Origin of the sequence: Peribacillus sp. Hz7, from assembly GCF_042136355.1 — a bacterium.
Lineage (GTDB): Bacteria > Bacillota > Bacilli > Bacillales > DSM-1321 > Peribacillus > Peribacillus asahii_A.
This window is the reverse complement of record NZ_JBHHJV010000009.1, coordinates 115,343-159,267: the sequence shown is the minus strand read 5'-3', so window position 1 is coordinate 159,267 and position 43,925 is coordinate 115,343. Positions and strand designations below refer to the sequence as shown.

At 37.4% G+C, this 43,925-nt stretch carries 36 protein-coding genes and 3 pseudogenes (1 of these 39 cut by a window edge); 7 read left to right on the top strand and 32 right to left on the bottom strand.

The window, feature by feature from the left end; translation table 11 throughout:
- Positions 1-356: 356 nt before the first annotated feature.
- Both ACE199_RS14170 and ACE199_RS14165 read left to right on the top strand, forming a co-directional pair.
- Positions 357-481, top strand: a pseudogene (locus ACE199_RS14170) (EamA family transporter); the annotation flags it as partial.
- Between the two features lie 123 nt (positions 482-604).
- The gene (locus tag ACE199_RS14165) at positions 605-1,375 is read left to right on the top strand and encodes a sulfite exporter TauE/SafE family protein (protein ID WP_375350367.1); all 771 of its coding nucleotides are present in this window, start codon (positions 605-607) and stop codon (positions 1,373-1,375) included.
- Positions 1,376-1,699: 324 nt separating this feature from the next.
- Here ACE199_RS14165 and ACE199_RS14160 read toward each other — a convergent pair.
- Positions 1,700-2,128, bottom strand: a pseudogene (locus ACE199_RS14160) (aldehyde dehydrogenase family protein); the annotation flags it as partial.
- 245 nt (positions 2,129-2,373) lie between these two features.
- Positions 2,374-2,898, bottom strand: coding sequence for a tubby C-terminal domain-like protein (locus ACE199_RS14155; protein WP_375350365.1), 525 nt, complete (start codon positions 2,896-2,898; stop codon positions 2,374-2,376).
- Between the two features lie 486 nt (positions 2,899-3,384).
- Here ACE199_RS14155 and ACE199_RS14150 point away from each other — a divergent pair, with 486 nt between their 5' ends.
- Both ACE199_RS14150 and ACE199_RS14145 read left to right on the top strand, forming a co-directional pair.
- Positions 3,385-4,062 (top strand): cell wall hydrolase, encoded by a 678-nt coding sequence (locus ACE199_RS14150; RefSeq protein ID WP_375350363.1) that lies wholly within the window; start codon positions 3,385-3,387, stop codon positions 4,060-4,062.
- A gap of 428 nt (positions 4,063-4,490) precedes the next feature.
- On the top strand, positions 4,491-6,872 hold the full coding sequence (locus tag ACE199_RS14145; RefSeq protein ID WP_375350361.1) for a PBP1A family penicillin-binding protein: 2,382 nt from the start codon (positions 4,491-4,493) through the stop codon (positions 6,870-6,872).
- Positions 6,873-7,104: 232 nt separating this feature from the next.
- Here ACE199_RS14145 and ACE199_RS14140 read toward each other — a convergent pair whose 3' ends face one another.
- The 4 genes from ACE199_RS14140 to ACE199_RS14125 form a co-directional block, all read right to left on the bottom strand.
- Entirely contained in the window at positions 7,105-7,959 is an 855-nt protein-coding gene (locus ACE199_RS14140; protein ID WP_375350359.1) for a malate synthase, read from the bottom strand.
- A 689-nt stretch (positions 7,960-8,648) separates the two neighbouring features.
- Positions 8,649-9,152: an acetone carboxylase subunit gamma gene (locus ACE199_RS14135; RefSeq protein WP_375350357.1), complete on the bottom strand. Its 504-nt coding sequence runs from the start codon at positions 9,150-9,152 to the stop codon at positions 8,649-8,651.
- A gap of 24 nt (positions 9,153-9,176) precedes the next feature.
- Entirely contained in the window at positions 9,177-11,462 is a 2,286-nt protein-coding gene (locus tag ACE199_RS14130; RefSeq protein ID WP_375350355.1) for a hydantoinase B/oxoprolinase family protein, read from the bottom strand.
- Positions 11,463-11,495: 33 nt separating this feature from the next.
- Positions 11,496-13,634: a hydantoinase/oxoprolinase family protein gene (locus ACE199_RS14125; protein ID WP_375350353.1), complete on the bottom strand. Its 2,139-nt coding sequence runs from the start codon at positions 13,632-13,634 to the stop codon at positions 11,496-11,498.
- A gap of 443 nt (positions 13,635-14,077) precedes the next feature.
- Between ACE199_RS14125 and ACE199_RS14120 the strand changes: the two genes are divergently transcribed.
- Positions 14,078-16,048, top strand: coding sequence for a sigma-54-dependent Fis family transcriptional regulator (locus ACE199_RS14120; protein WP_375350351.1), 1,971 nt, complete (start codon positions 14,078-14,080; stop codon positions 16,046-16,048).
- 196 nt (positions 16,049-16,244) lie between these two features.
- Here the strand turns inward: ACE199_RS14120 and ACE199_RS14115 are convergent.
- The 20 genes and pseudogenes from ACE199_RS14115 to ACE199_RS14020 all read right to left on the bottom strand — a co-directional run.
- Positions 16,245-16,447 (bottom strand): annotated as a pseudogene (locus tag ACE199_RS14115) (DDE-type integrase/transposase/recombinase); the annotation flags it as partial.
- A 65-nt stretch (positions 16,448-16,512) separates the two neighbouring features.
- Positions 16,513-17,274 (bottom strand): response regulator transcription factor, encoded by a 762-nt coding sequence (locus ACE199_RS14110; RefSeq protein ID WP_375350376.1) that lies wholly within the window; start codon positions 17,272-17,274, stop codon positions 16,513-16,515.
- Between the two features lie 5 nt (positions 17,275-17,279).
- Positions 17,280-18,518, bottom strand: coding sequence for a sensor histidine kinase (locus tag ACE199_RS14105; protein WP_375350349.1), 1,239 nt, complete (start codon positions 18,516-18,518; stop codon positions 17,280-17,282).
- A gap of 266 nt (positions 18,519-18,784) precedes the next feature.
- Positions 18,785-18,931 (bottom strand): hypothetical protein, encoded by a 147-nt coding sequence (locus ACE199_RS14100; RefSeq protein ID WP_375350347.1) that lies wholly within the window; start codon positions 18,929-18,931, stop codon positions 18,785-18,787.
- 134 nt (positions 18,932-19,065) lie between these two features.
- Positions 19,066-19,494 (bottom strand): GlcG/HbpS family heme-binding protein, encoded by a 429-nt coding sequence (locus ACE199_RS14095; protein WP_375350345.1) that lies wholly within the window; start codon positions 19,492-19,494, stop codon positions 19,066-19,068.
- Between the two features lie 19 nt (positions 19,495-19,513).
- Positions 19,514-19,846 (bottom strand): glycerol dehydratase reactivase beta/small subunit family protein, encoded by a 333-nt coding sequence (locus ACE199_RS14090; protein WP_375350343.1) that lies wholly within the window; start codon positions 19,844-19,846, stop codon positions 19,514-19,516.
- On the bottom strand, positions 19,843-21,693 hold the full coding sequence (locus ACE199_RS14085; protein WP_375350374.1) for a diol dehydratase reactivase subunit alpha: 1,851 nt from the start codon (positions 21,691-21,693) through the stop codon (positions 19,843-19,845). The genes ACE199_RS14090 and ACE199_RS14085 overlap by 4 nt, the downstream gene beginning before the upstream one ends.
- A gap of 7 nt (positions 21,694-21,700) precedes the next feature.
- Entirely contained in the window at positions 21,701-22,147 is a 447-nt protein-coding gene (locus tag ACE199_RS14080; RefSeq protein WP_375350341.1) for a diol dehydratase small subunit, read from the bottom strand.
- A gap of 12 nt (positions 22,148-22,159) precedes the next feature.
- Positions 22,160-22,738, bottom strand: coding sequence for a propanediol/glycerol family dehydratase medium subunit (locus ACE199_RS14075; protein WP_375350339.1), 579 nt, complete (start codon positions 22,736-22,738; stop codon positions 22,160-22,162).
- Between the two features lie 14 nt (positions 22,739-22,752).
- Positions 22,753-24,420 (bottom strand): propanediol/glycerol family dehydratase large subunit, encoded by a 1,668-nt coding sequence (locus ACE199_RS14070; RefSeq protein WP_375350337.1) that lies wholly within the window; start codon positions 24,418-24,420, stop codon positions 22,753-22,755.
- 34 nt (positions 24,421-24,454) lie between these two features.
- Positions 24,455-25,291: an MIP/aquaporin family protein gene (locus ACE199_RS14065; RefSeq protein WP_375350335.1), complete on the bottom strand. Its 837-nt coding sequence runs from the start codon at positions 25,289-25,291 to the stop codon at positions 24,455-24,457.
- Positions 25,292-25,994: 703 nt separating this feature from the next.
- Positions 25,995-26,759 (bottom strand): ABC transporter ATP-binding protein, encoded by a 765-nt coding sequence (locus ACE199_RS14060; RefSeq protein WP_375350333.1) that lies wholly within the window; start codon positions 26,757-26,759, stop codon positions 25,995-25,997.
- Complete coding sequence (locus ACE199_RS14055; RefSeq protein ID WP_375350331.1) at positions 26,760-27,809, bottom strand: ABC transporter ATP-binding protein; 1,050 nt, start codon at positions 27,807-27,809, stop codon at positions 26,760-26,762.
- 22 nt (positions 27,810-27,831) lie between these two features.
- Complete coding sequence (nikC, locus tag ACE199_RS14050) at positions 27,832-28,692, bottom strand: nickel transporter permease (RefSeq protein WP_375350329.1); 861 nt, start codon at positions 28,690-28,692, stop codon at positions 27,832-27,834.
- Entirely contained in the window at positions 28,689-29,633 is a 945-nt protein-coding gene (gene nikB, locus ACE199_RS14045) for a nickel ABC transporter permease (RefSeq protein ID WP_375350328.1), read from the bottom strand. The genes nikC and nikB overlap by 4 nt, the downstream gene beginning before the upstream one ends.
- A 1-nt stretch (position 29,634) precedes the next feature.
- The gene (gene nikA, locus ACE199_RS14040) at positions 29,635-31,203 is read right to left on the bottom strand and encodes a nickel ABC transporter substrate-binding protein (RefSeq protein WP_375350326.1); all 1,569 of its coding nucleotides are present in this window, start codon (positions 31,201-31,203) and stop codon (positions 29,635-29,637) included.
- Between the two features lie 119 nt (positions 31,204-31,322).
- Positions 31,323-32,192 (bottom strand): DMT family transporter, encoded by an 870-nt coding sequence (locus tag ACE199_RS14035; protein ID WP_375350324.1) that lies wholly within the window; start codon positions 32,190-32,192, stop codon positions 31,323-31,325.
- Positions 32,192-33,529 (bottom strand): opine metallophore biosynthesis dehydrogenase, encoded by a 1,338-nt coding sequence (locus tag ACE199_RS14030; protein WP_375350322.1) that lies wholly within the window; start codon positions 33,527-33,529, stop codon positions 32,192-32,194. The genes ACE199_RS14035 and ACE199_RS14030 overlap by 1 nt, the downstream gene beginning before the upstream one ends.
- 62 nt (positions 33,530-33,591) lie before the next feature.
- Positions 33,592-34,389: a nicotianamine synthase family protein gene (locus ACE199_RS14025; RefSeq protein WP_375350321.1), complete on the bottom strand. Its 798-nt coding sequence runs from the start codon at positions 34,387-34,389 to the stop codon at positions 33,592-33,594.
- Between the two features lie 376 nt (positions 34,390-34,765).
- Positions 34,766-35,647: an AraC family transcriptional regulator gene (locus ACE199_RS14020; protein ID WP_375350319.1), complete on the bottom strand. Its 882-nt coding sequence runs from the start codon at positions 35,645-35,647 to the stop codon at positions 34,766-34,768.
- Between the two features lie 107 nt (positions 35,648-35,754).
- Here ACE199_RS14020 and ACE199_RS14015 point away from each other — a divergent pair, with 107 nt between their 5' ends.
- The gene (locus ACE199_RS14015) at positions 35,755-36,684 is read left to right on the top strand and encodes an EamA family transporter (RefSeq protein WP_375350317.1); all 930 of its coding nucleotides are present in this window, start codon (positions 35,755-35,757) and stop codon (positions 36,682-36,684) included.
- A gap of 123 nt (positions 36,685-36,807) precedes the next feature.
- On the opposite strand, the gene ACE199_RS14010 is transcribed toward ACE199_RS14015, so the two are convergent.
- The 4 genes from ACE199_RS14010 to ACE199_RS13995 form a co-directional block, all read right to left on the bottom strand.
- Positions 36,808-37,356: a GNAT family N-acetyltransferase gene (locus ACE199_RS14010; RefSeq protein WP_375350315.1), complete on the bottom strand. Its 549-nt coding sequence runs from the start codon at positions 37,354-37,356 to the stop codon at positions 36,808-36,810.
- An 81-nt stretch (positions 37,357-37,437) separates the two neighbouring features.
- Positions 37,438-37,974, bottom strand: coding sequence for a methylated-DNA--[protein]-cysteine S-methyltransferase (locus ACE199_RS14005; RefSeq protein ID WP_375350313.1), 537 nt, complete (start codon positions 37,972-37,974; stop codon positions 37,438-37,440).
- 182 nt (positions 37,975-38,156) lie between these two features.
- Positions 38,157-39,329, bottom strand: coding sequence for an IS200/IS605 family element RNA-guided endonuclease TnpB (tnpB, locus tag ACE199_RS14000; protein WP_375350311.1), 1,173 nt, complete (start codon positions 39,327-39,329; stop codon positions 38,157-38,159).
- A gap of 381 nt (positions 39,330-39,710) precedes the next feature.
- Entirely contained in the window at positions 39,711-40,001 is a 291-nt protein-coding gene (locus ACE199_RS13995; RefSeq protein ID WP_252285983.1) for an HNH endonuclease, read from the bottom strand.
- 416 nt (positions 40,002-40,417) lie between these two features.
- Here ACE199_RS13995 and helD point away from each other — a divergent pair, with 416 nt between their 5' ends.
- Positions 40,418-42,703: an RNA polymerase recycling motor HelD gene (helD, locus tag ACE199_RS13990; protein ID WP_375350309.1), complete on the top strand. Its 2,286-nt coding sequence runs from the start codon at positions 40,418-40,420 to the stop codon at positions 42,701-42,703.
- 225 nt (positions 42,704-42,928) lie between these two features.
- Here helD and ACE199_RS13985 read toward each other — a convergent pair whose 3' ends face one another.
- Entirely contained in the window at positions 42,929-43,375 is a 447-nt protein-coding gene (locus ACE199_RS13985; RefSeq protein ID WP_375350308.1) for a C40 family peptidase, read from the bottom strand.
- Between the two features lie 163 nt (positions 43,376-43,538).
- A protein-coding gene (locus ACE199_RS13980) for an ATP-dependent Clp protease ATP-binding subunit (protein ID WP_375350307.1) crosses the window boundary here: on the bottom strand, positions 43,539-43,925 show its final stretch. It continues 1,749 nt past the right edge of the window; the window shows 387 of its 2,136 coding nt (coding positions 1,750-2,136); its start codon lies beyond the right edge, outside the window; its stop codon occupies positions 43,539-43,541.

Sequence of the window (43,925 nt, the reverse complement as noted above, 5' to 3'; positions counted from 1 at the left end):
TCCTAGCTCCATTCCACGATAATCCTGTGCTCTAGCTACATGATGATGTTTCGCAATATCAATACCGATTACTAAGGTTTTAGGTGTAATTTGAGCTATTTTATGATTTTGGTTATAATTCATAATGAGACCTCCGAGTAGATGTTTTGTCCTTTTTAGCTGGCCAGCTCAGGACACATTCATCTTATCAAGAGGTCTTTTTTCATTCAAACCGCATTTTCAGTTATTACAGGAATGCTGTCCCGTTAGCTATCCATGAAGCGCAAAGTCAGCGCTTCACCACAGAAAATGAAAATATAGTAAACTGTCCATACCGGTTCTTAATCCAGTCAATCCAATCCACAGATTAATCTTTTCAACTCATTGTCTTCGGGTTGGTTGGTATGCTTTCGGTTCAATATACGTATATGGCATCGATTAAATATGGTAATGCTGCTGTTCAACGCTATTACAATATTTAGCCCCTGTAATGATTATCATGGGTATCAATAGTTGAGAAACAGTGTACCCTCCACTGTTCCTCTTTTTTAATGAAGTAATAGGAGTTTAGCGAACAACGAATATTAAAATATACTAGAATGTAAAATGGCGAAAGGAGATTTTTATGATAATTTTAGTTATTTTTGGAGTCTTATGTGGAATGATTGCTAGTATAGTTGGGGCAGGTAGTTCCATGATGATGACTCCTTTGCTATTATATTTATTTCCCTTAATTACAGGGACGCAATTTACTATTCAAACAATTACATCAGCAACACTTGCACTTACCCTTTTTTCTACAGCAACGGCTTCTATACGATATCATCAAGCAAAGCTCATACCGTATCGTTATGCTCTTATACTAGCAGTCAGTGGTTCGTTAGGGTCATTTATCTCTGGGAGTTACATTTCGCAAAATGTAAACCATCTATTTGTTTTGATTCTATTTGGTTTTATTGCTGTTTCGTCGTTTATCTTCAATTTAATTCCAATTAAAGAAAATAAGGTTCGGAAACCTGAAACAATACTTTTTGTAATGGGTGTTATTATTATCTTTTTCTTAGGTATAACTACGGGCATTATTGGAATTGGAGGTATGGTTCTGTTTATGCCCTACATGGTCTATGTATTGCATTTTCCAATTCGAAAAGCAATCGGAACTACAACATTTACTGGAGCTATGATTGCTCTTTTTGGGATTATTGGAAAATCTGTCGCAGGTATGATGTACTGGGAAATCGCCCTAATTGTTGCTGTTGGTGGGATGGTTGGGGGTTATATTGGACCAAGTTTAAGCAAATTCTTCCCTGAGCGTATATTGCGTTATGGAATGGGTGTAATTCTGCTTTCAATTATATTAACGGTGGTAATAGATATAATACATTTGTTCAAGTGACATGTTCAATAGTGGAAGTAAACAACTAAAGCCGATTATTTTCCTTAGCATAGGAAAAATCGGCTTTTCATTTCCAAAAACGGTCTTATCGTATGTTTTCGTAAAAATCTTGGTACTACCCCTTAATGGCAACTTTTCTTACGGGATAAGTTTGTCCAAAATCAAAAAAATTTATTCACAAACTGTTTGGATTAGTTTTATAAGCTAGAAATGTAGAAGAAACTGCTACCCTATATTTCTAACTAACATTTCTTGTACCAGAATCCCATGAGAATAGAAGTCCCCCGCCACGAACGGGGGATTCTATTTAAAAATATAAAGTTATTATGCTTTTACAAATACCGTTTTGATAGAAGTAAAGAACTCGATAGCGGCCTGGCCTTGTTCTCGTGAATGAGAACTAGATTGCTTCATTCCGCCAAATGGAGCCTGAAGTTCTACACCGGCTGTTTCTGCATTTATTCTAACAAGGCCGGCTTCCATTTCGTTAATGAAAGATAGCATGTTGCTAATGTCTTTTGTATAAATCGATGCACTTAGGCCAAATTCTACATCGTTTGCCTGTTGTAATGCCTCTTCAATCGTCTCGACTTTAATTAATGCCAGAACAGGTCCGAAGATTTCTTCCTGAGCGATAATCATGTCATTTCTCACATCTTCAAACACGGTAGGCTGTACATAAAAGCCATCTTCTGTTCCATTTTCCTTCGGTCTTTCGCCGCCGTATAGAAGAGTCGCTCCTTCTTCCTTCCCTATTAGGCTTAAAGGCCTTTCACTCAGCGAAGTCCGTTATTTCTGGAATAGAAGCGATGCATATGAGTGATATAGTTTATCACTTTAAATTTCTGCTTTACCACAGCCTTTACTAACACCCCATTTAGAAACAGATGTCATTTCATCATTATTAAGTGATTCGATAAAGTAGATAAAGACTAAATTTAATTCGTTATTCAAAATTAGTAACTTGTTCTGTACTTGAAAAAGAAAAAAAGCATTACTTATGCTCCGACAAATAACGCCGCTTGAGAAATTGCGATGAAAAATGCAACATTTTGAATCGGACTCTCTTCTTCTATTTGTAATGTCATCTGGAATTGTTCATCTATAAAATCAGCCTTCCATTTTGCAATTACTCGTTCTTCATAGACGAACTGTGACCATTCTTCCATCTCTTTATCGATTCTAATTTTATGATTACCCTCAAGTATTGTCAGGGTTGGAATGCTAAGACGCCAATTTTCATATGTAATAATCACTTTCTTATTTGTAATGAAATCCATTCCTTCAAACCACATTCTACCTTTTCGCACAATCTTTTTACAGCTAAATATTTTATTGTCATCGTTGTTTTTTACATCGTATTGTACAAAATAGCGATATTCAAAAACACGATCGACAAACTTTTTTAGGCCGTTACTATACTGACGTTGTACGTAACAAACTACTTCACCTGATTCATCGATTACAGCATGTTGATCGGTTGATTCAATTTGTTGCGGATGAGTATATTGATAAATTCTCATAAATTCTTCTCCTTTTAATAGTAAATCCATTACAGCTTATTCACTAGCACTATATTAGTATAGGTGCAATTAAAGAATGAATAAAGCTACCATTTCTACATACATTTAAGGTTTTGATGCAAACGTGACTTGTATTTACAAATTAATTGCCATTGCGTCGAAGTTTTTGTACCTGAACCGGGATTTTTTACAAACAATCAAACTGATGATGTTTTAAGCCGCACTATTTAAAATAGCAAAAATTGAAGTTTCTTTTTATGTAAAAAAAATCGGAGGTGTCTTAAAAGATTGAACGTTAAGGTAATATATCTCTCTATTTTATAAATATTGGGTTGAATATGACATTAATATAGGGATAATGTCATAATTCCACCTTATTTGTAATGATATTTATCAAACTAAAAAGAAATGTAACGGAATCGTTCTGTAAAATGAGGACCAGCTCATGTTAGTGTAATACCAACGAGGCCACAGGAGGTAGCACCCATGAAAAACACTTACATGAAAACATTAGTTTTAACTTGTGTAGCTACATTTACATTTATAGGGCTACAAAAGAGTACGGTCGAGGCTATTACCAAATATCAAGTTGTAAAAGGAGATAGCCATTGGAAACTTGGACAACAATATGGTATAACCATTGATGATATAAAACAAGACCATAATCGTCATGACGATTGGATTTATACAGGAGAAATGTTGCAAATTCCGAATAAATTAAAAGTAGTATCTATACAATCATCAAAACCTGAAATAGAGAGGCCGAAAAAAGAACCAAAGAAACCAGCCATTTCAATTTCAAATAAAGAAAAAGACTTGTTTGCCCGATTGGTAGAAGCTGAAGCAAAAGGTGAATCATATAAAGGAAAAGTAGCAGTTGCGACTGTTGTATTAAATCGAGTGGATTCTCCTGAATTTCCAAATAATATTACAGATGTTATTAATCAAGTAGTAGGCAATAGCTATGCCTTTTCACCTGTTCAAAATGGTGAAATTAGTAAACCCGCATCAGATGAGTCGAAACGAGCAGTGGATGAAGCATTAATGAGAAAAGATCGTTTAAATAATTCAATGTATTTTTATAACCCAGATATTGCAACGGATGATTGGATTCGTACTCGTAACGTCGTGAAGACAATTGGTAATCATGTATTTGCAAAATAAAATAATGAATAAAGAGCCATCGACCGTTATATTTAAGTAATAGATGATAAAGTCAATAAAATCATAGGCAGGAACATATTTGATATGTACAATATGTTCCTGCCTTTTTGTTATGGCTGCTTTAGAATAAAGTTTAATCAAATGGATACTAATAACTTCAATAAATGAACAAGAGGGAAGAGCGTGTTTTGAAAATTCATACTCTGATTCAATCTTAAGGATTTTAAATTCTTCATTTTTCATTCATGGTATCTATATCATTATTTTATATGCTAATCTATAATTATCACCAATAATTCCTAAATGATAAATATGATAGTTTTATTATTTTCATCTACCTACATCATCCTTTGGCTGATATTATTCCTGAATAGAAAGGAAAAGGGCCTACGCTATTACTATGCCATAAAGGAGTTGTTATCACCGTAATGGACATCTTTCGTTCTATCTTTACTAACATATTATCTCTATTTGCTCAAGTATTTAAAATTCAACAACATTGGATATGGGAAGTCTTAAGTTTATTGATGAGTATCGTGGCTATCGGACTTTTGATATGGGGATTAATTGCCCTATTTTCACATAAGGAAGAAGCTATTACAAACAAATATAAACGAATCATATATAACGTTTCTTTTTATTCTTTAGTAGGATTACAAATTGGCTTTCTTTTATTTTTTATGGGCTTTATTGGGATAAGTATCGTGGTTATCGGACTTTTAATTTTGGGATTGGTTGCCCTATTTTCACATAAAGAAGAAACCTTTATAAACAAATATAAACGCATATTGTATAGCGTTTCTTTTTATTCTTTAGTAGGGTTACAAATTGTCCTTCTCTTATTTTTTATAAGTCGGATTGGAATTACCATTTATATCGCGAGTTCCGATTCCAAACTAAAGGATTACACTTTTGATGCTCAAGCACTGCAATATGAATTAACGAATATTTTTATCTACGATCAAAAAGGAAATCCAGTATATAAAGTCGTTCATAATAGTACCAACAGAGATGTTGTGACGTTAGACGAAATGCCTACTCAACTACAACGTGCGTTTGTGGATGTTGAAGACAAACAATTCTATCAACACATCGGTGTATCCATTGAAGGATACATTCGTGCCTTTTTTTATGAAATGATTCGTCCATCACAAAAAATGCACGGAGGAAGTACCATTACACAACAATTGATTAAAAATGTGAACGGGGACATATACAATAGAAATGTCTTACACAAATTTCAAGAAGCCCTTTTATCCATCATTATCGAGAGCAAATACAGCAAAGAAGAAATTCTCGAAATGTATTTAAATCGGATTTATTTAGGAGAAGGCGTATATGGTGTAGGTACAGCTGCGAGACAATATTTTAATAAAAACGTTTATGATTTAACCTTAGTTGAAAGTGCGTATTTAGCTGGTTTGCCAAAAGCACCTTCTACATATACAACAAACTTAAAAGCAGGAAATCAACGTAAGAATATTGTCTTACAAGCAATGAAAGAGAATGAAACTATCACAGAAAACCAATATCAAAAAGCGGTACAACAAACCGTTGTATTGAAACAGGCCAAGACCAAACAGACTTCTGCTTTAGATTCATATGTTGATTATGTATTAAAAGAGGCAAAAGAAGACTATGAACTGAGTGACAAAGATTTACAAAGTAATGGGTATCATATTTATACGTATCTAGATACTGAATTTCAACAGCATATGTACCAAACGGCTCAATCTTTTTCTTACAAAGACGATCAGGAATCCAAAGACAAAAAAGTACAAGTAGGGATAGCTGCTATTGATAACGACAATGGAAACATTATTGCTTTATATGGAGGACGGGATTTTGTCAGAGGGTACTTAAATCGTTCGTATCAGTATTATCAACCAGGTTCTATTCTTAAACCACTTGTTGTGTATGCACCTGCTTTAGAAACAGGAAAATGGAATGCACAATCCACCGTCGTTGATGAAAAAACAAATTTTAACGGCTATTCTCCTAAAAATGCAGGAGAAAAATATGGAGGCAAAATCACACTAGAACAAGCCATAATTCGTTCAGCCAACATCCCTGCTGTTACAGTATTTCAAGACATCGGCATAAAAACTGGTGTAAAAGTATTAGAAAAAATGAACATCGAGATACAAGAAAAAGACAAACAGTTACACTTGGCATTAGGCGGAATGGAAAAAGGGGTTACCCCTATTCAAATGGCACAATCGTATGCTGTCTTTCCTAACTACGGATACTTTAAACCAGCGAAAGCCATTAAGTTAATCAAAAATAAAAACGGAGAGTTCGTTCAAAAGAAGGAACAAGCCGAAATAAAAGGTATCGATGTTTTTACATCAGAAACCGCTTATCACATGACGGAAATGTTGCAAAAAGTCATAACCGAGCCAAATGGAACAGGAAGGAACGCTAAAATTGGTGTTCCTGTTGCAGGAAAAACAGGTACAACGGAAGAAGAAGGAACAAATGGAGGAATTCGAGATGCTTGGTTTGTTGGGTATACACCGAATGTGACGATGTCCGTCCATTTAGGGTTTGATCAACCAAGTAAGGCCCTCTATCTAACGACTTCAGGTGGCGATAATCCAGCTACCTTATTTGCTCGTATTATGAAAGAATCACGTAAAAATACTGCTCCGGTTGCTTTTCAAAAACCACAAACCGTGAAAGAAATAGAAGAAAGAACAGCAAAAGAATTGGAAAATACAAACCTTATACAAGATTCAAAAAAGAAATTATCTGAAATAAAATCTTCTGTCACTTCGTTTTTCGAACGTTTCGTTCAAACATTAAAATAGAGTAACTAGGTAAAAACAGCAAAGTTAATATATTGTTTATGGAAATAAAATATAGAAATAGCCCTTTTGTCGACAAACTAAAATGGTATAGATTTTTTCTATACCATCTGCTTTTTATTATACCAACTTCAACCACACTACCGCTTCACAATAGCCAGGCACTGTTTCCGATTAGTGTGGATGGGAAAAACGTGGAAGTCCCCTGTCATTATCATTATCCTTGAGTTAGCGTCTACATACGCATTAATGCGCCATTAGGCTTTGGTAACTCTTGATCTGTTATCTGATTCATTTTACAAAATTGTTCAAAAAATTGCTGTGCCAGCTCTCGTTCCTTTGGGTCACTTTTCAACGAAACTATATCAAGCAAAATTTGAGCCATCCATGAATTATCAAAATAACGGTATTTACCTGTATTCCATGTCATTTTGTGGGGGGATTTTTCATTTACATAGTATTCCCAGAAAAGCATCTGATCCGATTCCTGTTCTGTAAGTTGGAGTCTGTATTTTGAATGAGCAGGAATATATCCATCTTCACAAAGCTTACCGATAAAATCTTCATTGACCATATAGACACCTAAGATACGCCTGTCTTTTTCAGGCATGCTGGAATCTATTGCTGTTAACAGGACAGCGCTATTTTGGTGCAAGCGGATAGGTTTGTTTGACTTCCCCTTATTATTACCACTTTTTATTACGCCTGAAAAAACCTTCCACTCTGAAAAAGCACTATTCTGTTCTTTTGTGTCACACCAAAAAACCATTTGTGATTCGGGATGAAGTTTATGATTTTTCATAAGTTTTTCATACTCCAAGCGAAGTTCCTGTTTTTTTTGTTGTAGTTTTTTTTCCTCTTCTTTCTTCCATTCTTCCTCCTTTCGTTCCATTTCCTTTTTTTCTATAATTTTTTCAATTGAATTAGCTACACTTTTATCATGTAGTTTTAGGTGCTTTCCAAATACATCGGGGAAAACAAACTTTTTATTTTCCGATGCGAAATGTATTTCAATACTAGAATCGTTATGTTTAACTATACTACCCATACCAAAACGCTTGTGTGTAACTTTCTTATTAATTAGATTCATTATTCCAGTCCTCCTTGTAGAATAAAAATTCGATTACTATTAGATAGTAAATTGATGATTTTATTCGACTAACTTCCTTCAAAGCTCACATAAGTGTTTGAATTTTTCTTCGGTCTAAAAAAGGATATAAAAAAACGTACCCATAATTCTTCTATCTGCAAAAAATACAGCGGAATTCGGAATACGATTGAAAAAACAATTGTAAGACTATTATAACATTTTTTGAAAATATTACAAATTTATTATTGACAACATATTTTATCACAAGGTAAAATAAAATTTTATTCTCTGTACTAACTTGAAATAGCTATGAAATAAAGGCCTCCAAAAATTCGCGAAACTTCTCGAAAGCCCTTATAAATAACCACTTGATTACCGAAATAGTCTCTTGAATTAGAAAAACCGACTGTGTTATTTAAAACAGCCGGTTTTGTTTCGGTGATTGATTATTTCGGTTCTGGTTCAAAAATAAAGTAAAAAAGTAGTAAAGAAGTTTTTGCACCAGAACCTAGTTATTTAATCATAGCATCAACAATCGTATTTTTTGTTGTGTATTTAGATCAATAAATAAAGTGAGACTTCCATCAGTGGGAGTTTTCTCTCATCACCCTCTGATGGAAGTCTCACTGCGGGAAAAATATAAGGAACCCCCTAAGGGCCTCCCATCCTAAAAAATCGCCACTTAAAATCTATTTTTTAACCGTTGGCAATGGTTTCTTGATCCACTCATTATAGAACGTATCAATATCTGGTTCAAAATCAAGAATAATTGGATACCAAGGAGGAACTGCTTCAACCTCCAACTGAGTTGCACATCCTGGGCAATAATATTCGCGAATAACCTGCCATTCTGGGTCTGGTGACATTAATTTAGGATAAATTTCATTCATTTTCTCCTCTGTGTCCCTAACAAAAATTTGCGCATGCAGCTTCCAATTTTCTTTATAATTACAGAATTCATGGCCGCAGTCACATTTAACGATACGATCTCCATTTGCTTTTTGCACAATATATAGATGCAATCCATATGGAAGCAGGATTGGATCATCCCAGCTCACACGCTCTTGCAAAACCTCCCTATAAATTTCAAAACGCTCAGGGTCTTTATGGCTTGTCATCATATCTTTCAACTGATAAAACTCTAATGTCCCATCAATCAACTCAGCAATTCTTTTCTTATCATATTTTGCCACTGTCTTCACCTCTTTTTCTCAATTTTATTGTTTTTTCTTTTGTTTGAATCGATTGATGCGTGACCCGAGTGTAGGTACGCCTAAATCATCTTCATAGATCATCCATTCTTCAGGAATGTTCCAGAAGCTCTTGAATTCATTTGTAAACTTTTCACTTAAAGCAAAGCTTTGTGCATACATGTGTTTAACTTGTATCGCAGCATCTTCATTCAAAATCTGCGTTCTTTCGCCTTCCATCCACTCTTTTGTTGGCTGACTGCGATCTAAACGTTCCTTGCGGATTTGCTTGCGCTTTTGTTCAGTTGCTTGTAAATCAACCATATAGACCCCATTTTTTTCTGTAAAGACACAACCATACACTTGTTCTGCATAACGGAGAAGGATGTACTTTTCATTTAAATCTTCTTCTACCTGCTTTGGATTCCTTTCAAGCGGATCGCCGAATCCTGGGCCTCCACGAAGGTAGTTCATAATCACATCGTAATCACCAAATTGTTCTTGTGTAGACACCGCCTGTCTATCACGGTATACAATCTCGGCATCCATATTTTCCTCATAGGTAGGATGATCTGGATCCACATCTCCGCCTAATGGGATAGGTAGTCCCTTCTCAATACGTTCTTTGATGTTCGTTTTATTTGCTTGGAATCGATACCCTGCGGAAGCTGGATATCCTCCCATTAGACCACAGTCTGTCGCCATTACTCCAGCACCAGCAACAAACATGGTCCATTCTTCTGCACCCCAACCTAAACGAAGCGATTGCCAACCATTTCCGCCCCGGTATTTACCAGCTCCACCTGATCCAGGTAAAATCTGCCTTCCTAAAAAGATGAGCGGTTCAAGTATTTCCCAAATTTCCATGTCCCCCATGTCCCCCTCTGGATTCCAGAGAGCGGCGGAATGGCTGATTCCATCTTGAACGGCACTTGCCCCCACTCCGCATGATGAGGTCTCAAAGCTGTTCATTGCGGATAATTGACCATATTGATCATATCCTCCTCCCATCAACCAGTTAGATGTATGAGCATTTCCAGCGTTTACTTCTTCTAAATAACCGCGTCCATAGTAAGACCGGCTCAATCCGCGCCAAAGTGGGGACCATGCCGCCACAAGCGCATGCCATGTATTCGAATGGGCAGAACGAATGTCATCCGGATTAAACCAGGATCCATATGGAATTCCAAACTTACTTGCGTAATAGGCACCATCATTAATCCGATCATTTGGTACAAGAGTCTGTGAAAGCATGACCCATATCCCACTCGTGATTGAAACAGGTGTTGCATTGAACGGGTGCCAGCCCCAACGGTTTGCCCCTTCAAAATCAATTTCAAACTGTGCATCTTTATGAACAGTGATTTCAGAAGGTGTATGAATAATTGTATTAAGCTTAGCAAATGAAGGGAGATCCAAATCTTTAAAAGGTACATCTACAAATGAAGCTTGACGATATTTACCCGGAATTAACATGGTTTTTACCTGATTCACAAAGCCTCGGCGTCCATCCTCAATAATTTCACGCATAAATTGTTTATAAGCGTCGACGCCTTCTTCCTTGATTACATCTAATACAAGATCACGGATCATATGACATCCAGCTATACGAGTTTTTTCATCAAGTGTCCAGTATTTCACCGCACGCACTGATCGTGTACTTTCAAGCAACCAATCTTTCGATAACACATCATTTTGTCCAATTTTTCGACATGTTACTTGATAACCATCATCATATCGTTGAACAGGACCCATAGGCATACTTCCTGGGGCAGATGCTCCTGTATCAATTACGTGCGTTACACCACCAGCCCAGCCCACAACTTCACCTTCCCAGAAAATAGGTACAAGTGTATGAACATCACAGGTATGGACATTTCCTACATGGTTATCGTTATTACAGAAAATATCTTTATCAGCAATACCAGGATTATCCTCATAATCGTTTTCAATCATAAATTTAATCGCAGCACCCATTGTGCCTACGTGGATAATAATTCCGGTAGATGTAACAATTGAATCGGCTTCAGGCGTGTACAAACTAAAGCATAATTCGCCTTCCTGCTCAACAATTGGAGACGCAGCCACTTTTTTTGCCGTTTCCCTTGCATGAACGACTCCGCCGCGAAGCTTCGAATAAATTTTCTCAAAACGAATCGGATCGCTTTCCTTAAATGGAAGCGTCTTCAAACCAGCATAATGCCCCGTTTCTTTACTAATTTCAGTTATTTCCTTCCGCATTTCCTTTAGCGTTTTTCCATCCCAGCCAATACCTCTTTTCTTTTTTTGAACGCCCGTCAGTGTTTTCGCCAAATTCGGTACCCCCCTAAGATATTTACTTTTAACCTATTCCTTAATCTCTTTTAGATGGAAAATACGATTTTCATCGAGATAAGCCTCAAACCCAATTGGAACAACTAATGTAGTAGCTGTTGATTCAAGAATCGAAAATGCATCAATTCGGTTACCAGGCAACAATTTCTCCATTTCATAAATCTTTGCTTGAAGGTGCTCGCCATTCCAATAAATTTTGCGAAATCCCAGAAAGGCATCGACAGGTGGTGTTTCACTAAATAATGGCTCCTGTGGAATTTGCGGTTTTGCCACTTCAACCACGCCACGAACAATGGCTCCTGTGATAGAATAGCCAAGCTCTGGGGAAAGGGCCGATTTTGCATAGACTCTTGAATAAGTCTCTTCGAATGTTTGAATAAGGCTATCCCAATCATCGACAGATTTAAAAGCAGAGATAGGAGCCTCGATTTCGAGGTCATTCAATTGCCCCTGATATTGCATCCGATAAAGAAGACGGAAATCAACTTCTTCTGGAGAATAATCATTTTTCTTAAATTCCTCTGTCACCTTTTTCTTTAATTCATCCCATGCCGCTTGTAATTCTCTACCAGCTAAGAGAATATCCGAATCCTCTGCTCTATCATCGACATTTAAATCCAATGTTTTGTCATAACGATATTCGAAATCTGCTGCCCCACAGCCAAATGCTGAGAATCCAGCTGCCCAAGCAGGAATCAGAACATCCTCAAAGCCAAGCCCCTTCGTATAGCCCGCTGTGTGTAACGGACCTCCGCCGCCGTACGAGAAGCAAACGTATTGCGAAGGTGAATATCCTTTTCCTAGAATCATAGATTCAAGGTAGTTTCGAAGCTGTGATTCTAATAGTTCAATCACCCCATAAGCTGCATCCTCAACCGTTAACCCTAGCGGATCTGCAATTTGTGTTTTAACCGCTTCATAGGCTTTTTCCTTTGAAAGCTTAATCACCCCGCCAATAAAATTATCTGGATTGATTAAACCAAGAACGACGTGGCAATCAGAAACGGTAACCGTATCAAGACCGCCCTTAGGGTTACAAACACCGACACGGGATCCCGCACTATCTGGTCCTAGAGTAATATTTCCATAGTTAGGATCAATTCGAACGAAGCTTCCAGTACCCGCACCCGTTGTATCCATAGAAACAAGCGGCAATGACAGAACGAGGCGAGCCATATCAGGACTTGCATTAATAGCTAATTCTCCTTGCGTAATCAGACCAATATCAAAGCTTGTTCCGCCAATATCGGAACATGCGACATTTTTCAATCCAAGCTGTTCGGCTAAGTATTTGGCTCCAACCATTCCCCCGATTGGACCTGAAACGCAGGTTCTTGCCAATTCATTTGCTTTTATACTAATTGTGCCACCGTGACTGGCCATAATCCGCAGATCAAAATTGGTTCCTGCTTCCCTCAGTGCTGTATCAATGTTTTCTAATGTTTTGCGTGAAGGTTCCGCAGCATATGCCTCGACAATTGTTGTATTTGTCCGGTGGGATTCTTTTCGCACCGGATAATAATCTACCGTTGCAAAAACTTTAATATCTTTATTTGCTTTTGCTACAATCTGTTCCGCGATATCGCGAATTTTTCTTTCATGAGTAGGATATTTATAGGAGTGAAGTAAGCTGATTACAATCGCTTCTACATCCTCATCAATCAGTTTTTGAATGGCTGGTTCAATTTCATGCTCATAAAGAGGAATGACAACGTTCCCAAAAAGGTCAACTCTCTCTGTTACGCCAACTGTCCATTTTCTTGGAACAAGAGGCGGATCAAAGTGATGTGTATTAATATGGATTTTGTCGGAATAGGAGTACCCAAGGAATGACTGAAGCCCGCGACCCATTCGATGGTTATCCTCCATCCCTTTATTAACAACTAATCCAACACGACGCCCTACCCGCGAAACGAGACGGTTGAGCATCGCCGTTCCGGAATAAACGCCTGCAAGTAAGTTAGGGAATTCATCCTCCATTTTCGCATTCCATTGGCTCAAAGCATCTTTAGCAGAGTTTAATAGTCCAATATGTTCATCTAGCGGAGTTGTTTGTGCCTTCCCTACGACAAAATCCCCTTTTTCATCAATAATAAACGTGTCTGTCATTGTACCGCCCGCATCAATGGCAAGAATTTGAGATTTGGCCAATTACAACTCTCTCCCTTCGAGTGTAAGTAAATGAATTAAACAGCAATTTATGTACAAATACGTTGGTTATATTTTTGCTGTTACCCTTAATAATGCAAGTAGTGTGCCACCACTTTAAAATCCTCAAATTTTCCAATGAATAAGGCTATACGGTAAGCTTTATCAAGTAAAATTCCCACTCATTAATGGTTTGTCGCGTAAAACAAGATTAATAGAAAGAACTGTAGTATTTTGCAACACATGTAGCGCTACACAATGTTTTCTTGATACAGTTAAACTACTTGATTTAAATAACAGGCTAAGTTAATATTTTAAATATACAGAATATTTTAAAATATTTACTTTTATTGTGGTCAACTTCTTAATCATTTGCAGTTGCCCCCCTAATTGACTGATTTTTAGTTGGAAATGTTCCGAATAATATTGAGGAGGTTTTAAAAAAGTTGAAAAACCATTTTCTCTCTATTTTTTCCACACAGGATTTGCATAATAAAGTGGGTGAAATAAAACATAAATGGGAAAAATTCGTGACAGATCCTTCTAATTATACAAATCTGCAAACCGTGGTTCGCCGCCAAATACTAGATTCATGGAGCCGTTGTCAATCGATGGGTATTAATCCAGAACAAAAACAAGCGAGAACTGCACTTACCTCATTTGAACTAGAAAAACTTCTTTCGGAATCTGAACTGTATCTTGCAGCCAAACCGATTATCGACCATATTTATGATACATTAATTGGGACTGGTTACTTAATTACTCTTAATGATGAAAGTGGGAAAATGATTTATTTAAAGGGCGAACCAGATATTATGAGGAAAATGGAAAAAATGAATTTTTCTCCTGGAATGGATTGGAGTGAAGGGGCAGCAGGCACCAATGCCATTGGTACGAGCATTGTTTCTAAAAAGCCTATTCAGGTTTTTTCTGCTGAACATTTTTGTGAAGGCTTTCATCCAATGACATGTTCCTCCTCCCCTATTTTTCATCCATATACCAAAAATATCATTGGGGCAATCGATTTTACTGGACTTTGGCCAAGCACACAACCTCACACACTTGGATTAGCCGTCTCCCTCGCACAGATGATTGAACAACAACTACTTACCATTTATAGAACGAAATATAGGCAACTGGAAGAATATTATCATCAATGTACATTCAAATGGAGGGATCATTCTGTCCTTGTCTTTAGTAACGAATCCGTTCTCGTTGATGGAGATCCAACGTTACTGAATGCCTTAAATTTGAAAAAAGAAATAACATTTGATAACCATTTAAAAATTAAAGAACTTCTTCAAAATCCAGCAGATTTCATGAATAAAGCGGAAGGGTTTCAATTCACCTATTTGAACTCTATCGTGATAAATAAAGAAGAAATTGGTTATATGGCTATTTTCCAAAATAAAAGTGGCACGTCATCAAGCTTGATGACTCATTCAAAAGATCACCATTTGATTGGTGAGTCTGCGGAAATAAAAAATATATTACATAAATGCCAGCAGATTGCATCGGTCAACACCCCTATTTTGTTAACTGGTGAAACAGGTACGGGCAAAGAACTGATTGCAAGGTATATTCATGAAGTAAGTTCAAAAAGTGATAAACCTTTTATCACGATTAATTGCGGTGCCATGCAAAAGGAACTAATTGGCAGTGAACTATTCGGTTATGAAAGCGGAACATTTACAGGAGGAAAAAGAGAAGGAAAGAAAGGAAAATTTGAAGAAGCGAACGGTGGTACGATCTTTTTAGACGAAATAGGAGAAATGCCGATTGACTTACAGGTACATTTACTAAGGGTACTTCAAGAAAAAGAGTTTACTAGATTAGGTTCATCAAAGACTATTAAAATAGACGTGAAAGTAATCGCCGCAACAAACAGAAATCTGGAGGCCATGATTGAGGAAGGACTGTTTAGAAAAGACTTGTTTTTCAGGCTAAATGTTATCTCATTTACGGTTCCCTCGTTATGGGAAAGGAAAGAAGACATCATTCCCATTAGCGATTACTATTTAGCTTTATTTGCAAAAAAATATAATAAACCTTTGCCTTTTCGTCTAGCAGAGAAAACAAAGAGTTTCTTTTTAAGCTACAAATGGCCGGGAAATATAAGAGAATTAAGAAACGTCCTGGAACATGCCGTCATCTTTAGCAGTTCAGCTGAAATTGAAAAAAGTCACTTACCCGATTATTTAGCCAACTTTCAAACCCAACAATCACTTAGTGAGGTTGAACATTCAAGCTTTTCTATAACGGAAAAAGCAGAAATGGAGCTAATAAAAAAACTCTTAATTCAAAGCGGATGGAATATTTCAGCTGTTTCAAAAGAATTAAAAATAGCAAGGTCCACCTTATATCGGAAGCTAATAAAGTATAATTTAAAAGAACCGAGTAGTGTTAAAATACAATGAAAGATTATCAACTTTAAACTCTTAAAACTTATATTCATTGCAAGATTCCCCCGATTAGGGGGGTTTTTTAGTTTAATTAAAAATTCTCGCGCCTATTAGCCGAGCTTATAACACACTTTTCCTCTTAGCTATTCGATGCAGGGGGGGCATGTACTGCACCCTCTATATTATTCAAGTACTTCTGTTGTGTAAGCTACATACCATCAGGTTGCTTTTCTCTTTTTTTAACTCTTCAAGGGCTATAGGATAAGCCCGATTCTTATAGACTGTAATAACTCGAAGCTTAGAGACACGAAAAGACCGCAAAGCTTTCTTGAAGAAGCACTTTGCAGCCCTTTTGTCCCTTGTTTTACTGAGATAGAAATCAATTGTGTTTCCTTTGGAATCCACTGTACGATATTGTCTTGAAGTTTTTGCACCAGAACCAATTTTTCTATCTCTCCCATTCACAAAAAATGTATACTCTACATTACAAAATTATTAAATGAATTTAATCGTTTCTTTCTTCCAACAATAGCTTGTTGCTGATACTGTGTTGGTGTCGTGCCTTCATATTTTCTGAAAACCCTTGCAAAATAATTTGAATCAGAAAACCCACATTTCTCACTGATTTCTGCAACCGTTTTCCTCGTATGGACAAGATAATGTTTTGCTTTTTCCAAACGACGACTCGTTATATATTGTGTAATAGTAAAACCCGTTTCCTGTTTAAACAAACGACTAAGGTATTGTGAATTAAGATGGACTAGCTTGGATAACTTCTCTAAATTTAACTCGATATGAAGATTAAGCTCGATATAATCTTTGACTTTTACAATATCGTAATGCTCATTGGACTTCTCTAAATGCGTGGGAATGAGGTTCGTATCAAGCATTGGTATAAATTTCGTTAAAGCTCGTCGAATATCTTCTGAATGAGCTGGTTTTAATAAAAAATCATCCGCTCCCAATTTAATAGTACGATAGGCAAAATCAAATTCATCATAAGCTGTAAGGAAAATTATTCGACAATGAGAAACTTCCTTTTTGATAATCTCCGCTGCCATTAGACCATCCATTATAGGCATTTTAATATCCATAATCACGAGATCCATCTGTTCTTCCTTGGCTAATTTTACAGCATCAACACCATTTTCCGCCTCGAAAAATTGATTTACTTTAAAGTTATGTTTCTTGATCATCAATGTTAACACTTCCCGTTCTAACGGTTCGTCATCCACAATCATTACTTTCAAGCCAAATCACCCCCAACTTGCGGGATTGTAATCTGAACTTTAGTCCCTGCCCCTTTCCTACTTTCAATGGCTGTAATTCCATAACCTTCTCCAAAATAATGTTGAATTCGTTTATGTACGTTCTTTATACCAATTCCCGTAGTATGACCATTACTTTTAGTTTTTTCATCTGAAAGTATGGATGATAATTTTTCTTGTGAAATACCTACACCGTTATCAGAAATTTCAATTACCACGTTATCATTCATAGAAAAACAACATAGTTTAATAGCCACTTTACCTTGTGATTCAAACCCATGTAGAATAGCATTTTCAATAATTGGCTGGACACAAAGAATAGGTATTTTTATAGCATCAACATTAAAAAGTAAACTTTGTTCATACTGAATTTTGTTTCGAAATCTAGATTGCTGAATATTTAAATAATTTAGCGCATGCTCTAACTCTTCCGTTAAACTTACAAGTTGATCTATGTTACGCAAACTGTACCGCAGTATTTTAGCTAACGCGTATGTAACCTCCTGCGTCTGTTCAGCGCCTTCAAGATAGGCCAGACGTGAAATCGTATTTAAAGTATTAAATAAGAAATGAGGATTAACTTGTGACTGTAAAACCTTTAATTGCGTTTCTTGTAATGTTTTTTCCAATTGTGCACGAAGCTGCAGTTCTTCCATCAATTTTTGATTTTTTTGATTTAATTCTTCTTGGGTAAAATAGTTTGCCCCCATCTTAACAATATAATTGGCAACTAGAAGAAGCATATCTGCTGCTGCCTCTACCCGTTTTTGATTAGCAAATTCAATTTGATCAAGGTAATGATTGAGAATATTCTGGTCAATTTGAAAGTTCTTTGTATTCTGACGAACCTGATCAAGTCGCTCTTCATCCTGCCCTTGAATTAATACCTGCCCACAAAGGATTGCTCCCAGGTATTTTTCATCGAGAATGATTGGAGCAGCCAAATCAACCAAACCAGAGTGACAACGGTGAATGATTGTCTTTCCCTGTTGAGCTGCCATTTTTCCCAAACGTTCATCTGATAATATACATCCCCGTAATCCCTCATCTGATGCTGAGCGTATATAGGAACAAAAATTAGTGAAGTTACTAGGTTTTGTAAGCGGGTTCCCATTTTCGTCTGAAATAACAACTCCCAAACCTGTCGCGTCGGCAAAGAGATCTTGAATTTCCTGGAGAGTTTTCAAGTCTACGATATTTTTAAGTTTAAAAATCATTTTGTATCCCTCCTAATTTTCCCCTTTGCTTTAACTTTTATATTTCACATAGCAAGAAAGCGTTCTCATAATGAAGCATACTAAACCATTAATATATTAGCATTTTTTGTAAAACATCACTAATGATAAGCTTTCTTCCATTTTATCTATTTCTTTTCCAAGAAAACAACGCCTCATTCCAATATAATCCATCCGATGTCTTTTCCTTTAGAGGTTGCCAACCCTGCTCCAACATGAAACAGTTTGGTTTGAATCATGCGTAAATATTATATAAATAAAAGAGCTAATCCAATCATTGAATTAGCTCTTTCATTTATACCATAAGCTTCCGTACAATCATTTACCTTGGAAACATAAATAAGACTTGTCTTACTTCTATCACCAAATTTTATATAAATCTCAAATATATACAAACTTTCCTTTTAAATAGATTGCACCCTTCCGTAAAGTAGAAGTAATAAGTGGTCCCAAGGGTACGTTTTGAACAGAATTTAATATTCATCTACAATGAAATGAGATATTCTAAAAAATATATTCTGTAAATCGATTAACCGTTTAACAAGTATTCCAACTCACTAAATACTTGCACAGCTGACTGAGCGACTTGTATATCCTGTTCTACAGAACCACCACTGACACCTACAGCACCAATAACTTGCCCGTCTTTCCATAATGGAATTCCTCCGCCAAACACGACAACCCGTCCATTATTTGTTGTATTAATACCATAAAGCTCTTTTCCCGCTCCAGCTGCCTGCGCCAAATCTGCTGTCGGCATTTTCATAGCAACGGAAGTCCATGCTTTATTTTGGGCAATATCTATGCTGACCAATAAAGCATTATCCATTCGATGGCAGGCTATGAAATTCCCTCCCTCATCAACAATGCTAATGACCATAGGGACTTTGATTTCGTTCGCTTCCTTTTCAGCACTTTCAATCAGTTTTTTCGCTAATTCTAAATTGATCTGACTCATCCTTTCCCATCCTTTCCTGCTAAATAGATAGTGGCAAGCCTTTAATCAAACGGGCTGCGTTTTTTCCCAATGTGCGCCCGTTTTGAAGGCTGTCTTGTAAATATGGTTCTTCTTGCTTCAATTTATCGTGATGCACACATAAATCTCCATTTTGATCAATGCCTATACCCAATTGCAAAGGGGATCTGGATGCTGCTTCCCTCCCTAGTTCAATAAAACTGCCCGCTTTGTCCCACTTTTGAAGTAAAAATGGGACCCCTTCTTCTTCCAATCCGGCACAGACTTCTTGAATTTGATTAGGGGGAAGAGCGCTATTATATAAAATCGTAATATAAATGTTACTTTTATTCATTTTAATACCTCATCTCCAATTCTAACAGAGGATAAGACCAAGCCTGTAGCAACTGCATTTCGCGGGCCTTCTGTGCCGCGTATATTGGCAAAACCAGCTACAATGCCGTACCTGCCTAGTTCCTCTGTTAACATTTGCGGAATTTCAAAGTCAAGTGCCGATCCCCCCACCATGGCAACAAAAGACAAGTGTTTTAAATTGCCTGTCGGGATGACCCGCTTAAGAGCACGCAACGCATTTGTTACAAACACTCTCCGCTTGGCGCTCCTCCGGATTTCCCTGATTTTTCCCATGGATACTTTGCTTGATAAAGGTGTGAGATCCTGTTCTTCCCGAATCACGACTTTCCCGAATGTGTACGGAGGAAAAGGCATTTCGGAAAATAGCATCGTTCCGTCTTCTAGCTGCATATGGAATAAACTCAGTACCTTTCCTAAAGGATACTTTTTAATTTTTTCAGCCAGTTCCTTATCTCCTAAAGCGAGTTCAGAATTAATCAGCATCGTGACCATGTCTCCTGCACCGGCCAAGTGACTTGAGGTGATTTTGCCGGCTTTATTCATCATAGCAGCATCCGTTGAACCACCGCCCATATCGAGAATAACAATCGGTTTTCTCGTACCAGGCGTCGTTAAGGCTCCACGGATGGCCATTTCCGCTTCAACACCGCCAACTTCTACTGCAATCCCAATTTCTTTTTCCAATAAAGAAGCAACTCTTTGAACAGGAACTTTATCTGTTTTTACCATTGAGGCTAAAGCGACGCCGCTTTCCATGGAAAGCTCACCCGCCATTGCTCCGCTAATAGAGGTCGGGATCACGGCATCAACGGCCAAAAAATCAGAGATGGTAATTTCATTTGGCAATTGTCCAGTAAGTTCTGCTAAATCATGACGGAGACCGTTAAACATCCCGCCGACATTCGTTCCTGTTTCTCCTTGGACATCTGCCAGCGTGTCCAGCATTTCTAGTTTTTCATACGTATTCATAATGGCTTCTGCCCCATCATTAATGGATACTTCCAGCTGTTGGTTATTCGTCCCGATTAAAATGATCCGTCCCGCTTCTATTTTCCGTTCCACTACTTCCCCCTGTGGTGTTCGGATTACTACGGCCGATCGATTGCCGACTAGTGCTTTAGCGACTAAAGCAATTTGTATCGTCTGGTCTGGATCCAACTGAAAGACGGTAGAAAGGCCGTATGGGTTGCTTAACGTCCGAATCACATGACCCGGTAAAGCGACTTCTACCGCTGCTAGTTTCAAAAGAGGAACTTTTTCAATTAAAGCGACCTCATCTACGATGGGAATTTTTTTGTTTAGGCGGTTGTGTATTAACACTCCGTCATCTTTTTGAACAATCGCGCCGGTAATAGATATTCCTTTGCTTTCTGCTTGATTCAGGCGTTGGGCAACCCATTCATAATCAAAAGATTTAGGTATAACAGCGATATAATCCTGGTCTTTTTCCTCTACCTCAAATAATTCATTGATTAAAACTGTTATCCCGACGCCTAAACCGGCTCCGCCTGGCGTATCCGGATTATGGCCAATCATGGAAGATTCAGTAATAATCGTTTCGCTAATCAAATCCATGGCCAGGTCGCCAATAACTGGCACAGCATCATTCAACCGGATAAGATCAATGTCTTTTAACTCGATGCCCGCCTTTTTAGCCGCTTCCTGCAAAGCACGGCGGATGCCTTTCACATTATCAGTAGTTCCTTTTATGCCCGTTGTTTTGACTAAATGCTGGGAAAGAAATTCAGCATGATCTCCCTCCACACTTGCGATTGCCACTTCAGTCGATGAATTGCCGATATCTACACCGGCTAAAATTTTTTTCATCAATCTTTTAGTCCTCACTCTTCCTTAATCTCCCGCGCCTTTCATACACATCTGCAGCTTCGCGGATTAATCCAGCGTTTTCTATCGCTCCGTATTCTTCTTCTAATTCATTGGCAATCACTAAAAGCTCTTCTTTAGTCGAACGGTTAGGGCGCATAGCATTATAGATTTGTAATATACGAGCATCCGATATCTTGATCATTTCAGCTGCCCGACGAAAATTTTTCGCCAGTTGTGTTCTTCCTAAACTTTCACTGATGTCTGCATGCATTTCAAGCGTTTTTGGACTAATGCGCAAATCCGCTCCTGTTACCTCTCCTTTTAAAGCAGCATCCAGTGTTAACTCATTGTACGCTTTTCCGGTAGGTGTAAATAGCAAATCCGGACTTTTTGAACCGAGCGGATAGTTTTCTTTTGTTAAGCTTTTCGTTTGGTCTTTTGTTAAATTTTCCATCTATTTTTCCTCCTAGTCTTTTATTAAAAATTCCGCTTTTAATTCAACAGGCTTCTGATCTGGCACAAGCGACTGGCATTCTTTTAAATAAAGCAGGGCTGCCGCCGCCTGGTATTTAGGCCGTGCCATTTCGTCATTTACCACAGGAACAGGATTTGGGCTTTCCCCTAATGCATACATGGCTGCATTCCGTCCAATTGCCCGGTACATTTCTAGAGTAATTAACGGAGATTGAGGAAATAATTCAAGATTGGTTAGCGGATCCAAATCACGCTGATGGATCACTGCTGTTCCCCGTGACTGCAAACCAATGCTGATACCTGAACCGCTCATTTGGGCTGCTCCGTGCGCCATAAAAGCCAAGTCGGCCGTGCGCAAGCTGCGAATGACACGGGGAACAGCTCCTTGCTCCTCAATCCCCGAAAGGATTTCGCGCAGAACAGAAGCGTGATTGATTTTCATAATGGTTTTATTCATTTCTTTTCCAAAAGCAGGGGCTACGGCTACAATAACTTCCCTAGGGTTCGTCCCTTTTATCGCCGTCCCAATTTCCGCTAATTTCATCTCTATTGAAAATGATGATGTCGTCATGTTCGGTTCCTCCCTTAATCAAAGTCTTTCGGACTGATGGCTTGACGAATGTTTTTAATTTCTTCCCATCTTTCCGGACTGAGGCGGTATCCTGTTCCAGGTCCCATGTAATCGTTTTCATCGTTTACCGCGCTTATAACGACATTATCTTTATTAATAATGGCCGATGTATGCAAATAGTCGCCAGCTACTCTTTGTTTCAGCATATTGAAAATTCGTTCGGCCGTTTGTCGATATCCAGTCTTAGCTAAGATGAGAGCTATATCATATCCCGAAATCCCATCTCGTAAAATTCGCTCTGCCGCCTTTAAATCTTCAACAACATTTCGCTGCGGCATATCTTCACTGCTATTCGCATAAGTAGCCGCTTCCACTTCCTCATTTGTAATAATCGGGAATCCCAGCTCTTCAAAAATAGCTTGTAAAGCTTTGGCTGCCTGGTAGCGAACCTCAATAACGCTTTCTTCATCCACCGGCTTTAATCCGCCGTCCACCATCATATCCCGCTGAATAATCAAGTAATCATCTAAATCACTAGAATCCATATTAGAGCCGGCAAACATATCTTCGTTGTTTGGTACAGCAGCGTATCCGGAAAAGATAAAATCTGTACCAGGCAGCATTTGACACAGCATTTTTGCACTCCGGCGGATTTCCGAATGTGAGAAAGTTTGGTCGTTTCCTGAAGCTACCTCCATATCAAATAATGTAGTAGCTAAGTTTTCTGCTAAGACAGCACGAATCCCGCTCGGTACAGAAGATGGTATGCCAATACAACTGATGGAACCATTTTGCAGTCCTTGAACCCCTGCTCCTTTCGCCATCATGACGCAGCGAATTTCTAAATAAAGCATAGATTTCCCTTCTGCCCCGGCCATTTGCACCTCAGAGCCAGTACCTGATGTAAAGCGCATTTTAGCTCCCCTTGAAGCATAGGCAGAGGCTAAAAATGACTTAGACCAAGGTGTATCATCCCCGTCTATAAAAACAGATTCCGTACCATAAATCGAAACAGTTTCCGCATAAGAAGTCATCCCAAGCATTGCTAAACGAAGTTCAGTCGCTTCTTCTAAAGAATCTTGAGTTAAGACTCCATTCCTTGCCGTTTGGGAACCCACGAGTAATGCTAACGCATTAAAAGGAGCATAACGGGCAACTCCAACGGTCGTTTCTTGTTCGTCAAATCCATAGAGTCCCGCTTCTGCAGCATCCGCCGCCATTAATACAGGGTTATCGCGTACATTTGTGACATGACATTGGTTGGACGGTGTTTTCCTTGCTCTCATCTTTTGTAAAGCCATCATCATTTCTACAACATTCATATGATTGAGAACTTCCAGCACTTTTGCAGGTGTGAGACCTTTTGACAGCTTTACAATTTCTGAACGGGACACATTAATATCCACAAGTTTTCGGGCAATCTCTAAGCTATCAAGAGCCATGACTTCTTCGACTATGCTTGCATCAATTGTGTAATCTGCAATGAACTGGTCCAGCATATCAAAGTCTTCTCGTTTCCTTTCATCCAATTCTACTATCTGGCCATTTTCTACTCTGATAGAAGGCTTTGGATCATTCGGACTTGACATAGCGACAAATCCCATTTCAGGCCATTCTATTACAAATCCATCTTTATTAACGGGTCTTTTTTCTAAAATCTCAAATCGTTTTGAACGTAGCATAGAATATCCCTCTTTCTATCATTATTTAACATTATTAAGTTTCCGAAGAAGCGGCGATTTCTTCCTGAGTATCCTCTTTTTCTTGCAAAGCAGAACCTTTAGAAGGAAGATATTTGCTGATGAGATAATCATACAGCCCTCCCCCTATCACCGCCCCAATCATTGGCGCGATAAGAGGAACCCAAAAATATCCTTTTATTCCGTCAAAAGCGACAGGTCCCCAACCGACTAGCGCTGTGAATAATCTAGGACCAAAATCTCGTGCCGGATTCATTGCAAACCCAGTTAACACACCAAAGGCACCGCCGATTACAGCGATAACGATTCCTACTGCCAAAGGAAATAAGGCTTTTGTGGGAGCAAATGAATTTCGTTCGTCAATAAAGGAAAATATAGCAGCTACTAGCAAAGCCGTTATAACAATCTCAACACATGCAGCTTGAAAATGATTCAGATAGAAAGCAGGGTAGGTAGAAAAAATACTAGCCAAAGTTTGACTTTGTGCACTTCCGCGGATCACTTCGTTTGTTGTTTCATAGTGAAGGAAACCATTATAATAGAGTCCGTATACTAAGGCGGCTGCTGTAAAGGTTCCTATTGTTTGTGCTAAAATATAAGGCAATACCTTAGCCCAAGAAAACCCGCGATAAACAGCAAGCGCTAATGTGACCGCTGGGTTAATATGCGCTCCCGATATGGCAGCCGTTAAATAAAGAGCCAAACTTACAGCTACTCCCCAAATCAGCCCTATATCCCACATCGTGTATTGAGCTCCATTTAAAACAAGAGCAGCTACACAGCCTGCACCTAAAAAAATCAAAATAAAACTGCCAACAAACTCTGCAATTAATTCCCCTTTTAGTTCTTTCAAGAGTGATACTCCTTTCAATTTTTTAAAACTCCCTCTTTAATTGAAGGTCCTCCCTTTCCTTCTTGTAAATTAATTATAATTTTCCGAATTTTCAATGTCCCTAGACGCTATTTACGTTGTCTAGCATTTTTTATACTTTTTCTAGATTCATTAGCATTTTTTATACTTTTTAAATATGTAATTAAATTCTAGTGACAAATCATATCCTCGGTTTTAGTATTAGTAAAAGATAATATAGTTTTAAGAATATTAGGAATATTTAATTAATATTTTGTTAATATACGAGTTGTCCAAATGTGTAATGAGCTCTTTAATAAAAAGGAAGGATCAGGAGGACTATGATGGAAATTTACAACAGATATCATTGCTGTGCCAGTTGTCAACATTTTAGGGTGCTAAAGGATAACAACAAGAAGGTAGATTATCAATGTTCAAGACTTGACTATCAAACAAAGCCAAACTATAAATTTGATTGCTGGAGCCCAAAAGATATCGTTAAAAAGAGAATGAATAGAAGCCTTTAGTGATTATTCGACTTTCTTGTACATTTTTGGGTTCTCCTTCAAGAACAATTATTCAACACATTTGTTTAAGGAGGTATTATCTTATGAAGATAAAAATTAGAAGGTCACCAGCAACAAAATTGTTGCTTAAACTTTTCAACAAAGTAATTGGTTATTAATGTAAAAATTTAGTGATAGTTTCATTTCTCTGTTGCTGCCTCTACTAACCTCCGCGTATAGGGATGTCGCCTTTTTGAAAATAAATCTTCTGATACAAATAAATCAACGAGCATCCCTTCTTTTAGCACGGCCATTCGTTCACATATATATCGAACAGCAGCCATATCATGCGAAATAAACAAGTAGGACATATTAAACTCTTCTCTCAATTCCTTTAGTAGGTTTAGGATTTGTGCTTGAATGGATACATCTAAACTGGAGGTAGGTTCGTCGCATATAAGCAAGCTTGGCTGAAGGCTAATTCCTCTTGCAATCGCAGCTCTCTGACGCTGACCTCCGCTTAACTGGTGCGGATATCTTTCAAGCAGGCTTTTGTTCAGACCCACTTTTTCGAGCAGGATTTCTGCCATCTGCTTCTTATCATTTCTTACATCCTTTAAAAAAGAGGGAACCACATCAGGATAATTTTCTAGGGACTCAATAACAGATTTCCATACAGGAAGCTTCGGGTTTAAGGATGCTGTTGGGTCCTGAAACACAACTTGAACGTGGCGCCTTGCCTTTCTAAGCTCAGCTCCTTTTAAACACTGAAAATCTATGCCATTTAGTGTGATTTTTCCTCTATCAGATTGATCGAGCCCTAATATCAATTTAGCTAGTGTACTTTTTCCACTCCCGCTCTCACCAATCACCCCCAGACATTCACCTTGCTGTATTTGAAAAGAGACATCGTTCAATACCTTGTTTGAGCGGTAGGATTTACAAACATTTTTAACTTGAAGCATTTAGTTTCCTTCTTCCGTTTCTAAATTGTGGCATGCCGTGCAGTGGGAATCTTCTGCTAGTTGCATCTCTGGCACCATACTACACTTCTCTGATGATTTCGTACACCTAAGAGTAAATGAACAGCCCTGCTTAGCAACGAGTCCTGGCTCTCCAGGGATTACGGCTAATTTTCCTAGTACTGTTTGAGTTAAGACAGGCCTTGCCCGCAGCAGCAGCTTTGTATATGGATGAAGCGGATTGGTCTCGATATTTTCAGTTAAACCCTTTTCAATAATTTGTCCGCCATACATCACAGCCATTGAATTCGCTCTCTTTAACAAATGTTTAAGATCATGAGAAATCAGGAGTATCGCACAACCCAGCTCCCTCTGAAGATCGGCAAGCAAATCTAATATCTTCTCACTTGTAAGGACATCAAGGGCGGTTGTCGGCTCATCCGCAATAATCAGTGAAGGATTAAACATAAGCGCTGCAGCAAGAGATACCCTTTGAAGCTGTCCTCCGCTAAGCTGGTGAGGATAGCTGCTGAAAATCCGTTCTGCTGGCACCTGCACACGTTCAAGCCAGAAGAGAACTTTCTTCCTCGCATCTGCTTTTCTAATTTTCTCGTGGCTGCGAAGCGATTCGATAAGCTGTTTACCAATCTTAATAAAAGGAGTAAAACTCCCCTGATAGTTTTGAAAAAGATAAGCAATCTCTTTTCCTCGTATACATCTCATTTCCTTTTCTGAAAGTCTTGTGAGATCTTTACCCCGGAACTCAATTTGCCCCCCTGAAACATGTAGAGATTTTGGAAGCAATCCTAAAATAGCGGAAGCAGTCAAACTTTTTCCACTTCCACTTTCTCCAGCAAGACCAAGCATTTCACCCGGACGAACTGTAAAGTTCAGCTTTTTAACTAGTGTATGATCTTCCTGCTCATTAGCACCGCGCAATGAAATCGATAGATCTTTAATTTCAAGGACAGGGATAGATTGAAGCCCGGATACTTTCTGTTGACTGTCCTTATTTGTTGGGTTTTGTATTTTTAAATCCATTACTGCAGGCATCCTAATACCCCCGTTTCCTTCGTTATATGCTTTTTATATCAAGCTTATCTCTTAATCCCTCTCCAATTAAATTACATGATAAAACGAGAATAAAAATGGACATTCCTGGATAGAACATTAATTCAGGAATGGTTTGAAAATACGGCCTGCCGTCGTTTAGCATTGCTCCCCACTCTGGTGTCGGGGGTTGAGCTCCAAGACCGAGGTAAGACAGAGAAGAGATGATTAAAATGACTTTTCCAACATCCAGCGTTGCAAGCACGAGAACCGGCGAAATAATTTGCGATAGCAAATGCCTACTGATAATCTTCCATGTTGGACATCCTCCTACCTTTGCCGCTAATATATATTCTTTTTCACGTTCTAATAAGACGATGCCTCTCACAACCCTCGTATAACCGATCCACTTTACTAAAACAACAGAGATCATCAAATTTGTTAAACTCGGACCTAAAAAGCCTGCAATTGCAATGGCTAATATAAACTCTGGAAGTGCTGTTACGCCGTCTGCTAGGCGCATCACAAATGAATCAAATCGTCCGCCAATATACCCTGACAGCAAACCGAGCGGAATACCAATCAAAATAACCATTGCAACGACTAGCGCCGTAATGCCAAGTGTTGTTTGCGAACCAATAATTAGCCTGGAAAAAATGCACCTTCCCATATGATCTGTCCCAAAAGGATATGTTAAGCTTGGAGAGGCAAGGCGCTCGGCCATATTTGCCGTAAAGGGATCGTTCGGTACAAGAAAAGGTCCTATGATTGTAATAAGAATAAAAATTGAAAGAGAAAAGAGACCAAACATTGTTATTGACTTCGATTTTATCCGTACCAAGTGCGGAAAATAAGGTTTCTTTTGCAAAATATGAGGGATCTTCAAGCAGATTCCTCCTTTCCTTGCTTAATGCGTGGATCTAGTAAATAGTAGGATAGATCCACGCATAAATTCATTACTACTACGAATACGCCTGTTAAGAGGACATACCCTTGTATAACTGGATAATCACGGCTAAAAATCGCATCTACTGCCATGCTTCCAAGCCCTGGCCAAGAGAATAAAATTTCTATTACGACAGCTCCACCAAGTAAGCTCCCCATGCTTAATCCAAAAACAGTAATAACAGGCAGCAAGGCTGCTCTAAAAGCGTGGAACCAAAGAATCCGCCATTCTTTCACTCCTCTAGCTCGTGCCGCTTGAATGTAATCCTCAGAAAAGCTTCCAAGAAGTCCTGCTCTAAGAAGTCTTGCATACACAGCCGCCAATGAAAATCCTAAGGCAAAGGAAGGCAATATCGTTTGAGAGAGGGTCCCCATTCCAGTTGATGGAAGGATTTGAAGCTTAAAAGCAAAAAAGTATATGAGCATCAATCCAAACCAAAAGCTTGGAACGGATGCTCCAATTAAGGCAAGAATTCTGCCGACGTAATCTGGCCATTTTCCAGGATAACGAGCTGAGATGATACCCAGTGGCACAGAAATAGACACCATCACGAGAAGTGCACCAACTGTAAGTTGCACGGTGATTGGCAAACGTTCCATCATCTCGTCCCATACAGGCTTTCCACTCATGTAGGATTGGCCGAGATCAAGCTTAATTAAACCGAGCATCCACTGACCATACTGAACATATAGAGGCTGATCAAAGCCAAGCTCACTTCGGAGCTTAACTTGATCAGCTTCAGTTACCATCATTTCATCTGCATTTAAAATCGCCATAACAGGATCACCTGGGGCTAACTTCATTAAGCTAAAGGTAAATATGGATAATAGAAATAAAACAATCACTAATTGAACAAGGCGCTTTCTAACCAGTTCTAACACCTTATTTCACATCCAATGTATGGGTTATAATATAGTACTCCTCAGCTGTAGGAACCCAGCCTTTAATTCGATTATTCACACCTACTAGAATATTTGGATAAACAGCATAGCTATGTACTATTTCCTTGTTGATAATATTGGCTGCTTCTTTCGTCAATTGTATCCTTTCATCTAAATCACTTGTTGTATTTAATTCGTTAATTAATTCATTTAATTCAGGGATATTTATTTTCCCCACGTTAAGTGCCCCTGTTTCTGTGAATGCAGTATTTAAGAAATAACTTCCATCTCCCCGTGGGGATGTATTATTACTGTAAGTAGCAAGATCCCAATCGCTATTTTCTACAAGATGAGTATCAGCATTTTCGACCATTTTAATCTCTATTTCTACCCCTGCTTTTGCTGCATCTGACTGAAATAGCTGCGCAATTAATGGTAATTCTGGACGTGTTTTATATGTGATAAGTTCAAGCTTAAGTGTTTTCCCGTTCTTTTGCATCTTGCCAGCATCATTTTGTTTATATCCTGCCTCGATAAGAAGCGTTTTCGCTTTTTTTATATCCAATTTCTTTACTTCATCATCAATTCCAAACGGAAGATTACTGTTAAATGGACCATTGGCAGGAACCGCATGACCTAGCATGATATCATCTGCAATACTTTGTCGATCAAGTAATAAATTAAGGGCCTCTCTGACTTTTATATCTGATACGTTTGGACTTTTTTGATTAAATAAGACAAAGTGCGATCTAAGACCAGGTACAGATTCAATCTTAAGTGCTGTATCTTTCTCAATAGCTTCTATACCTTCAGCAGGAAGGTTATAAACTACATCTGCCTCTCTAGACTGCAAAGCAAGTGCCCGGACATTTGCATCTTCATTAAATTTAATCGTTGCTTTATTTATTTTTGGCTTTCCTGCCCAGTAGTTATCATTTTTAATCACTTGAACTTCCTGATTTGGAGTAAATTTCTTCACTTGAAAAGGCCCTGTCCCAACCGGTGCATTTCTAAATGCCTCTTCACCTATTTCTTTTTCAGCTGCAATATTGATAATCGAAGTATATGGGTTTACTAGTTCTGATGGTAAAGCAGGATATGGCTCTGTAGTTGTAATGGTAAGCTTTTGACCATCCGCCTCCATTGATTGAATTTTCAAGGAACTTTTAAGAGATTCATTGACAGTGATACTTCGTTCAATTGAAGCTTTGACCTTAGCAGCATCTAGTTTTGCTCCATCTTGGAATGTTACGTCATCTCGAATGATAAACTCCCACGTCACATTGTCCGTTGTCTCCCACTTTTCTGCAAGCCAGCCTTCAATATTTGAGTGTTCATCCAGCTTTAGCAACGTCTCTGTAATACCTGCACGAATAGGAGTAAATATAGTATGAGGATCTAAGTTAGGAGACTTAAAACTAAAGATCATTGTTACATTCTTATCCTTTTCTGTTTTTTCTCCTTCAGCATCTGAATGACTCTTTTCAGCTGAACATCCAACTGTTATGAGCATCATTAATCCTAACGCTAAAATAACCAGCTTTTTTATACTGAACATATTCGTTTTCATTCTTTTTCCCACCTTTATATAAATATCATTAGTTCGTAACCATTACGATTTAATAAGCGGATATTACTAATTTATTAAGATATGAGTCTATTTTTTACTATATATCAAATAACTCTGTATTATTCCTTTACAATCTTTACTTCTGCTGTAGATACTGTATTCTGTTTTGCCGAAAGCAGAATACATGCAGTAATAATGAAAACTCCTCCTAATACGGTTAACATGTCAGGAACTTCTGTCCAAAATAAAAATCCCCACATGACATTAAAAACAATTCCAATATACCTCGTTATTTCTACGACAATCACACGCTCATGCGTAAAGGCTTTCGTTAAAAATATTTGACCTAACAAAGAAACAACTCCTATACATACCAAATAGATAAGTTCGAGCGGTGTGGGTATTACAAAGTTATTCCACATAAGCGGAATAGAGATCAAAGTAGCTGTCGCTAGGAAATAAAAGACAATCTCATAGGAATGATGTTTTTTACTCAAGTAGCGTATAGAAGTTGCTGCACCTGCTGCAAATAGAGCACTAAGAATACCTATGAACGCATAGATCGAATACGTAGAATAATTAAATGGCTTCACGAGTAGAATGGCACCTGCTATCACAAGAGGAAGTAAAAGACGTACTCTTTGGGACACTTTCTCCTTTAACAATATTGCAGCGATAAAAATAGCGAAAAAGGGTGATAAATGAGCCAATATACTTGCATCTGCAAGCGGTATTTTAGAAATCGTATAAAAATAGGCCAACAAATACAAGGCACCAAGAACACCGCGAACGGCAAGCATGGGAACTCCCTTTTTAGAAAATGCCACTTTACTATGTCTCATTATAAAATAGATGATAATCGTTCCAATAATACTCCTAAAAAACGCAACCTCAGCGGAAGGAATCGATAAGCTAACTGCCTTTACCAGGGCATTCATAATACTAAAAACAAGGGAGGATAAAATTGCAAGAATAACCCCATTTTTCATTATTTTCTCTCCAATTCGCTATATATGGCCTCTACATCATGCTCCGTTGTATCCTTGAAGACTTCTGGATAAAAGGAATCTTCTCCATGTTCTTGTATGAATTCATGTAATCTTTTTTCAAAACATTTGATTAACTCCAACGTTTGCGGCATCACAACATTCACTTTTTCAGCTAGACCATAAATAAGTTTCAATTTTTTATAATCTTCAAAAGGAATCCTAGGGATAATCCACTTTCCATATGAATCTTTATAAACTTTTTTGTACGGAACAGATGAAAAATCGAAGTACCTTCCATTCTCATCGGGTTTGGAAAAAGGATCGATAAGAATAGATGCGTATCTTATGTATAGAAGATACTCTTGTTTCAACTCTTCTAGTTGGGGAAAGTTCTCAATATCTTCCCGAGAAAGAGTGAATTCATGAACAGGATAATTGTCATCATTTAAAAACTTTAATAAGTTAATAGGTTTGGCCCCAAGGCATTCAATAAGTATAGAAACTTCCTTCCAGAGTAAAACCATTGCCTTTATCAAATGTTGAGTAATAGGCCCTTCTGGATAAATTTTATACATCCACTTTTTTGAGTCCTTCAAGCTGAATATTTCACTTAACGAAAATTCATTGATGAAGAAAGGCGGATGTACATAAGTTGTAATGTTCTTACTTTCCGCTTCAATAGCATGATTAACCACTGTACAGTGTATGCCCAGACTTTCAATAAAACGCTGAACATTTAAAATAGCCGTGCTGTTATTTTGACTAGCAGCAATATAGATGCGCTTCTTTAAAGCCTTTGTAAAAGTCGTTCGGATACTTACATTTTTCGAATCAAATTTTGTAGCAGCAAAATAAGTAGATAAACTAATGACATCAATTCTATCTTTTGAATTCTTCAGCTGGCTAGTAACAAGAAGGTTAGAACCAATAGTTGGTGAAATTAAAATAATGGTCTTTACCTTTTTCAATGAATCTATATTTAAAGCATTGATTACATCCGTGTAACTGTCACTTGGGGTACATATAATAAGTGTTTGCCAAATATCATCAATGTCATCATAGCCTGCATAAAAACAATCTAATGTAGCTGTCCCTGAAAGGTTGTTATATTTTTCACCTTGCACATTTGAATGAAGAACATAGTGGCTTTGTATCAACTCTTTTGCAAGCCTAACTGTATGGGCGCCTTTTCTGTTCAATAAACCTATATTGTCACTCCACCCGCGAGAAATACTAACAGCCATATGTATGGCAGCTGGTCCTGCACCGATAATTAGTGTATTACCGAAAGGCGGGGATAACGTTTTACCAACGTTAAATGTAGTAAGACTACTCATATATCATCACATCCCTTTGTTAAGTTAAAGGCAGAATCTACAAGAAATATAATTAAAATCAATTAAACAAGCGGCCTGGATTTTTCTAACATTATGGTATCGTAAATATTTTTACTTTGACTAATTTTGGTTTCAATCCAATCCGGAGATAAGTCTTTCTCTAAGGGATAATTAAAGGCAGACTTTAAACCATTCCCATACCTTAAAATAATTTTAGCGTTCATGTTTATATTTGTTCTTAAACTATCTAGGACTTCAAGCTTGTTCCTTACCAGTGAAGCAATAATGATATGTGTAGCTTCTTTAACAAAATCTAATTTATATAAACTTTCACTAGAAAACTTAACTTTTGATTCTAAACCAGAAAATTTTGTTACTTTCTTTGCTAGTTCTACAGCTTCATTATCTATATCCAATCCCACCACTTTAGCTCCCGCTTCTTGAGCAATTGTAAGTGCTGAAGTTGGAAATGCACCTGATCCAATAAAAAGTACTTTAGACGTATCATCAATGCAAAAATGATCAAGTTCTCGCTTAACAGAGTTTGATAATGTATTGATATAATCACTTAAGTTTAATTCATTGTTACACGTACAAATAGATTGGTATTTCTCCATAGCACACAATGCCTTTACTGATACTTCCCTTAGTTTCTCGGAGTGCTCCTTTATTTCACTATGGCATCCCCATAATTCCCACTGATTCAAATTTTCTTCACAAATCACAAATTGGCAAAGATCATCTAATTTGTTTTTTAGCAGTTCAAAACATACGCAACATTCTTCTGAATAGATAATTAATTCTTTTATTTCGTATTCGAGTAACTTTAAAGAAAGTAAAAATTTATATTTCTCTTTCATATTTTTTAATCCCCTCCTGTTTATATGTAGAATTACCCATTCAAATGAATTAACTTCACCCCTTTCAACAAATCGTAATCTTTACGATTTAAAATATACTTTTCTTTCACCTATGTGTCAACCTCAATTATTGGATTTATTTTCAAAAAAATATTTTATATCCCAAAAACATTATTTCGGGATATAAAACAAAATGATTACGATTTATAATCTTAACTTTCTTCTTACGATAAGAAAGTTAAGATTGAAATAATTTAATGAAGTGAATCCAGACAAATACGGATTTACAGCGTTAAGAGGTTTTTTTCATAAAAAAACGCCAATAGATCAAGAATACTTTGGCGTATACTACTCTGGATAACACATTATCTTGTATCTATTTTCTTCTTTTCTTATATGCTAATGGTGTCATATTCATGGACTTTCGGAATTTATCGATGAAATAGCTTGTACTATTAAATCCTACTTGATAGGCGACTTCAGTAACATTGGATTCGGCTTGTTGCAGTAAACTTAAGCTTTTTTCAATTCGATAATCCATTACGTAATTTAATGGTGTTGTCTTTAAAACTCGTTTGAAATATCGACAGCATTCAGAGCGGCTCAATTGACCAGCTCTTGCAATATCGTCTAACATAATTTTTTCAGCATAATGCAGATGGATCCAATTTAACATTTGCTTCATTCGATCATTCTTTAACATTTCCGTCTGATTGTATTCTAATTGAAAGCCATTAATAATTAAGTTTTGCCAAATTAACGTTAGCTGTATCATGATGTCGATTTCATAGTATGGTGATTTTTGCTGAATCCATTGATTGATTTTTATAATAGCTTCTAAAATATTTTTCCCCCACTCCTCATTTGCATCTACATATAAGTAAGGTAAATTAGTCGCTTGAATATAGGGATATACATAGGTTGTATACAGTTCTTGAGGTAAAACAAAATGAGGAGAAACATTTAAACAAATATAGACACAGCCTAATTGGTTGTTTTCTTTCGCCATGTGTAAGCAGCCGCTATTTATAAATAGACCGTTACCTTCTCGAACAACTAGTTTTTCTTCATTTATTTGAAAAGTTGCTTCCCCTTTCACAATCAAAACAAATTGAATTTCCTCATGCCAATGAAGTGGTATATAGCCGTGTATATTTTGGGCAATCGTTGTTTCGTAGCATGCAATTGGTAATGCGACTGTACGATGTTTGGTTAGCTCTTTTAAGCTTTGATCAACCTTAAAATTTTTCATTTGCAAACTTATCACCTCAATATATTTATATTTTTTTATTCAATTTAACTATTATTAAACTAATTTTTCACTTATTATAACACTATTATTATACTTAATATGGAGAATCAATCATGAATAAACCTACTAATAGAAGGAAAGGACTATTTTTCGTTATAACAGGAGCGATACTTTGGGGTGTTGGCGGCACTGTGGCCCAAAAACTCTTTCAACAATACGCCATCGATGTGGATTGGCTCGTAACGACACGATTGCTTATAGCTGGTTTTCTACTATTAACCGTTCAATTTTTTCTAAAGGAACGTTCTCAAATACTTGGGGTCTGGAAAAATCGAAGGACAGCTATTCAGTTGATTATCTTTGGGTTACTCGGCATGCTTGCGGTTCAATACACGTATATGGCATCTATCAGTCATGGTAATGCTGCTGTTGCAACGTTATTACAATATTTAGCACCTGTTATGATTATTGTTTATTTAATTTTACGTAAACAAACTGTTCTAACACGACAAGACTTATTAACGGTTTCACTTGCTTTAGTTGGCTGCTTTTTCTTATTAACAAACGGCTCAATCTCCGGGCTGTCTGTGCCGACATCGGCAATCATTTGGGGTGTTTTATCTGGACTGGCATTAGCCTTTTATACTTTATATGCCATTCCTCTCCTTACGCAATATGATTCCCTTGTCGTTGTCGGCTGGGCGATGATTATCGGTGGTTTTGCCTTAAGCTTTATCCATCCGCCTTGGCAAATGGACTTTACAAGCTTAACACTAGAAAGCTATTTATATTTAGTATTTGTTATCCTATTCGGTACAATGATTGCTTTTTGGTTTTATATTGAAAGTTTACAAAGTCTTTCACCTAAAGAAACAAGCCTTCTAGGTAGTTTAGAACCACTAGCAGCGGTTGTAACAACGGTCATTTGGTTAAAAGAACCTTTTGGATTTTTCCAATGGATTGGTACAGCTTGTATTATTGGAATGATTTTAGTATTAGCATTGAATAAAAAATCTTCTTCAACAAAAAGCCCCTCACAGTGAGCTAATTTCGCTTTAAACTGTGAGGGCTTCACTATGTTTTCTCTTTAGAACGATTGAAAACAAATAAGCAAATTAGGAGAGATAAGAAGAAAACATAATAATGGCTATAAATCATGTAAAAACTTAAGCTCCTTGAAAAGACTTCTTATGAAATCGTTCAATTAAGTGAAAAACCTCTTCCCCTTTTTCGGACAATTCCGCTTCAGGAACTAGCTTTAAAACCATTGCTTGGTATGGCTCCGGAACCACTCTATAGTGATGAATATACGGAAGTAACATAAAGTTACATTTTTCCCAAAATCGGATACGTGCAAGATTTTCGGGCGTCTGTTCTGCTTCGACTTCGATGACAATACTGTCAAATTCACGATTTATTGACCAACTCATTATATAATTAATTATCATCCTACCTACACCTCGGTTTCGATGTTTCTCCCGAACCGCGAGATAATCTATAAGAAGGATCTTTGTTCCCTGCAAATTTCCCGATAGCGCTATCGCATATACCTCGGATTCATCTTGAGCTATATGGAAGAAGCATGTTTGTTTCCGAAACATATTTCGGATAATCTTCTCAGCCTTTGCCCCTTTTTCACCAAAAGCTTCATAATAGATGCTCCTCCACTTCTGCCATACTTCTTCATCCCAATGGTCCACTGTCTTAAATTCCATGGAATTCCCCCATGTTTGTCCCAAATTTTTTTAGTTACTTTTATCTATCATTAACAACTGAAAAAGGTTCAAATGTTTAAGCTAGATATTTGTGATGCCTTCCCTTTCTTTCTCGAGACTTAATAAATGCTTCTTCATCTCCAAACCACCTCGATAACCTGTCAGTTTTCCATTTTTGCCTATTACTCGATGGCATGGAACAGAGATAAGAATGGGATTAGCTCCAATAGCAGTCCCAACTGCACGTACAGCAGACGGCTTCCGAATCATTTCTGCTATTTGTGAATAAGTAAATGTTTCTCCGTATGGTATCTCGTTTAAGGCATTCCATGTCTCCTGTTGAAAAGATGTTCCCTGAATATCCATTGGAAATGTAAATGATGCCCGTTTCCCTTCAAAATATTCTAATAATTCTTCTATATATGGTTGCAGCGCTCCATCATCCTCTATCAATTCCAAGTTAGAAAATCGTCTCTTTGCCCATTCTTTTACCTCTTCAAAGGATTTATTAGGAGAACCTACATAACACAATCCGTTAGATGTTGCGGCTAAATAAAATTTCCAATTCTCATATACAAAAGACGACCAAAACACGACTTGGTTTCTAATGTTATTCATTCTGTTTTCCTCCATTAACCCTCTTTGAACTACCCCCACCTACTCCACTACGTTTCGTCGAGGAGGGAGATTCCTACGTACAAGATTCTATCGAACCTTAATAGAGTAGGCTATCCCTGTCGCACCGACAGTTAGCAGTACAAACGACTAACCTAGCAAGTCTCCTGCAAAAAAGAATCTAGTTAGACAGCTAACGCTAATTCTTTTATATTTTTAGATGCGTTCACATCCGCGTTGTCTGTGTGACCGCATTTTTGACACACAAATTCAGCTTGCGTTGGACGATTGGCTTTTTCTGTATGGCCGCAAGCATGACAACGCTGTGAGGTACGTGTAGGATGGACAGCGATGACGGTTTTCCCATACCATTCCGCTTTATATTCCAGCATGGTACGGAATTGTGACCAAGATGCTTCACTGATCGCTTTTGCCAGATGGTGATTCTTCCTCATATTCGCTACCTTTAAATCTTCTATTCCGATCACATCGTGGTTTTTGATGATTTCGGTAGATATTTTTTGAAGGTAGTCTGTTCGTGCGTTCACGATTTTTTCGTGAATACGCGCCACTTTTTTTCGTTGTTTTTGATAATTTTTTGCTTCATTTAGTGGTTTCTTTTGGTGAAGCGCTCTTTCTTGTCTTCTCGATAAGATCCGTTGTGCTTTCACTAATTTTCCCTCCAGAGAACGGAAAAACTTTGGGTTGGAATAGATGGTTCCATCTGACAGAATCGCAAAATCTTTTAGGCCGACATCGATGCCAACAGCCGAATTGGTTTTTGATAATTTGGTTACTTCGACTTTGGTAGCTAGAGAAACAAAATATTTCCCCGATGGATTCCGTCTAATCTTCGCACTCAAAATACGACCGTGTACTTCACGACTTTTGGCAAAACGAACAAGACCTAGCTTTGGCAACTTGATCCGGTCGTCTATAACAGCGATATTTCCATTCGTATGCTTCGTAACGTAAGACTGGACAGGATTCTTTTTGGATTTAAAACGCGGTGGCTTATTCTGTTTTTTGTAATATCGACTATAAGCATCCGCTAAGTTTTCAACCGATTTTTGCAAAGCGATACTATCCACTTCTTTCAAAAAAGAATACTGTTTCTTTAATTCTGGAAGTTCTTTGATGGTTTCATATTTATTCAAATAGTCCCCTTTCCAATTATTTGAGGAAAGTTGACCATTCTGCTTCATTTCTTCTGTGATAGACCAGTAAGCGTCTTTTTCTTTCTGTTTACCAAGAAAGAGATTAAAGACAAATCTTGAACAACCGATCGTCTTATGGATGAGTTCCATTTGTTTCTGATTAGGGTATAAGCGAAACTTAAAGGCTTTGTGGATGAACATGGTTGAGCACCTCCTTCACCATTTACCTTATTATACCATATATAAACCCAAGGATTCAAACACATGTTCCTGTTTTGTGAAATAGTCACTAATCAGAAGGACAAAAGGGATGGTACTCCTATCATCGTCATTTTCTTACGATTCAACCAACAGTCGGACAATCGAGATAGCCAGTAAGCCATCCCAATCAGAAGGCGATTCATCCCCTCCCTACCCATTGGGCTATCACCCTTCACATTCCTTGAGGAAGGGGTATTCTCGCCTGTTTTTTGATAAAACATGTATCTTTTAAAAGGCACCAGCTATAGGCTTTTATAGAGTATATAACCCGACATGCTTACTAGTAGTATACAAAAATATACGGTTGCAACATACATGTTTTTATCTACCCTTCTGCTTTCGTTCATTAGATTTTTTTATTTTCATTAATTTAGTGGGCGGCTGCTTTCGCAGCCATTTAATAAAACGTGAGAGTTTTTCATCTTCCCTCATCTCACGCAACGTTGTTAAACGTGCAGCGATTTCCTCATTCGTGTAGAGGGCATGTATTTGTTTATGACAAGGTATACATAATTTTGCTGTCGATCCAAATGTCCCTCCCATCTCTTTTGGAAGTAGGTGATGAACGGTTGTTTCCACTCCATTACGACCACAAAGTTCACAGACCCCCACTGATTTTTCCTCCTATGCTTTATTCATTAATCAATCTGTATATAAGCACTTATTTGAACATCTTCGTTACAAAAACTGAAAAATAGATTAAAAACTTAAACATAGTGTTTTAAATGCTTTATTTTTTTTAAAATAACCCGTATTTCCGACAGTAACAAACATCTCTCTGATGAAAAGTTCTCTTCGATACAAAACATTATTAGTTTGATACGAATATTCTCTTTATATGAATCAAAACAGAAGAGTTTCTATTGAACAAGGGATTTGAAGGTCGGATGTCTAACATATTAACGATTAAACAAATCAAATCTGCAAATAGGGTTGTTGTAAATATCTGCATGTGATAGAATAACCAAGTTTCCACTTTTGTTATTTTATGTAATGAGAACAAAAGCATATAGAACGGGGCTGATGTAATGAATCGCGAAACTGAACAACACCGAATTAATGATGTCATCCGTGAAATTGAATACAAAAAGAACAAGTTATATTCCAAGGCTACTGAGTTAAAAGAAAGTATCATTGGTCTTCGTAAAAACTTTTGGGAAGATGTCACGGTCAATTTGGATGAGCCAGATGATGTAATTGAAACACAAGCTAGTCTGAAACAGCAGGCCGAGCTATTATCGGAACGAGAAAGATTTCATGGAAAAGTTGGCGAAGAACTAAAAACATTAAATAAGCTAAAGGACTTCCCTTATTTTGGGAGAATTGATTTTATCGAAAATCCAGGAAATGAAGAGGAACAGATCTATATCGGCATTGCTTCCTTGATGGATCATAACGAGGAAAACTTTCTAATCTATGATTGGCGTGCGCCGATTTCCAGTCTGTACTATGATTATTCTCCTGGTAAGGCACAATATGAGACGATGCAAGGAACAATAACAGGGGAAATGACCTTGAAGAGACAGTTCATTATCAGATATGGCTTAATTGAAGGCATGTTTGATACTGGAGTTACAATAGGTGATCAGCTTCTCCAGCAAGCACTTGGAAATAATGCGAGTACAGCAATGAAAAGCATTGTAGCAACTATTCAAAAGGAACAAAACAAAATTATTAGAAATGAACGAAGCAGTCTCTTAATCGTGCAAGGAGTAGCTGGGAGCGGAAAAACGTCTGCTGTTTTACAACGTATCGCCTACTTAATGTACCGCTTTCGAGAAAAGTTAACTGCTACTAACCTTCTTCTCTTTTCACCCAACCCTTTATTTTCGAGCTATATTTCCAATGTACTACCTGAGTTAGGAGAAACAAATATTAACCAAACGACTTTATTGGACTTTTTGAAAAAGGGAATAGAAAATGATATTAAGATTGAATCACCTTTTGAACAAATAGAATATACTCTTACAAAAATGGATAGCAAAGATTATGCAGTTCGTTTAAAAAGCATCGACTTTAAATCAAGCTTAGACTTTAAACATATGTTGGATGAATATATTTCTCGATTGAAATCTGACGGAATTCGCTTTAAAAATCTGACGTTCCGTAAACAGATTCTTATTTCAAAAGAACAAATTCGTAATTATTTTTATTCTTTAGATCAAGAAATCGCAATTCCTAATAGAATGGAACTCGTTTCGAAATGGCTGCTAAAAGAAATCCGTAAACATCAGAAGGCGGAAAAAAAGAAAGACTGGGTTACAGAGAAAATAGAGTTATTAGATAAAGAAGACTATATGAAGGCCTATTACAAAAGTCAAAAAGAAGACGAAGATGATCCTGACAGAGAAGAAAATTTGCTCCGATCAGAAGTCGTAAACAAGTATTTCTCCCCCATTAAAAGGCGTGTGAAGCAATTGGAGTTTGTCCATATCTTAGCAACTTACCGTGAGCTTTTCACAAAGGGAGAGTTTGAAGAAAAACTAGAGGATTGGAAAGAAATTTGTGCTCATACAGAGGTCAATCTATCTCACAAGTTTTTGACGTGGGAAGATGCTGCACCGTATTCATATTTTAAAAACCGCTTGCTAGGGAATCATACGAATCAATCTGTCCGTCATTTATTTATCGATGAAGTTCAAGATTACTCCGCATTTCAGTTTGCTTATATAAAGTACATCTTTCCGTATACAAGAATGACCATACTAGGAGATATTAATCAGGGCATATACACATACGCTACAACGGCAAACCCGCTTATTCCTGAGGAACTGGAGAAAAATCAAGAAAGAATCACTCTGACCAAAAGTTATCGTTCTACTAAGCAAATTGTTGAATTCACTAAATACTTTGCTCCAGGTAGAGAGTTAATCGAACCGTTTGAACGCGAAGGAGAAAAACCAAAGCTGATAACATTAAGTAATAAAGCTGATATAGCAGAGACCTTGAGTGCGAGCGTAAAAGAACTGCTTGATAAAGGATATGAAACAATCGCTATCATATGTAAAACATTACAAGAAAGTACTATGATTTATCATTTATTACAGCATAAAATATCCGTCAAGCAAATAACTGAGCAAACGTATTCTTTCGAAAAAGGATTGCTCGTACTTCCTGTTTATTTGGCTAAAGGAATTGAATTCGATGCCGTTATTATTCCAAATGCATCTAAACAACAATACGCCCTTGAATCTGATAGAACCCTTTTCTATACTGCCTGTTCTAGAGCTATGCATATGCTGGTCATGATGACAGAAGATGAACCATGTACTTTTATTGAACAAGCAGCAAGAGAAACGTTTGAACTGCTATAATATGTCCAACACTTTGCTTTAATCTTTAAAGCAAAGTTATGTTATATGATACTGCCGATTTTTAGATTGATTATTTACGTTATTAACTTTTCGTACCAAAAGGCACTACTCTTTTATATGCATTGTTTGAATATGAGCTTACATTAAGTGTGAAAAAATCATCAAAAAGACGGGCAACAGCCCGCCTTTTTGATGATTTCTATTTATGTATGAAAATATTATGTATTAAATCCGTTTTGCTCCAATATATTTAGGTTTCCAGTAACTATTACTTGTTTTAGCATAAGAAACACCTTTTGAAGAAGAAGAATGAATAAATTGATTATCTCCTACATAAATGGCTACATGAGTTGGTCTTGATGCCTTATTTGGAGCGAAGAACATTAAGTCTCCTTTTTTTAACGCACTTACTTTTTTTCCTTTTTTGTACATTTCCGCAGCCGTTCGCGGTAATGTTTTACCTTGTTTACCATATGAATATTTCACAAGTCCAGAGCAATCAAATCCACTTGGTGAAATGCCGCCCCATTTATATTTTACGCCTAGATGACTTTTGGCTACAGAGATCGCTTTAGTATGATATGTTGCAGCTTCTGCTTTATCTTCATTTAAAGTAATTCCAATACTCAATGTGACAATGAACAACAATCCAACAATGATTTTCTTTAGCATACATACCTCCTACATCAATTTCATACTTGTATTATACGAAAACTATTTTTCGCTTGCTTCACAGGAATATTACAGTTTGTAGACAAAGTATTACAAGAAGAGACAAATATGACCTTATTGCATAAAAAATACCTCCTGAAAATCAGGAGGTATTCGATAAATACTATTCCACTTCGACAATTTTCACATTCTCATTCTCAACAATTGCTTTGAAAGATTTTACTTCTGGTCGTTCGAAAATAAAGTCCGCTATACCATCTTCTAGCTGTTCTTGAATGACGCGACGAAGCGGACGAGCCCCGAACGATGGATTATATCCAAGTTCGACTAATTTTTCTTTTGCAGCATCCGTTACTTCTAATGATAGTTGCTGCGTATCAAGTGTTGTGTAAAGCTCTTGTAACATAAGCTCCACAATCTGTAATAAATCTTCTTTTTGTAACGCAGAGAATTCAATAATGCTATCGAATCGATTTAAAAACTCTGGCTTAAAGAAGTTTCCAAGTGATTGTAGAATGTTCGCTTCAGTAACGGTTGTATTTGTTAAGAA

Excerpts from the sequence above, each read along its gene's own strand:
- tnpB (WP_375350311.1), bottom strand. The coding sequence starts at position 39,329 with ATGTTCATCCACAAAGCCTTTAAGTTTCGCTTATACCCTAATCAGAAA.
- ACE199_RS14010 (WP_375350315.1), bottom strand. The coding sequence starts at position 37,356 with ATGGAATTTAAGACAGTGGACCATTGGGATGAAGAAGTATGGCAGAAG.
- ACE199_RS14015 (WP_375350317.1), top strand. The coding sequence starts at position 35,755 with ATGAATAAACCTACTAATAGAAGGAAAGGACTATTTTTCGTTATAACA.
- ACE199_RS14025 (WP_375350321.1), bottom strand. The coding sequence starts at position 34,389 with ATGAAAGAGAAATATAAATTTTTACTTTCTTTAAAGTTACTCGAATAC.
- ACE199_RS14150 (WP_375350363.1), top strand. The coding sequence starts at position 3,385 with ATGAAAAACACTTACATGAAAACATTAGTTTTAACTTGTGTAGCTACA.
- ACE199_RS14060 (WP_375350333.1), bottom strand. The coding sequence starts at position 26,759 with ATGCTTCAAGTTAAAAATGTTTGTAAATCCTACCGCTCAAACAAGGTA.
- ACE199_RS14095 (WP_375350345.1), bottom strand. The coding sequence starts at position 19,494 with ATGAGTCAGATCAATTTAGAATTAGCGAAAAAACTGATTGAAAGTGCT.
- ACE199_RS14035 (WP_375350324.1), bottom strand. The coding sequence starts at position 32,192 with ATGAAAAATGGGGTTATTCTTGCAATTTTATCCTCCCTTGTTTTTAGT.
- nikA (WP_375350326.1), bottom strand. The coding sequence starts at position 31,203 with ATGAAAACGAATATGTTCAGTATAAAAAAGCTGGTTATTTTAGCGTTA.
- ACE199_RS14140 (WP_375350359.1), bottom strand. The coding sequence starts at position 7,959 with ATGAATCTAATTAATAAGAAAGTTACACACAAGCGTTTTGGTATGGGT.
- ACE199_RS14165 (WP_375350367.1), top strand. The coding sequence starts at position 605 with ATGATAATTTTAGTTATTTTTGGAGTCTTATGTGGAATGATTGCTAGT.
- ACE199_RS14080 (WP_375350341.1), bottom strand. The coding sequence starts at position 22,147 with ATGGAAAATTTAACAAAAGACCAAACGAAAAGCTTAACAAAAGAAAAC.
- ACE199_RS14090 (WP_375350343.1), bottom strand. The coding sequence starts at position 19,846 with ATGAATAAAAGTAACATTTATATTACGATTTTATATAATAGCGCTCTT.
- ACE199_RS14075 (WP_375350339.1), bottom strand. The coding sequence starts at position 22,738 with ATGACGACATCATCATTTTCAATAGAGATGAAATTAGCGGAAATTGGG.
- ACE199_RS14030 (WP_375350322.1), bottom strand. The coding sequence starts at position 33,529 with ATGAGTAGTCTTACTACATTTAACGTTGGTAAAACGTTATCCCCGCCT.
- ACE199_RS13985 (WP_375350308.1), bottom strand. The coding sequence starts at position 43,375 with ATGCTAAAGAAAATCATTGTTGGATTGTTGTTCATTGTCACATTGAGT.
- ACE199_RS14110 (WP_375350376.1), bottom strand. The coding sequence starts at position 17,274 with ATGATTGTGGATGACGAACCGTTAGAACGGGAAGTGTTAACATTGATG.
- ACE199_RS14005 (WP_375350313.1), bottom strand. The coding sequence starts at position 37,974 with ATGAATAACATTAGAAACCAAGTCGTGTTTTGGTCGTCTTTTGTATAT.
- ACE199_RS14070 (WP_375350337.1), bottom strand. The coding sequence starts at position 24,420 with ATGCTACGTTCAAAACGATTTGAGATTTTAGAAAAAAGACCCGTTAAT.
- ACE199_RS14085 (WP_375350374.1), bottom strand. The coding sequence starts at position 21,693 with ATGAAAAAAATTTTAGCCGGTGTAGATATCGGCAATTCATCGACTGAA.
- ACE199_RS14105 (WP_375350349.1), bottom strand. The coding sequence starts at position 18,518 with ATGATTTTTAAACTTAAAAATATCGTAGACTTGAAAACTCTCCAGGAA.
- ACE199_RS14145 (WP_375350361.1), top strand. The coding sequence starts at position 4,491 with ATGGACATCTTTCGTTCTATCTTTACTAACATATTATCTCTATTTGCT.
- helD (WP_375350309.1), top strand. The coding sequence starts at position 40,418 with ATGAATCGCGAAACTGAACAACACCGAATTAATGATGTCATCCGTGAA.
- ACE199_RS14155 (WP_375350365.1), bottom strand. The coding sequence starts at position 2,898 with ATGAGAATTTATCAATATACTCATCCGCAACAAATTGAATCAACCGAT.
- ACE199_RS14055 (WP_375350331.1), bottom strand. The coding sequence starts at position 27,809 with ATGCCTGCAGTAATGGATTTAAAAATACAAAACCCAACAAATAAGGAC.